The organism is Janthinobacterium goodfellowi, assembly GCF_051380695.1.
Taxonomy (GTDB): Bacteria; Pseudomonadota; Gammaproteobacteria; order Burkholderiales; family Burkholderiaceae_D; genus Janthinobacterium.
The window spans coordinates 612,749-668,111 of the sequence record NZ_JBNYXN010000002.1 but is presented as its reverse complement, the minus strand read 5'-3'; the positions used below and the strand labels follow the sequence as shown (position 1 = coordinate 668,111).

The 55,363-nt window shown below is 59.8% G+C and carries 58 protein-coding genes (2 of these 58 cut by a window edge); 43 read left to right on the top strand and 15 right to left on the bottom strand.

Annotation, left to right across the window (positions count from 1 at the left end; genetic code table 11):
* A protein-coding gene (locus tag ACQ4WQ_RS11005; protein WP_436496964.1) for a hypothetical protein crosses the window boundary here: on the bottom strand, positions 1-953 show its 5' portion. It extends 1,171 nt beyond the left edge of the window; 953 of the gene's 2,124 nt are visible here — the first part of the coding sequence; the start codon lies at positions 951-953; its stop codon lies beyond the left edge, outside the window.
* 273 nt (positions 954-1,226) lie between these two features.
* Here ACQ4WQ_RS11005 and ACQ4WQ_RS11000 point away from each other — a divergent pair, with 273 nt between their 5' ends.
* From ACQ4WQ_RS11000 to ACQ4WQ_RS10940, 13 genes are all read left to right on the top strand, one after another.
* A complete protein-coding gene (locus ACQ4WQ_RS11000) occupies positions 1,227-1,553 on the top strand; it encodes an ArsR/SmtB family transcription factor (RefSeq protein ID WP_436496962.1) in 327 nt (108 codons plus the stop codon).
* A gap of 57 nt (positions 1,554-1,610) precedes the next feature.
* A complete protein-coding gene (locus ACQ4WQ_RS10995) occupies positions 1,611-2,111 on the top strand; it encodes an arsenate reductase ArsC (RefSeq protein WP_436496960.1) in 501 nt (166 codons plus the stop codon).
* Between the two features lie 69 nt (positions 2,112-2,180).
* Positions 2,181-2,690, top strand: coding sequence for an arsenate reductase ArsC (locus ACQ4WQ_RS10990; protein ID WP_436497407.1), 510 nt, complete (start codon positions 2,181-2,183; stop codon positions 2,688-2,690).
* A complete protein-coding gene (locus tag ACQ4WQ_RS10985; protein WP_436496958.1) occupies positions 2,684-3,964 on the top strand; it encodes an arsenic transporter in 1,281 nt (426 codons plus the stop codon). Before ACQ4WQ_RS10990 ends, ACQ4WQ_RS10985 begins: the two co-directional genes overlap by 7 nt.
* Positions 3,965-3,978: 14 nt before the next feature.
* Positions 3,979-4,713, top strand: a complete 735-nt coding sequence (arsH, locus tag ACQ4WQ_RS10980) for an arsenical resistance protein ArsH (RefSeq protein ID WP_436497405.1) — start codon at positions 3,979-3,981, stop codon at positions 4,711-4,713.
* 77 nt (positions 4,714-4,790) lie between these two features.
* Entirely contained in the window at positions 4,791-5,444 is a 654-nt protein-coding gene (locus ACQ4WQ_RS10975) for an NADPH-dependent FMN reductase (protein WP_436496956.1), read from the top strand.
* Between the two features lie 217 nt (positions 5,445-5,661).
* Entirely contained in the window at positions 5,662-6,078 is a 417-nt protein-coding gene (locus tag ACQ4WQ_RS10970; RefSeq protein ID WP_436496954.1) for a hypothetical protein, read from the top strand.
* A gap of 77 nt (positions 6,079-6,155) precedes the next feature.
* Complete coding sequence (locus tag ACQ4WQ_RS10965; RefSeq protein WP_436496952.1) at positions 6,156-7,469, top strand: TolC family protein; 1,314 nt, start codon at positions 6,156-6,158, stop codon at positions 7,467-7,469.
* A complete protein-coding gene (locus tag ACQ4WQ_RS10960) occupies positions 7,466-8,995 on the top strand; it encodes an efflux RND transporter periplasmic adaptor subunit (RefSeq protein ID WP_436496950.1) in 1,530 nt (509 codons plus the stop codon). Before ACQ4WQ_RS10965 ends, ACQ4WQ_RS10960 begins: the two co-directional genes overlap by 4 nt.
* Positions 8,992-12,156, top strand: coding sequence for an efflux RND transporter permease subunit (locus tag ACQ4WQ_RS10955; RefSeq protein ID WP_436496948.1), 3,165 nt, complete (start codon positions 8,992-8,994; stop codon positions 12,154-12,156). The genes ACQ4WQ_RS10960 and ACQ4WQ_RS10955 overlap by 4 nt, the downstream gene beginning before the upstream one ends.
* A 75-nt stretch (positions 12,157-12,231) precedes the next feature.
* Positions 12,232-12,636: a copper-binding protein gene (locus ACQ4WQ_RS10950; RefSeq protein ID WP_436496946.1), complete on the top strand. Its 405-nt coding sequence runs from the start codon at positions 12,232-12,234 to the stop codon at positions 12,634-12,636.
* Positions 12,637-12,708: 72 nt separating this feature from the next.
* Positions 12,709-13,194, top strand: a complete 486-nt coding sequence (locus tag ACQ4WQ_RS10945; protein ID WP_436496944.1) for an arsinothricin resistance N-acetyltransferase ArsN1 family B — start codon at positions 12,709-12,711, stop codon at positions 13,192-13,194.
* Positions 13,187-14,137, top strand: a complete 951-nt coding sequence (locus tag ACQ4WQ_RS10940) for a DUF4238 domain-containing protein (protein ID WP_436496942.1) — start codon at positions 13,187-13,189, stop codon at positions 14,135-14,137. The genes ACQ4WQ_RS10945 and ACQ4WQ_RS10940 overlap by 8 nt, the downstream gene beginning before the upstream one ends.
* Before the next feature lie 85 nt (positions 14,138-14,222).
* On the opposite strand, the gene ACQ4WQ_RS10935 is transcribed toward ACQ4WQ_RS10940, so the two are convergent.
* Entirely contained in the window at positions 14,223-15,173 is a 951-nt protein-coding gene (locus ACQ4WQ_RS10935; RefSeq protein ID WP_436496940.1) for a tyrosine-type recombinase/integrase, read from the bottom strand.
* A 252-nt stretch (positions 15,174-15,425) separates the two neighbouring features.
* Between ACQ4WQ_RS10935 and ACQ4WQ_RS10930 the strand changes: the two genes are divergently transcribed.
* From ACQ4WQ_RS10930 to ACQ4WQ_RS10920, 3 genes are all read left to right on the top strand, one after another.
* The gene (locus tag ACQ4WQ_RS10930) at positions 15,426-16,439 is read left to right on the top strand and encodes a DNA-binding protein (RefSeq protein ID WP_436496938.1); all 1,014 of its coding nucleotides are present in this window, start codon (positions 15,426-15,428) and stop codon (positions 16,437-16,439) included.
* A 143-nt stretch (positions 16,440-16,582) separates the two neighbouring features.
* A complete protein-coding gene (locus ACQ4WQ_RS10925; RefSeq protein WP_436496936.1) occupies positions 16,583-17,695 on the top strand; it encodes a PIN domain-containing protein in 1,113 nt (370 codons plus the stop codon).
* A 4-nt stretch (positions 17,696-17,699) separates the two neighbouring features.
* Positions 17,700-20,132, top strand: a complete 2,433-nt coding sequence (locus tag ACQ4WQ_RS10920) for a hypothetical protein (RefSeq protein WP_436496934.1) — start codon at positions 17,700-17,702, stop codon at positions 20,130-20,132.
* 34 nt (positions 20,133-20,166) lie between these two features.
* Here the strand turns inward: ACQ4WQ_RS10920 and ACQ4WQ_RS10915 are convergent, their stop codons facing one another.
* Together ACQ4WQ_RS10915 and ACQ4WQ_RS10910 are read right to left on the bottom strand one after the other, a co-directional pair.
* Positions 20,167-20,658: a helix-turn-helix transcriptional regulator gene (locus ACQ4WQ_RS10915; protein ID WP_436496932.1), complete on the bottom strand. Its 492-nt coding sequence runs from the start codon at positions 20,656-20,658 to the stop codon at positions 20,167-20,169.
* A gap of 232 nt (positions 20,659-20,890) precedes the next feature.
* Positions 20,891-21,808 (bottom strand): hypothetical protein, encoded by a 918-nt coding sequence (locus ACQ4WQ_RS10910; protein WP_436496930.1) that lies wholly within the window; start codon positions 21,806-21,808, stop codon positions 20,891-20,893.
* A 23-nt stretch (positions 21,809-21,831) separates the two neighbouring features.
* On the opposite strand from ACQ4WQ_RS10910, the gene ACQ4WQ_RS10905 reads away from it, so the two are divergent.
* Positions 21,832-22,194, top strand: coding sequence for a hypothetical protein (locus ACQ4WQ_RS10905; protein WP_436496928.1), 363 nt, complete (start codon positions 21,832-21,834; stop codon positions 22,192-22,194).
* Positions 22,195-22,484: 290 nt separating this feature from the next.
* On the opposite strand, the gene ACQ4WQ_RS10900 is transcribed toward ACQ4WQ_RS10905, so the two are convergent.
* On the bottom strand, positions 22,485-23,141 hold the full coding sequence (locus ACQ4WQ_RS10900) for an SDR family oxidoreductase (protein ID WP_436496926.1): 657 nt from the start codon (positions 23,139-23,141) through the stop codon (positions 22,485-22,487).
* A 586-nt stretch (positions 23,142-23,727) separates the two neighbouring features.
* Here ACQ4WQ_RS10900 and ACQ4WQ_RS10895 point away from each other — a divergent pair.
* Positions 23,728-25,050 (top strand): chitinase, encoded by a 1,323-nt coding sequence (locus ACQ4WQ_RS10895; protein ID WP_436496924.1) that lies wholly within the window; start codon positions 23,728-23,730, stop codon positions 25,048-25,050.
* 76 nt (positions 25,051-25,126) lie between these two features.
* Here ACQ4WQ_RS10895 and ACQ4WQ_RS10890 read toward each other — a convergent pair whose 3' ends face one another.
* Positions 25,127-25,909 carry a hypothetical protein gene (locus tag ACQ4WQ_RS10890; protein WP_436496922.1) on the bottom strand — a complete coding sequence of 261 codons (783 nt, stop codon included), beginning with the start codon at positions 25,907-25,909 and terminating at the stop codon, positions 25,127-25,129.
* A 219-nt stretch (positions 25,910-26,128) separates the two neighbouring features.
* Here ACQ4WQ_RS10890 and ACQ4WQ_RS10885 point away from each other — a divergent pair, with 219 nt between their 5' ends.
* Complete coding sequence (locus ACQ4WQ_RS10885; RefSeq protein WP_436496920.1) at positions 26,129-26,557, top strand: DUF2061 domain-containing protein; 429 nt, start codon at positions 26,129-26,131, stop codon at positions 26,555-26,557.
* 80 nt (positions 26,558-26,637) lie between these two features.
* Here ACQ4WQ_RS10885 and ACQ4WQ_RS10880 read toward each other — a convergent pair whose 3' ends face one another.
* Positions 26,638-28,077, bottom strand: a complete 1,440-nt coding sequence (locus tag ACQ4WQ_RS10880) for an amidase (RefSeq protein ID WP_436496918.1) — start codon at positions 28,075-28,077, stop codon at positions 26,638-26,640.
* 101 nt (positions 28,078-28,178) lie between these two features.
* On the opposite strand from ACQ4WQ_RS10880, the gene ACQ4WQ_RS10875 reads away from it, so the two are divergent.
* From ACQ4WQ_RS10875 to ACQ4WQ_RS10865, 3 genes are all read left to right on the top strand, one after another.
* The gene (locus tag ACQ4WQ_RS10875; RefSeq protein ID WP_436496916.1) at positions 28,179-29,102 is read left to right on the top strand and encodes a LysR family transcriptional regulator; all 924 of its coding nucleotides are present in this window, start codon (positions 28,179-28,181) and stop codon (positions 29,100-29,102) included.
* A gap of 178 nt (positions 29,103-29,280) precedes the next feature.
* Complete coding sequence (locus tag ACQ4WQ_RS10870; RefSeq protein WP_436497403.1) at positions 29,281-31,296, top strand: c-type cytochrome; 2,016 nt, start codon at positions 29,281-29,283, stop codon at positions 31,294-31,296.
* Positions 31,297-31,377: 81 nt separating this feature from the next.
* Positions 31,378-32,658 (top strand): NRAMP family divalent metal transporter, encoded by a 1,281-nt coding sequence (locus ACQ4WQ_RS10865; protein ID WP_436496914.1) that lies wholly within the window; start codon positions 31,378-31,380, stop codon positions 32,656-32,658.
* A gap of 3 nt (positions 32,659-32,661) precedes the next feature.
* Here the strand turns inward: ACQ4WQ_RS10865 and ACQ4WQ_RS10860 are convergent, their stop codons facing one another.
* The gene (locus ACQ4WQ_RS10860; protein WP_326457177.1) at positions 32,662-33,456 is read right to left on the bottom strand and encodes an SDR family NAD(P)-dependent oxidoreductase; all 795 of its coding nucleotides are present in this window, start codon (positions 33,454-33,456) and stop codon (positions 32,662-32,664) included.
* Between the two features lie 71 nt (positions 33,457-33,527).
* Here ACQ4WQ_RS10860 and ACQ4WQ_RS10855 point away from each other — a divergent pair, with 71 nt between their 5' ends.
* From ACQ4WQ_RS10855 to ACQ4WQ_RS10835, 5 genes are all read left to right on the top strand, one after another.
* The gene (locus tag ACQ4WQ_RS10855) at positions 33,528-33,926 is read left to right on the top strand and encodes a MerR family transcriptional regulator (RefSeq protein ID WP_070310747.1); all 399 of its coding nucleotides are present in this window, start codon (positions 33,528-33,530) and stop codon (positions 33,924-33,926) included.
* A complete protein-coding gene (locus ACQ4WQ_RS10850; RefSeq protein ID WP_436496911.1) occupies positions 33,923-34,573 on the top strand; it encodes an SMI1/KNR4 family protein in 651 nt (216 codons plus the stop codon). The genes ACQ4WQ_RS10855 and ACQ4WQ_RS10850 overlap by 4 nt, the downstream gene beginning before the upstream one ends.
* A 100-nt stretch (positions 34,574-34,673) precedes the next feature.
* Positions 34,674-35,225, top strand: coding sequence for a DUF4142 domain-containing protein (locus tag ACQ4WQ_RS10845; protein ID WP_436496909.1), 552 nt, complete (start codon positions 34,674-34,676; stop codon positions 35,223-35,225).
* Between the two features lie 100 nt (positions 35,226-35,325).
* Positions 35,326-35,712, top strand: a complete 387-nt coding sequence (locus tag ACQ4WQ_RS10840) for a hypothetical protein (RefSeq protein ID WP_326457173.1) — start codon at positions 35,326-35,328, stop codon at positions 35,710-35,712.
* A gap of 13 nt (positions 35,713-35,725) precedes the next feature.
* Positions 35,726-36,157 carry a hypothetical protein gene (locus ACQ4WQ_RS10835; protein ID WP_436496907.1) on the top strand — a complete coding sequence of 144 codons (432 nt, stop codon included), beginning with the start codon at positions 35,726-35,728 and terminating at the stop codon, positions 36,155-36,157.
* Positions 36,158-36,220: 63 nt separating this feature from the next.
* On the opposite strand, the gene ACQ4WQ_RS10830 is transcribed toward ACQ4WQ_RS10835, so the two are convergent.
* Positions 36,221-37,264, bottom strand: coding sequence for a hypothetical protein (locus ACQ4WQ_RS10830; protein ID WP_436496905.1), 1,044 nt, complete (start codon positions 37,262-37,264; stop codon positions 36,221-36,223).
* A 3-nt stretch (positions 37,265-37,267) separates the two neighbouring features.
* Positions 37,268-37,708, bottom strand: a complete 441-nt coding sequence (gene cadR / locus ACQ4WQ_RS10825) for a Cd(II)/Pb(II)-responsive transcriptional regulator (protein WP_070218780.1) — start codon at positions 37,706-37,708, stop codon at positions 37,268-37,270.
* Between the two features lie 99 nt (positions 37,709-37,807).
* On the opposite strand from cadR, the gene ACQ4WQ_RS10820 reads away from it, so the two are divergent.
* The 3 genes from ACQ4WQ_RS10820 (at position 37,808) to ACQ4WQ_RS10810 (ending at position 42,700) form a co-directional block, all read left to right on the top strand.
* Positions 37,808-40,087: a heavy metal translocating P-type ATPase gene (locus ACQ4WQ_RS10820; protein WP_436496903.1), complete on the top strand. Its 2,280-nt coding sequence runs from the start codon at positions 37,808-37,810 to the stop codon at positions 40,085-40,087.
* An 85-nt stretch (positions 40,088-40,172) separates the two neighbouring features.
* The gene (locus ACQ4WQ_RS10815) at positions 40,173-41,621 is read left to right on the top strand and encodes an alpha/beta hydrolase (protein ID WP_436496901.1); all 1,449 of its coding nucleotides are present in this window, start codon (positions 40,173-40,175) and stop codon (positions 41,619-41,621) included.
* 29 nt (positions 41,622-41,650) lie between these two features.
* Positions 41,651-42,700, top strand: coding sequence for an alpha/beta hydrolase (locus tag ACQ4WQ_RS10810; RefSeq protein WP_436496899.1), 1,050 nt, complete (start codon positions 41,651-41,653; stop codon positions 42,698-42,700).
* Positions 42,701-42,718: 18 nt separating this feature from the next.
* Here ACQ4WQ_RS10810 and ACQ4WQ_RS10805 read toward each other — a convergent pair whose 3' ends face one another.
* Both ACQ4WQ_RS10805 and ACQ4WQ_RS10800 read right to left on the bottom strand, forming a co-directional pair.
* Positions 42,719-43,513, bottom strand: coding sequence for an anti-sigma factor family protein (locus ACQ4WQ_RS10805; RefSeq protein ID WP_436496897.1), 795 nt, complete (start codon positions 43,511-43,513; stop codon positions 42,719-42,721).
* 1 nt (position 43,514) lies between these two features.
* Complete coding sequence (locus ACQ4WQ_RS10800) at positions 43,515-44,231, bottom strand: sigma-70 family RNA polymerase sigma factor (RefSeq protein WP_436496895.1); 717 nt, start codon at positions 44,229-44,231, stop codon at positions 43,515-43,517.
* Positions 44,232-44,263: 32 nt separating this feature from the next.
* Here ACQ4WQ_RS10800 and ACQ4WQ_RS10795 point away from each other — a divergent pair, with 32 nt between their 5' ends.
* From ACQ4WQ_RS10795 to ACQ4WQ_RS10750, 10 genes are all read left to right on the top strand, one after another.
* Positions 44,264-44,662, top strand: coding sequence for a c-type cytochrome (locus tag ACQ4WQ_RS10795; protein ID WP_436496893.1), 399 nt, complete (start codon positions 44,264-44,266; stop codon positions 44,660-44,662).
* 48 nt (positions 44,663-44,710) lie between these two features.
* The gene (locus ACQ4WQ_RS10790) at positions 44,711-45,604 is read left to right on the top strand and encodes a metallophosphoesterase family protein (RefSeq protein WP_436497401.1); all 894 of its coding nucleotides are present in this window, start codon (positions 44,711-44,713) and stop codon (positions 45,602-45,604) included.
* 3 nt (positions 45,605-45,607) lie between these two features.
* A complete protein-coding gene (locus tag ACQ4WQ_RS10785; protein WP_436496891.1) occupies positions 45,608-45,991 on the top strand; it encodes a cupredoxin domain-containing protein in 384 nt (127 codons plus the stop codon).
* Positions 45,992-46,101: 110 nt separating this feature from the next.
* The gene (locus tag ACQ4WQ_RS10780) at positions 46,102-46,629 is read left to right on the top strand and encodes a hypothetical protein (protein ID WP_436496889.1); all 528 of its coding nucleotides are present in this window, start codon (positions 46,102-46,104) and stop codon (positions 46,627-46,629) included.
* Between the two features lie 87 nt (positions 46,630-46,716).
* Entirely contained in the window at positions 46,717-46,971 is a 255-nt protein-coding gene (locus ACQ4WQ_RS10775) for a hypothetical protein (RefSeq protein WP_436496887.1), read from the top strand.
* A gap of 98 nt (positions 46,972-47,069) precedes the next feature.
* Entirely contained in the window at positions 47,070-47,528 is a 459-nt protein-coding gene (locus ACQ4WQ_RS10770) for a hypothetical protein (RefSeq protein ID WP_436496885.1), read from the top strand.
* Between the two features lie 88 nt (positions 47,529-47,616).
* A complete protein-coding gene (locus ACQ4WQ_RS10765; protein ID WP_436496883.1) occupies positions 47,617-48,126 on the top strand; it encodes a hypothetical protein in 510 nt (169 codons plus the stop codon).
* Between the two features lie 109 nt (positions 48,127-48,235).
* A complete protein-coding gene (locus ACQ4WQ_RS10760) occupies positions 48,236-48,871 on the top strand; it encodes a Vat family streptogramin A O-acetyltransferase (RefSeq protein WP_436496881.1) in 636 nt (211 codons plus the stop codon).
* 148 nt (positions 48,872-49,019) lie between these two features.
* On the top strand, positions 49,020-49,574 hold the full coding sequence (locus ACQ4WQ_RS10755; RefSeq protein WP_436496879.1) for a cysteine hydrolase family protein: 555 nt from the start codon (positions 49,020-49,022) through the stop codon (positions 49,572-49,574).
* 59 nt (positions 49,575-49,633) lie between these two features.
* On the top strand, positions 49,634-50,050 hold the full coding sequence (locus ACQ4WQ_RS10750) for a hypothetical protein (protein ID WP_436496877.1): 417 nt from the start codon (positions 49,634-49,636) through the stop codon (positions 50,048-50,050).
* 1,330 nt (positions 50,051-51,380) lie between these two features.
* On the opposite strand, the gene ACQ4WQ_RS10745 is transcribed toward ACQ4WQ_RS10750, so the two are convergent.
* Both ACQ4WQ_RS10745 and ACQ4WQ_RS10740 read right to left on the bottom strand, forming a co-directional pair.
* Positions 51,381-52,868, bottom strand: coding sequence for an MFS transporter (locus ACQ4WQ_RS10745; protein WP_436496875.1), 1,488 nt, complete (start codon positions 52,866-52,868; stop codon positions 51,381-51,383).
* A 109-nt stretch (positions 52,869-52,977) separates the two neighbouring features.
* Positions 52,978-53,562: a GNAT family N-acetyltransferase gene (locus tag ACQ4WQ_RS10740; RefSeq protein WP_436496873.1), complete on the bottom strand. Its 585-nt coding sequence runs from the start codon at positions 53,560-53,562 to the stop codon at positions 52,978-52,980.
* Between the two features lie 97 nt (positions 53,563-53,659).
* Here ACQ4WQ_RS10740 and ACQ4WQ_RS10735 point away from each other — a divergent pair, with 97 nt between their 5' ends.
* The 3 genes from ACQ4WQ_RS10735 to ACQ4WQ_RS10725 all read left to right on the top strand — a co-directional run bounded on the left by ACQ4WQ_RS10735 (position 53,660) and on the right by ACQ4WQ_RS10725 (position 55,321).
* On the top strand, positions 53,660-54,541 hold the full coding sequence (locus ACQ4WQ_RS10735) for a LysR family transcriptional regulator (RefSeq protein ID WP_326459334.1): 882 nt from the start codon (positions 53,660-53,662) through the stop codon (positions 54,539-54,541).
* Positions 54,542-54,614: 73 nt separating this feature from the next.
* Positions 54,615-54,866: a DUF6434 domain-containing protein gene (locus ACQ4WQ_RS10730; RefSeq protein WP_326459333.1), complete on the top strand. Its 252-nt coding sequence runs from the start codon at positions 54,615-54,617 to the stop codon at positions 54,864-54,866.
* Positions 54,863-55,321: a hypothetical protein gene (locus ACQ4WQ_RS10725; protein WP_436496871.1), complete on the top strand. Its 459-nt coding sequence runs from the start codon at positions 54,863-54,865 to the stop codon at positions 55,319-55,321. The genes ACQ4WQ_RS10730 and ACQ4WQ_RS10725 overlap by 4 nt, the downstream gene beginning before the upstream one ends.
* A gap of 3 nt (positions 55,322-55,324) precedes the next feature.
* On the opposite strand, the gene ACQ4WQ_RS10720 is transcribed toward ACQ4WQ_RS10725, so the two are convergent.
* Positions 55,325-55,363, bottom strand: partial view of an NAD(P)/FAD-dependent oxidoreductase gene (locus tag ACQ4WQ_RS10720; RefSeq protein ID WP_436496869.1) — the 3' end only. 1,017 nt of this gene lie beyond the right edge of the window; 39 of the gene's 1,056 nt are visible here — the last part of the coding sequence; its start codon lies beyond the right edge, outside the window; it ends in the stop codon at positions 55,325-55,327.

Here is a 55,363-nt window from a genome sequence, read left to right as displayed (position 1 = left end):
TCGGCGATCATTAACGCATCTCGCGGGCGCAACTGCGGTAGGCAAAAGAGCGTGTCGTAGACAGCGATTTCCCTAAGTGCTTGAAACATGGCGATGGCGTCACGGCCGATGAAATGCTCCATCCAGTACGGCTGAACCTCCATGACTGCGGCGTAGTCTGTGGCGAGCTCCACGATGCGTTCCAGGTGTTGAGGCGATTTGCGCAAAGGCCTGCGTCCCAAGGGATGTTTGGCAGCAAGCTGGAGTAGATATCCAAAAGGCATCTGCGGTTTCCCATCTCCCGAATTGGTGAGGCGCCGCGTGACATGGTGGCGTTCTTGGGCGGGATCGTATGAGCCTGTGATGGCACCAAATATACGGCGCGCGAGTGCCAAGCCGCCGAACGATTCGATTCGGCGATCTATTTCCGCCAAGATACGGTGCTCGGATTCCGACTCAAAGTGCAGAACTCCATCGCGCCGTTCGAATGAGAATCCCCATGCCATAAGCCGCTTGGCGGCGCGGGCTCCCTCTTCGCAAGTCTTATACCCAATTGACAAGACGCTATCGTGCTCTTGGTATCCGCGCATCTCCTTAATTCTTCTGCCCGCGACGGCGCATTTGATCGCCAGGCTCCAATCGCCCTCGATTCCCCGTGAAGGAGAGGTCTCGCCGCGGTTTTGGTCGCGCGTCCATGTGGCGATATGGATATACGGAGAGAGGGGTTCCCCTTCGATGACATTGCGCTGAATCAGTTCATGGCAAAGGCCACGGCAACGTTCCCATGCGCCTGTCTTTCCTGCGGAAAAGACTCCCTGCGCAACAAGATCAATGGCATCTGATGCCTCCGCAAGCCCCATTGCACCTTCGCGCTCGAGCCCTATGTGCGCCAAGATGGCATTGACGTCGTCGCCCAACCGCTCAACTTCCGCAATTTGTTGGTCAACCGATTGTTTGAATTCGCCCAAATTCATGCCGACTCCAATCTCTCCCGCCACTATTGGCTAGCGATTCGATTTTACACTCCGTCCACGTCAGAACACGACCGAAACCGGGACTGACACCGCGGTCGACGTCAACGTACCACTGGGAGGTGGTGCGAAGGGTGCGCTGTTTGGGATACTGGCTGGTCTTGCATGGGCAAGGCTCACAATAGGAACGATACTTGGCATCTCGTACGTATAAAAACAGGTTTACATCAATTCCATTATTCGACTATTATAGAATTATTGAATAGAGGAGGGCGCATGGAAACCAAGAATGTCATCGTCGCGCTGGCGGCACTGGCACAGGAGTCGCGCTTGTCGATCTTTCGTTTACTTGTACAGACCGGACCGCAAGGGATGGCTGCTACGAAGATTGCAGAGCAACTGAGCATTCCACCATCTTCGCTGTCATTTCATTTGAAGGAATTGGTACACGCGGACCTGATCGTGTCGCGTCAGGATGGACGCTTTGTCATCTATGCCGCGCATATCGAAAGCATGAATGCCCTGATCGGCTTTTTGACCGAGAACTGCTGCGGCGGTGCACCTTGCACCACCGAGCAAGGTGCAGCCTGCTACGTCGCTTGAGCCAGACAACTCATTATTTCGAACCCCACCCCCACTGCAGTGATTGAAGGAGTCGTCATGACCGAAAAAGTGTACAACGTGTTGTTCCTCTGTACCGGCAACTCAGCCCGTAGCGTGATGGCAGAAGCGCTTGTCTCTACCATGGGAAAAGGCCGCTTCTGCGGATTTTCGGCTGGCAGCCACCCGGGCGGTAGCGTCAACCCATTCGCCATTGAGCAAATTGAAGCGACCGGCTATCCGCTCGACAAACTGCGCAGCAAGAGTTGGGATGAATTCGGTACCGCAGACGCACCGCACATGGATTTCATCATTACTGTGTGCGACAACGCCGCCGGCGAGGTCTGCCCATATTGGCCAGGTCATCCGCTCTCGGCGCATTGGGGTTTCGAAGACCCGGCTGCAGCTACTGGCACTGACGCAGAAAAGCGCGAGGTATTCCATAAGGTGTTCCGGCAGATCATGACCCGGATGAACGTTTTCGTCAGTTTGCCGCTGCACATGCTCGAAAAAAACGCGATCCAGCATGAGATCAAGGCAATCGGCCAAAGCTCCGTCTAGCGGACGTGCGCCCCGGCATGCCCGTAGATGACGGGCAAGCCTTACTTTTCACTATTTTTCGATAACATCATGAACGTTCTTTTTTTGTGTACCGGCAACTCATGCCGCTCTATCCTGGCTGAAGCCACATTTAATCACCTGGCGCCGGCTGGATGGCATGCGCTGAGCGCCGGCAGCCATCCAGCCGGGGCACTACATCCAGGAGCACTGGCCTTGTTGGCGAAGGAGCATATCTCCACCGATGGGTATTACAGCAAGTCCTGGGACGCTTTACCTTCCGTGCCCGATATCGTCATCACCGTGTGTGCCAGCGCCGCTGGCGAGACGTGCCCGGCCTACCTGGGCCCAGTGCTTCGTAGCCACTGGGGTGTAGACGATCCCGGCCATGTCACGGGGACGGACGCAGAAAAGGACGCTGCTTTCCGGGTGACGTATGGCATTCTGCGCGCGCGCATCGAAGCTTTCTTCGCCTTGCCGCTAGAGCAGCTGCGGCATGACCCGGTACGCCTGAAAGCTGAACTCGACAACATTTCCAGTGTCTTTGCCCCGGCTGCCCCCAAGGATGTACTCGTATGTTGACTGCTTTCCTGATTTTCTTGGCGACTCTGGTACTGGTTATCTGGCAGCCGCGTGGCCTGGGTATTGGCTGGAGCGCGGCCATCGGCGCTGGCGTCGCGCTGCTGGCTGGCGTCATCCAGCTGTCGGACATTCCCGTCGTCTGGCACATCGTCTGGAATGCCACCGGCACGTTTATCGCCGTCATCATCATCAGCCTGCTGCTCGACAAGGCCGGCTTCTTCGAGTGGGCCGCGCTGCACGTGGCACGTTGGGGCGGTGGCAGCGGCCGCAAGTTGTTCGTCTTGCTGGTCCTGCTGGGTGCCGCTGTCGCTGCGTTGTTTGCCAACGATGGTGCCGCGCTGATACTGACACCTATCGTGATCGCCATGCTGCTGGAACTGAAGTTTTCAGCCAAGGCGACCTTGGCGTTCGTGATGGCGGCCGGCTTTATCGCAGACACGGCCAGCCTGCCGCTGGTGGTGTCGAACCTGGTCAATATCGTTTCGGCCGACTATTTCAAGATCGGCTTTGCCGAGTATGCGGCGGTGATGGTGCCGGTCAACGCGGTGGCAGTGATAGCGACCCTGCTTGCACTGATGTGGTTTTTCCGCAAGGACATCCCGCAAGACTATGACGTCTCCCAGCTCAAACGCCCCGGCGCCGCGATCCGCGACATGGCGACCTTCAAGGCTGGCTGGCTGGTCCTGGCGCTGCTGCTGATCGGCTTTTTCTGGCTGGAGAGCCTGGGCGTGCCGATCAGTGCCGTGGCCGCCGTCGGCGCCGCACTGCTGCTGGCCGTCGCCGCCAAAGGCCATGTGATACCCACGCGCGAAGTTATCCGCAATGCCCCATGGCAGATCGTCGTTTTTTCACTGGGCATGTACCTGGTCGTCTACGGCTTGCGCAATGCGGGCCTGACCGGCTACCTCACTGGCGTGCTGAATCACTTTGCTCAATATGGCGTGTGGGGCGCGGCCATGGGCACCGGCGTGCTGACGGCTGTTCTGTCCTCGATCATGAACAATATGCCAACGGTGCTGATCGGCGCCTTGTCGATCGATCCGACCACGGCGCAGGGCGCCGTACGCGAGGCGATGATTTATGCCAATGTCATTGGCAGCGACCTAGGCCCGAAGATTACACCAATCGGCAGCCTAGCGACCCTGCTATGGCTGCATGTCCTCGACAGTAAAAAGATTCACATCTCCTGGGGCTATTACTTCCGCGTTGGCATCATCCTTACCTTGCCGGTATTGCTGGTGACCCTGGCGGCACTGGCACTGCGCCTAAGCTAATCAAGAAAGGATTCATCATGCATAACTTGCCCAACGTCAGCGCGGCCCACCTCGATACGCCGACCCTGGATAAACTTGCGCCACCGACGGTGGCCAGGCATCCGCCGCGTATTCTGTTGCTCTACGGCTCGCTGCGTGAACGCTCGTTTAGTCGCTTGCTGACCCTGGAAGCGGAGCGCTTGCTGCAGCATTTCGGCGCTGAAACGCGGGTTTTCGACCCGCATGGCTTACCCATGGTCGACAGCGTCAGCCCCGACCATCCCAAGGTGCAGGAATTGCGCGAGCTGTCGCTGTGGTCGGAAGGGCAGGTCTGGTGCAGCCCGGAACGCCATGGCGCCGTGACGGGCGTGTTCAAGTCGCAGATCGACTGGCTGCCACTGGAAATTGGCAGCGTGCGTCCCACGCAGGGGCGTACCTTAGCGGTGATGCAAGTGTCGGGCGGCTCGCAATCGTTCAACGCCGTCAATGGCCTGCGCGTGCTGGGCCGCTGGATGCGCATGGTGACAATCCCGAACCAGTCGTCCGTTGCCAAGGCATACCAAGAGTTCGACGAGAATGACCGCATGAAGCCGTCGCCATACTACGACCGCCTGGTCGACGTCATGGAAGAACTGTATAAATTCACCCTAGTGGTGCGCGACCGCTCGGATTACCTGACCAGCCGCTATAGCGAGCGCAAGGAATCCATGCCGGCCGACGTGCGCGCCCTTGCTATGGCAGCTATGGATCACGAAACGCCAGTCAAATAAGCTGTTTTCATCGCGGCCCGCATGCCGGGCCGCCACTGTACGATGATTCAGTCGAATTCCTGGTTTGAAAGGACAGCATGAAAATCTTGGTGTTTCTCGGGTCGATACGCACCAGCACGCCGCCGCAGCCAGCGCGTCTGGGCGAGCGTGTCGCCAAAGCCTGCGCGGCGCAGTGCGGTCAAGATGGCCACGACGTGGTGCTCATCGATCCATTCGATTACGACCTGGGTGATGTGTTCAAACCGCACTTTTCCTATGCGAAAGGACGCGCGCCCTTGCCGTTGGAGCACCTGGCCAGTGAGATTGCCAGCGCCGATGGGTATGTGATGGTCAGCCCTGAATACAATCATTCAATGAGTCCGGCGCTGGCGCATCTACTGAACCATTTTGGCAGTTCCCTGTTTGCGTTCAAGCCCAGTGCCATCGTGACTTATTCGGCAGGGCAGTGGGGTGGCGTGCGCGCGGCTGTGGGCATGCGCGCTTTTCTGTCCGAGCTGGGCTGTTTGCCCGTCTCGGCCATGGTTCACATTCCGGCCGCACACACTGTTTTCGCCGCCGACGGCAGCTTTGCGCCCGAAGTCGACAGCATGCGCTGGGTTTCCTATATCGAGCGCACCTTTTCGCAGTTGCTCTGGTGGGCGGCCGCGGCAAAACGTGAACGCATCCTGTCCGGTCAAAATGGGCCAACAATGGCATTTATGTTGAATCCGGCACAAAGAGATGCGCCGTAAGGTTACCGTCCAGCAACGGCTGCTGGCCATGCGGTTCCAACACGATGCCGAATCAACAGATACACTTGAATTTACTGGCATGCCCAGCAAATATAGCGACGTACAGAAAAAGCTTGACCTTCCCTCCATTGGAACGATTACAGTCTGACTAACAAAAAGGTCTCATAATTGTTGACCTGTACCCAACTAGGCTAGCAGCATCCCTTACAGAGCGTTGATGAAGACTTCTCGCCCCATGCGCTTATTGACGACATTCGTCGCGATACTCAGTATGCTGTTCATGCAGCATGCTGCCGCGGCGTACCTGTGTCCGGGCGCGCCTCTATCAGGGAATAATCAGGCTGCATCAATGCATGCGGTGATGACAGCCATGCCGGACATGCCAGGCTGCACCGGTATGGATACGGATCAATCGACTTTGTGCCATGTGTATACGCATGGCGATGCCGCCAGACAAACACTGGACAAGGTACACGGCGCGGACCTGCCACCTTTCATTGCCATCGTCGTGCCGCTGCTGTGGATGCTCGTTGACGCACCCATCCTGCAGGAAAGCCGGCCACCCTCGGACGTGGCCCTGGCGCGCTCAACCGCACCGCCCATCGCCATCCGCCATTGCTGTTTCCGCATTTGACACTGCAGATTGCCTAGAACGTTGCCGTCTCGCCATCTTTGGCGTGACGCTATTGTCCATTGCATTCTGGAGATCCCATGTCACTCTCGTACTGCGTGCAGACGCACGCACGCGCAGCGCGTCTTCGCCCTTGGCGCAAGACGGCGCTTGCATTCGCCCTGACATTGCCCTTGCTGGCAGCGGCCGCGCCGCATCCACTGACTTTCAACGAGGCGCTGCGGCAGGCAGTCGCCCGCTCGCGGCAGCTGCCTGCGCAAGACCAGGCGGTGACCGCCGCGCAGCAAATGGCCATCGCGGTTGGGCAGCGGCCCGATCCCGTCCTCAAGGCTGGCATCGACAACCTTCCCCTGAGCGGCCACGACCGCTTTAATTTGAATAGCGATGCCATGACCATGCGGCGCATCGGCATCGCGCAGGAACTGACCAGCACCGATAAATTGCACTGGCGCGCTGTTCGCCAGGAACGCGAAGCGGGCAAGGCACAGGCACAGAAGCAGGTGGCCCTGGCCGCCATCGAGCGCGAGACAGCCATCGCCTGGCTGAACGTGTATTACAATCGGAAGGTGGCCACCGTGCTGGCCAAGCAGCTGGAGCTGTCGCGCCAGGAAATCGATGCTGCCGAGGCCGCTTATCGCGGCGGGCGCGGCAGCCAGGCCGATCTGCTGGCCGCGCGCGCCGCCCTGTTTGCGCTGGAAGACCGCGGCAGTCAGTCCCGGCGTGACCTCGACGTGGCTGCCAATGCGCTGGCCCGCTGGACGGGATCCGAAAGTGAATTGGCAGAATCCGACTTGCCGGACCTGGACAACATCGGCCTCGATCCGGCCATGATCGACGCGCAAAGCACGCGCCGCCCGCAGATCGCCGTGCTGGCGCGGCAGGAAGAGGCAGCGCAAGCTGATGTGCAACTGGCGCAGGCGAACCGTCATGCGGACTGGAGCGTCGAGGTAGCCTTCCAGCAACGCGGCAGCGCCTACGGCAACATGCTTTCCGTGGGCCTGTCGCTCCCCCTGCAGTGGGACCGGCCGCAACGCCAGGACCGCGACCTGGCGGCGAAACTGGCCTTGGCCGAGCAGGCGAAGGATGAGCGCGAAGAAGCCATGCGCGACGATGCCGCCACCACCCATGCCTTACTCATAGCCTGGAAGAATGGGCGCGAACGTACCGAGCGCTACACGCGGCAACTGCTGCCCGTGCTGGAACAGCGCAGCGAAGCTGCCCTGGCAGCCTACCGGGGTGGAAAAGGCACGCTGGCCGACGTGCTGGCCGCCCGGCGCGGCACGATGGATGCACGTATTGAATTGGTACGACTGCAGATGGACACTGCCCAGCGCTGGGCGCAACTACGTTTCCTCTTTCCTGACACCCAGCAAGACCTGGAGCACCCGCAATGAGCAATAAAAAAACACTCGCCATTGTCACCGTGCTGGCAGCCAGCTTTGCCGCCATCGGCTACTCCGCCTATCAGTTCGGCGCTGCCAACGGCACCCACGCTGCACCGGCAGTTGCCAGCAGCAGGACGCCGCTGTACTGGCACGACCCCATGGTGCCGGGCCAGAAGTTCGACAAACCAGGCAAATCACCGTTCATGGACATGCAGCTGGTTCCTGTCTATGCAGACAGCGATGCCGCCAACGATGACAGCCGCAGCATCCGCATCGATCCCCGCGTGCAGCAAAATTTGGGCGTGCGCACGGCACTCGTCACTTCGGGCGCACTGTCCGTACCGCTGGCGGCCGTCGGCAACGTGGCCTACAACGAGCGTGACGTGGCCGTCGTGCAGGCGCGCAGCGGCGGCTTCCTTGAGCGCCTGGCCGTGCGCGCGCCGTTCGACCCCGTGCGCAAAGGCCAGGCTTTGGCTGAACTGTATGTACCGGACTGGATCGCCGCGCAAGAAGAATTCCTCGCCGCCCGCCGCATGCGGGGCGATGGTGCGGCTGGCCTGGCTGATGCAGCCCGCCAGCGCATGCGCCTGGCAGGCATGGACGAGGCGCAGATCCGCCTGGTGGAAACGAGCGGCACCGTACACGCGCGGCTGACGGTGACGGCACCCATCGGCGGCGTCATTGCCGAGCTGGCGGCCCGCGAAGGCATGACGGTCACCGCCGGCGCACCGTTGTTCCGCATCAACGGCCTGGCCAACGTGTGGGTCAACGCCGAACTGCCCGAGAGCACTGCGGCCACGGTGCGTCCAGGCACGCCGGTCGAAGCGCGCGCGCAGGCGCTGCCCGGCAAGGTTTTCCATGGCAAGGTCAGCGTGATCTTGCCTGAAGTGAACGCAGCTACCCGCACCGTGACGGCCCGCATCGAGTTGGCCAATCCTGGCAGCCAGTTGTTGCCCGGCATGTTTACAACGCTCAATTTCGCGCCTGGGGCGGCTACCGACGTTCTGCTGCTGCCCTCGGAAGCTGTAATTCAGACGGGTACGCGCAAGGTCGTCATGCTGGCCGGGGAGGGCGGCCGCTTTACTCCGATCGAGGTGCAAACCGGTGCCGAGGGCAATGGCATGACGGAAATCCGTACAGGGCTGGCTGCCGGGCAGAAAGTGGTGGTATCGGGCCAATTCCTCGTCGATTCCGAAGCCAGCCTGAAGGGTACCATCACGCGCATGGGCGGCATGCCTGCGGCCGACGCGACGCCCGCCGTGGCGCAACATCACGCGGCGGGCACGGTGGAGCAGGTCGGCCCGCAAGACATCACCATTTCGCACGGCCCTGTCGCGTCGCTGCAATGGGGACCAATGACGATGGCGTTCAAGCTGCCGTCGGGCGGTTTGCCGGCACAGCTCCGCGTGGGCGATAAGGTGGACTTTGATTTCAGCAAGGGCGCGCAGGGCGGCTTCGTCATCACGGCCATCCGGCCAGCCTCCGCCTCTGCTGGCAGTATGGTGATGCCGGCGATGCAAGGAGGCAAGCCATGATTGCCAAGCTGATACGCTGGTCCATAGGCAACCGATTCCTCGTCCTGCTGGCGACTATTTTCCTGGCGGCCTGGGGCGTCTGGTCGTTGGCGCACACGCCGCTAGACGCGATCCCCGACCTGTCCGACACGCAAGTCATTGTGCGCACCAGTTATCCGGGACAGGCGCCGCAGATCGTCGAAAACCAGGTCACGTATCCGTTGACGACCACCATGCTATCGGTGCCGGGCGCAAAAAGCGTGCGCGGCTATTCCTTTTTCGGCGATTCCTTCGTCTACATCCTGTTCGAGGATGGCACAGATCCGTACTGGGCAAGGTCGCGCGTCCTGGAATATCTGAGTCAAGTGCAGTCGCGTCTGCCGGCGCAGGCGAAGACGGCGCTGGGGCCGGATGCCACGGGCGTGGGCTGGATCTACGAGTATGCGCTGGTCGACCGCAGCGGCAAGCAGGACCTGGCGCAACTGCGCGCTCTGCAGGACTGGTTCCTCAAGTTCGAGCTCAAGGCGCTACCGAACGTGTCGGAAGTGGCCAGCATTGGCGGCATGGTGCGCCAGTACCAGATCGTGCTGGATCCAGACAAGCTGCGCGCCTACGGCATTCCACACGGGAAAGTGATTGCCGCCTTGCAGCGCGCCAACCAGGAAACGGGTGGCGCCGTGCTGGAACTGGGCGAGGCGGAATACATGGTGCGCGCCTCGGGCTATCTGCAGTCGCTCGATGATTTCCGCAAGATTCCCCTGACAACGACGGACGCGGGCGTGTCAGTACGCCTAGGCGACGTGGCCACGGTGCAGCTGGGGCCGGAAATGCGGCGCGGCATTGTGGAACTGAACGGCGAGGGCGAAGTGGCGGGTGGCGTGATCATCATGCGCTCGGGCAAGAATGCGCTGGAAACCATTGCCGCCGTGAAAGCCAAGCTGGACGTACTGAAAGCGGGCTTGCCGCCCGGCGTGGAGATTGTGTCCGTGTATGACCGATCCAGCCTGATCCAGCGCGCCGTGGGCAATTTGCAGCAAAAGCTGATCGAGGAATTCATCGTCGTGGCCCTTGTCTGCGCCGTGTTCCTGTTTCACTTGCGCTCGGCGCTGGTGGCCATCGTCTCGCTGCCGCTGGGTATCCTGATCGCCTACATCGTCATGCATTACCAGGGCGTTAACGCCAACATCATGTCACTGGGCGGCATCGCTATCGCGATCGGCGCCATGGTTGACGCTGCCGTTGTCATGATTGAAAACGCACATAAGCATATCGAAGCCTGGCACGACGCGCACCCAGGACAGCAGTTGCAGGGTGAAACGCACTGGAACGTGATCGGCGACGCTGCCGCCGAGGTGGGCCCCGCCTTGTTCTTCTCCTTGCTGATTATCGTGCTGTCGTTCATTCCTGTGTTCAGCCTGGAAGCGCAGGAAGGCAGACTGTTCGCCCCGCTGGCGTTCACCAAGACCTATGCCATGGCGGCCGCCGCCGCCCTAGCCGTCACCCTGATCCCGGTACTCATGGGTTATCTGATCCGCGGCCGCATCCCTGCTGAGCACGGCAATCCGCTCAACCGCTGGCTGATCGCGTTGTACCGCCCTTTGCTGGACAGGGTATTACGGCGTCCCAAAACTACCTTGCTGCTGGCGGGCCTGACTGTGCTGCTGACGGCGTGGCCGATGTCGCGCCTGGGCGGTGAATTCATGCCGCCGCTCGACGAAGGCGACCTCTTGTACATGCCATCGGCCTTGCCCGGCTTGGCCGCGGGAAAGGTGGCCGAACTGCTGCAGCAGACGGACCGCCTGATCAAGACTGTGCCGGAAGTGCTGACGGTGTTCGGCAAGGCGGGCCGTGCCGAGACGGCCACGGACCCGGCGCCGATGGAAATGTTCGAAACGACGATACAGTTCAAACCGCGCGCGCAGTGGCGGGCCGGCATGACGCCCGACAAGCTGGTCGAGGAGCTGGACCGCGCCGTGCACGTGCCGGGCCTGACGAATATCTGGGTGCCGCCCATCCGCAACCGCATCGACATGCTGGCCACGGGCATCAAGAGCCCCGTCGGCATCAAGGTGGCGGGCGCCAGCTTGCAGGAAATCGACCGCATCACGGCCAGCATCGAGCATGTCGTCAAACAGGTACCCGGCGTGTCCTCGGCGCTGGCCGAGCGCCTGAACGGCGGGCGCTATGTCGACATCAAGATAGACCGCGACGCGGCGGCCCGCTATGGCTTGAATATTGCTGATGTGCAAAGTATCGTCGCCAGCGCCATCGGCGGTGAGAACGTCGGCGAAACGGTGGAAGGCTTGCAGCGCTTTCCCATCAGCGTGCGCTACCCGCGCGAGCTGCGCGATTCCGTCGAGAAACTGCGCGAGCTGCCCGTGCTGACGGAGCGGGGCGCGCAGATACGCCTGGGCGACGTGGCCTCCATTCGCATCGACGATGGTCCGCCCATGCTGAAAAGCGAGAACGCGCGCTTGTCCGGCTGGGTGTACGTGGATATCCACGGGCGCGACCTGAGTTCGGCCGTGCAGGAGATGCAGCGCGCGGTCACTGCGCAGGTCAAGTTGCCGCCCGGCTATTCGGTGACGTGGTCGGGGCAGTTCGAATACCTGGAACGGGCCACGGCGAAGTTGAAAATCGTCGTGCCCGCCACCTTGCTGATCATTTTCGTGCTGCTGTACCTGACCTTCGGCCGCGTCGACGAAGCCGCACTGATCATGGCGACCTTGCCGTTTGCGCTGGCGGGCGGCATCTGGCTGCTGTGGCTGCTGGGCTACCACCTTTCGGTGGCCAGCGGCGTGGGCTTCATCGCACTTGCGGGAGTGTCGGCAGAATTTGGCGTGATCATGCTGCTGTACCTGAAACAGGCATGGGAGGCGAAACAGGCGCAGGGCGCGCACGGCGAGGCGGCCTTGCTGGACGCCATCCGCGAAGGCGCTGTGTTGCGCGTGCGGCCGAAAGCCATGACGGTGGCCGTCATCATTGCCGGGTTGGTGCCGGTGATGCTTGGGACGGGAACAGGATCGGAAGTGATGCAGCGCATCGCCGCACCGATGGTGGGCGGCATGATCACGGCGCCGCTGCTGTCGATGTTTGTCGTGCCAGCGGTCTACCTGTTGATTCGTCGTAAGACAATGCGAGCGGCAATGGGCAAGCGGTTGTCTACAGATGTTGCGCACTAGGCAGGCGCAAGGTGCCCGCAGCTTGAGAGAGCTTGTGGGAGGAAATCTATTTTTTAGCTACTCAAAGGAACCATCATGAAAAACACTTTACAACTCCCTTTGCTACTGGCCATGTGTATTGCCGGTCCGGTGTTTGCACAAGCGCCAATGGCAGTGAAAGACGGAAAAATGGAACGGCCAGGTTGCCAGGCTATGAAGGGTATGGCGACCAAGGATTGCGCAGAAAAGACAGGCGCTCCGGACGCTAGCCAGCGTCCTACAATCACCCACAGCGCCGTCGCCACGGTCAAGGAAGTTGATGCGGCCAAGGGCAAGGTGATCTTGGCGCATGAAGCGATTCAAAGTCTGAACTGGCCACCAATGACGATGGGTTTCACAGTAATAGACAAGACTCTGTTTGGCAAACTAGTGGTCGGAAAGCAAGTACATGTCGACATCAAGAAAGAAGGTGCTGAATATGTTGTTATTGGAGTAAGATAAGATGCCGTAAGAGGTGCCTTCGATGCGAGGTGGCACCTCATTTCCCAACAGCTAAATATCGATTGCGACAAGATGATCCGAAGCGCAACTATTTCCGACGCTGCCATGATTGCCGCGATTTATAACCATTACGTTGGTAGCACTACCATCACATTTGAAGAACAAGCGGTCGATGTGGATGAAATGGCACAGCGCATTAGCTCGGTCGGCGCGCAACTGCCGTGGTTTGCCTTCGAACGGGATGGGCAGGTATTGGGGTATGCCTATGCTACACCCTGGCGAGTTCGCAGCGCATATCGGTTTTCGGTCGAATCCACGGTGTATGTGGCACGCGATTGTGTCGGACAAGGCATCGGCCGCCAGCTTTATGCTGCCTTAATCGACGAATTGCGTCGGCGTCAGCTGCAGGTGGTGATTGGCGGTATCGCACAGCCCAACGACGCCAGCGTCGCTTTGCATGAGCTTCTGGGATTCGAGAAGGTGGCCATGTTTAAGCGCGTTGGCCGCAAGTTCGACCAGTGGATTGATGTGGGGTACTGGGAGTTGCAGATTGGGTAAAACGAGCAAGCCACAAAAAAAACATCACTATCTGCCTCGCTTTTATCTGCGCGGTTTTTCGCCGAACCAATGCGCGATCTTTCAGATATACAAAGAGGAGTCGAAGGTGATTCCTGGTACGGTAGATAGTGTGGGATATCTTAAAAATTTTCACACGAATGACACTGAGGGCGTAGCGGACCCACAGTTTCTTGAAAAGTCTCTGGCCAGCTTGGAAGGGCTGCAGAGTGCTACGCTCAAGGTAGTGCATCTCAATGGTATACGAGCTGAAGAAACGCGGCGTGATCTGGTCGATTTATTGGCATTCATGCGAATGCGAATTCCTGCCGTGAAAGATCATGTTGGGAACTCGAAGCAAGAAGCGCTACGGCTACAGTTGCAGGAACTTGAACGGAAAGGTCAGCTCCCTACACGTCCTACCGGCTATGAAAAAGTATTAGCTGTAGAAAACATCACCATTGAAGTATCCAACGCCGAACGCCTACGCGTCATGTTTAAAACGGCAACCAATAAAGAGATTTTGAAGATACTCTATCAAATGCGCATGACATTGTATGAGGCGCCTTTCGGTGACTCCTTTGCGACTTCAGATCAACCTGTTGCGCTGTACCACCCGGATCCCCAATTGCATCAGCAGGGCGTCGGCCCCGCCACGATCGGAGTTCAAGTGTCGTTTCCGCTGAGCAGCCGATTGTTATTGCAATTGGACCACCTGCCAGGGCCGCATTCAGAGCTGCTGGCTACAAGCGATGAAGTGCGCGAATTTAATCGTCGCACGGTGGTGATGGCCAAAAAATATATTTTTACCGGCGATGACCCTGTACGAATTGACGCATTGACAGAGCAGTACGCGACATCTTCAGCTGGCTTTATGCATCAGACCAGTACTCAAGCTGGTGGCCTTTACCAAACACATCACTTCATTCCGGTAAGTCCCGCCTAGTCGAGTGCATTCCAGCCATGAACAGCCATGTCTCAGGTCAAAGCAAGAATCGGCAGCCGCTTGTGGTCTGGCCGAAGAAGGCCGGTTACTTGACTTCAAGACGAGGTAGGTTCTGCTCGATGCGGAGCCGATTAAACGAATCCCCCCGGTCAATGTAGCGCAAGGCGGACTGGGCATTCTTCCAGCCTACGTGCTCCATCAGCGTTTTGAGATCCCATCCATTGGCTGTTGCCCAACTGGCAAAACCGCGCCGCAACGAGTGCGCGCTATACAGAGCAGGCGCGTCCACGCCGGCGTCGTGCAGGATAGTGCGTAGGAGCGGCACCAGGCTGTCGATATTGAGGCCGGTAGGGCGGATATTGCCCCAGCGATCAATTGCGCGGAACGCAGGACCGGCCGGCAATGCCGCTGCAGTAACCCACTCCTCGTAAGCGGTGACCGGGCACAGGCGCGATAGAAGTGGCACCTTGAAGCTGCCGCCTTTAAACTGGCGATCCCCTTTTGTCCGCGGCAGGAAGCAGGTCATCCCTTCGCCTGGAGTAGTGTGAACGTGCTCGATTTGCAGGCGGGTTAGCTCGTCGCCGCGAAACCCACGCCAGAATCCGAGCAGAAACAACGCCTTGTTGCGACGGTACCGCAATTCGGCTCCCAGTGCTCCCTGCGCTTGTGCCGCGTCAGCGCTGGCCGTCAACCAGCGATCGACTAGCATGAGTTGATCAATCTGAAAGGGTTTTGCCCGCTTTTCCTGGGCCGGGTACAAGGTCTGGATGCCACGCAAAACCTGGCGTACCACGGGTGCCTTGGTCGGATCTGGAAAGCCTTGATCGAGATGCCACTTGGCCAATGCAGCTAAACGCTGACGCAGGGTGTTGACGGCATGTTTGTCGGCGCGATGGGCCAGGTAGCGCGCAATGCTGTCAGGCGTGGCGGGTAAAAACCCGCCCCATTCCACCTCGAAGTCGCGGAGCGCGCTTTGATAGCTCTGCCGGGTATTTTCGCGAGTAGCGGCCTGCAGGAAGCGATCGATATCAGACATGGCAAGCAAAGCTGAAGGAATCCGGGCAAGGGCAGTAATGAGGTCGTTGGCAAAAGGAGCGGTGCCGCGTTTGTCTGGCGTTCAGGCTAAATGTACAGGTGCACTGGTCAAAACTGCACAAAACATGGCCTAGCACAGGATAAGAATACATTATCCGGCCTCAATTTCAAGAAGAATCTCACCTTGATTTTCGCCGAAAATGGTATGTAATTACATGGTATGTAATGCATTATCTTATTTCGTGGAGGCGCTATGGCACGTGCTGGACTCTATTATTCCGATGTTAAAAAAGCACGTGATGCGTTACTTGCGCAAGGGCGGCACCCTTCGGTCGATGCAGTGCGCGTTGCTCTGGGCAACACTGGCTCCAAAACCACTATCCATAAATATCTAAAAGAACTGGAAGCGGAGGAGGGGGGGCGCGACGGCCACAAGGCGCCGATCAGCGACGCGTTACAAGACCTCGTGGCGCGCCTGGCGGCGCGATTGCAGGAGGAGGCGAGTGAACGTATTGCCTTGATTGAGGTAGACTTTGCTAAGCGGGAGCGGGAACATTCCGGGATCGTAACTGGCTTGCAACAGGAATTGGCTTCGGTGCTAGATCAACTGCGCCAAGCCAAGGTTTACAGCGAGGAAGTAGGGCGGGCGCACGAAGACACAAATATGCGCTTGCAAGAAGAATCCATTTCGCGTCACACTGCGCAACAGCAGGTGGCTGATCTCCAGGAACGCCTGGCCGAAAACGAGGCATACCGACAATCGCTGGAAGAAAAACATGCCCATGCACGTAACTCCTTGGAACACTACAGGCAATCCGTCAAAGAACAGCGTGAGCAGGAGGCGCGCCGCCACGAGCAACAGCTACAACAACTGCAGGCGGAGTTCCGGCAGCAACAGCAAGCTGTAGTGAAAAAACAGGAAGAATCGACTCGTTTAAACCAGGAAGGTGCTCGGCTCGTTGCTGCGCTCGCGCACGCTGAGAAGTCCCTCTATGACGAGCAGTCCAGAGGGCGCCAACTCAACGATCGGCTTGCAACCAGCCAAAGCACGGCGCGACAGGTCGAAGTGATGCTTGCACAGGTTGCCGGCAACGAGCGTTTGATCGAGGCACTCAGGGAACAGTTGCTGCAGTCATCTGCAAATACAGAGGTGTTGTCGATCCAGGCAAGAACCCTGGAAACAGCATTAATTGCAGCGCAAATAACGCTCGCCTCACAACACGAAATCATTAGTGATTTGCGTGGCCGTAGGCCTAAACTCAATTGAACTGAAGGCAGAGGCAGCAACGACTTAACCTCATGTGCCTACTTGTCTAGAGTCGTGCAATTATGTAAACGCTCTACCTTTCCCACTTAGGGATTGAGGTGATGCACTCGAAACGGTGGTTGAAACTTGAGCTTGATTGGCCCGTGGAATACAGTGACAGCTATATTGCCATTTGTGGCATGATGTTATTTATGGCAGATAATAGACAGCTCTATGTTTTGTGCGATACCAATGCGGCAGTTCGTGATGCACACCTTTTCCGTAAAAAAGGAGGGCCCTTTCTTGTCGCCGCGCTACGCGCTAAGAAGGCCAAGCTGTTGGTGCCTGAAGTTCTCCGGATGGAATATATTACCCAGTTCATTCAAGCTGGAGAGGACGCGCTCCAAAAGGCAACGAAAGAGCTGGATAAACTGAAGACTTTCTGTGGATATGGTATGGGAGGATTTCTCCCTAAGTCTCTATTCGGCGAAGCTCAGGCGCTGGACATCTTGGCTCAGCTCGAAGACATCATCCATACCATCCCAACCACCCAGGAACTCAAAGTTGCGGCGGCTGACCGTTCGATCAATGGGATTCGACCTACCTCCAAGACGGACCACGGTTATAAGGATTGCCTGATCTGGGAGAGTCTACTCACGTTACCTAAAGGATCCGAGGTAATGTTGCTCTCACGTGACGAAGCCGCATTCTTCAATGACGGAGTCCTTGCAACCGAGCTGGAAAGGGAGGCTAAAGAGAGGGGGCTATTTTTGACTGCATATAGCACCACAAAGAATCCTACATTGATGCCATTGGTTAACGCGCTGAAAGATCGATTTGCTGACATCGCTGCCATGACTGGAGCCGATCTACCCGTTGATGATCATCCAATCATTCAAGCATACATGCATTCTGAGCAGCTTGCCCCAGTGCTCCCAAAGGACGCTATTGACGACGTTCCTCAGCCGGTAGACGTCGCAGCCGGCGAACTCGAAGGACTCTTCGCGGCACAAACAAAATCGTTCTCCCTCATCGACATAAAAGCATTGGGGTTCGTTAGCTATTTGAAAAGCACGGACAAACGGACTGTGATTGACTTACTCTTGCAATCGAATATTGCAGCTGAGGCGGCTAGGAATGCACTGGATCGATTGGCCATGGCAGGATTGATTCATGATACCGGTCACAATTACCTCGCTGTCGATGGGCGCCTAATGGAAGTAGCAGCAATGCTGGTTGAGCCAGAGATGATCAAGCTGACCGGACTGGGGGACTGACGAAATGGATTTTGCGACCCGCATCAAAATCTTAGCTCGCTTGGCCCAGTCAAGCACCCCGGCCGCTGAAGAGGCCGTCGGTCGAGCTGTCGAACAAGCATGCGCGACTCTGATGAAAGGAAATGAATACGAATCTCTGGCATTTGGCATTGAGGTATTAGCTACGGTGGGATTTCGTAGGAGCAAGGAAACTGTGTCTGTCATAGACGGCTTCATTCGCTCGGTCGAAGCCCGACACTTGGTGCACCCGAAAGAGTATGACGCTCTAGTTCACACATTGTTTAAATACCGGAATGCCTACACTTTGATATCCAAAGGAATTGAAGTGCTCTCTGCGCTACGTTACCTAGAGACGCCTGCTGTCGTCGAAACTTTGCTCTGGGCCTCGACGCACACCGACAAGTCTGTCCTCAAAGACGCTTTGACTGCATTGAGCAGCTTGGCAAAGTACAACCTGTCGGTCTACTACGGAAACGAGGACGGCGGCGGGGGCGGGATCGGAGCTTCACCACAACTGTCGGTCGTTAATAGCCTCGAGCAGAAGAGTGATATGGAACTGCAGTTCCTCCTCCAAGGAGTACTCACTCTTTTAGAAGGAGTGCTGTCGACATCAATGGAGTCTGCAAGGTGGTCATCGACGGCAATGACCTTATCTCGTGCCGCGACGCCGGCTGATGCAAGTGTCTTAGCCGTCCGACAACGAAGCATTAAACTCCTCATAAAGCTATATGGCCTATGCGAAACTAAGTCGCAGAAACTTGCTGTCATCAGGGCATTAGAGATTGCCACGCGCGCTCAGAGCAAGATAGCTGTGGACAAGGAGTATGCTGCCATGATCTCTGAAAATGCGCAGGAAGTGCTGGCCTTTTTTGCTTACATAGTCAAAGATGAAGATCTTCAAATAGTCCAGAAGGTGGAGCACGATAGCTATTGGATTCACTATCGCAACCCATCCGAGGATGTTAGAGCAGCTGCGCTTAATGTGAAGGCCTCCATTGACGCAAATGAAGAGTACATAATTTATAAGACACTCGTAGGCTTTGAGGGGGTTTTCGGTGATTGGTCGACAGCCAAGAGGGACGAGTCCTTTGCTCTTGGGACCCAAGATTTCAGACTGAAGCAAGCGCGTGTCATTGCGTCTAGAGTCGCGGAAGAGGGGTTCGAGGAATGGCGACGAAGGATCCTTTCTTTCGCCAAGACTGAGTCTAATGATCTGGCGACTTTTCCAATCTTCTACGAGTTCCTCGCGGATGTATCAAGTTCATACCCGGAATTCGCGCTGAACTTGCTTATTAAAGATTCAGACGCGCTATCAAAATTCCTGATTCCGATTCTTCGCGGCCTTTGGGATAGTGCGAAGCGTGATGAGGTCAGACCGCTCATAGAGGGATGGGTACGTCAGGCACATTTAGAGGACACAACCTTGTTGTATGCGTGCGCCAAGATTTTCTTGTCAACTAAGGATGTCGATATTCAGCTTCTCGAGCAATTGCTGAAAAAAGCGACGGAACTCAAGGACACATACGTGTTGCGCCAGATCGCTTCTGTAGCCATTGCTAGATTTGAAACGGAGGAGCTTCGCGGCGAACTGAAGGCACTTTTCTTACGTGTCATATCTCAGTTCACTGAGCTTGGAGATGCGAACTGGGTTAGGGAGACATGGTTCCGGAAGGAGGCAAAGGAAATGGTCGCGAGCCTATCACCAATCGAGCGCCATGACGTCCTGAAAAACCTGCATTTTCTTCTGCAAATCGACTATCAAGCTGAGGGCTTGCTAGCAGAAATTGCTGAGCATGAGCCGCACGAGGTCGTGGATTTCCTCTGCACACGGTTGTATGAGTCAGATGAACACGCCAAAACAGTCGCGGAGAAGGAAGGTGAAGAATATGAGGAGTTACCGTTCCAATTCCACAGACTTCAAGATCTTCTCGCAATTCATCCTAAAATGGTGACCCACAAAGTTTTGGCTTGTTATCGCAAAGACTCTTCACTCTTTGCATTCAGGGGCGCAAAGCTCCTTCAGGTCATTTTCCCACAGTTCCCAGAACCTTTTCAGAGAGCGCTTGTGCAATTAGTTCGCGAGGGCGGTGATACAGAGCTGGAGTTTGTGGCCGGTGTCCTGCGCGCATATAGTGGAGAGACCTTCATCTATCCAGTCGCTAGGGAACTCATCAAACGGTTACCTCCAGGTAATCCACTTGTCGATGCTGTCGAGATAGCTCTTCAGAGCACCGGCGTAGTCTCTGGACAGTATGGAATGGCTGAGGCATATGAAAGGAAACGCCTTGAGGTGCTGGACTGGCTCCAAGATCCAAATGACCATATTCGGGCCTTTGCCATTAAGTACATATCGGAGCTTGAAGTTATGCGAGACAGCGAAAGGGCGCAGGCTGAAGAGTCAATCGCACTGCGAAGGTTCCATCATGGAGAGAAGTAGCTCTGGCGGTTAAGCTGCCGCATGTACTGATCGTTTATAGCCAGAGATTGCTGCGCACACTACCTACTTGTCGGGTCAATTGGGCAACGCGCGCCCAAATGTGCGCCGGTGGAACCGCTTCCAGATGCGCGGTTTCCTCGATCGCCATCACCACCACCTGCAGGGGAGTTTCGTCCAGGAAGTGCAGTAACTGCGATTGATGGTTGGTCGGCACCTGTCCGGTAGCCAGGGCCTGCCGCAGTTGCTCGCTGGTCAGCTCGCCCTTGTAGCTGACACTCGCGTTTTTTGCCGCCATCCATAAACCGCGTTTTTTCTCCCTGGCCTGGATCGTTGGCGGGGTAAAACTGAGTCCGAGTACCCCCAGCAGTTTCACCACGCGTCCAAAACTTAAGTCGGCAATGGTTCCAGCCTCCAGTTGCTGCACCGTCTGGCGCGACAGACCAGCCAACCGCGCCAGGCGTAGCTGCGTCAACCCAAGAGCTAAGCGACGGACGCGGACTGCTTTGCCGACTTCGTAGAGGTTCATGAGTTGCCGTTTTTGTGGTGTACAAAATATTTTACATCCATTTTGCTGGCAAGCGGAATGCGTTTTAGGCCGATGTGATCTGTATGGGCTGGCAGACCATCGACAGGTGCCTGTCTCCGGCAGATAGGCAAAAAGAGACTCGGCACAGGTCGAGTCTCTTTATAGATGTGGGTTAATACTGCTCTCTGTTAAGCAAAGGAGGGCGCCTCAGGTACGTCTTAATTGTCATGGCTTAGTCCTCCTCTGACTCGAGATCCTCGAAGAAGTTAGGCTCGACGTTAAAGGTTAGAGTACCGTGCTTCGCCTGGATCAGTTGCACGACCGACTCTGGGTCGGCATTGGCGAAGTCGATGACGTAACCATAAAAGCCCTCGCCACTATTGCCCGTGTCGTTCCAAGTTTCGTAGTTGCTGAGATGCACCAGCAGTGCAGGGTCTATCTTGAGCAACTCGCCAAACGCTTCAGCGCGCGAACGCAGCGGGCCACGTGGCTGATCGTCTGCCCAGCTGTCATCAGGTTCCGCAGACAGAATCCTTACCGTGACATCAGAAATCATCCGGCGGCCGATACGGTCCATGCTCAGTTCCGCAACGACGTCTACCTTGTTGCCGTAGTACGGGCGCTCCTCATCCGGAATCATGGACAGATGGCCAGCGATCTCGACTTCAAACCTTTCGCCGATCTCAGGCAATACGTTGAACGAGAAATCAAATGGCATGTAAATCTCCGACACGCCATTGGTATTCATATCAGATGTATGATTCGACACATTGTCGTCGTTGAGCACCACCTGCTGAACCGTGTCGTGAATCTCATTGAAAAAAGCATCATCTGAATCGTATACGCGGGCGCCACGTGGTTGGGTGGCAAACGCTACCGCTATCAAGTCGACAAGGGCTGCATCATCGAAGTCCAGCTCCAGCTCGTCGCTACGCATTCGTAGGAACGTCACGTCCAAAATTAGATGGCAGTTTGATGCAATCTGCTCAGGCTCGCGTCGTGCTGTCAAATTGTGCTGGTATCCTGCCAGGCTACCGTAGCCGAAGGCAGCAGCAAGAAGTTGTTGAGCGTGGCCCAGTTTGATGGCTTTGCCTCGGATTTGCGAGGCGACACGAATGGAATAGGCTAAAGCGCCAAAATTGGTAGTCATGTGTGTTCTCCAGAATATCTGACATGGAACAACCAGCGCTTCGTTTTGCCCCATGCCGCGAAGACGCACATGGATCAAAAGATGTATGTAGTACGGTGACTGAAATTCCGTCTTTTTTGAGCCGCTGGACTCAGGCGGACGCCTTAATCAATATTATTCCAGATGCTGCCCTGATAGCAAGCGGTTCGCAAAATATCGTAGAAGACCGTTTTGCTCCATGTGCGTCTTCGCGGCATGGGGCAAAACGAAGCGCTGGTTATTCCATTACGGGTGAAGTGGATCAGATTTCAGTGCAAATCAACACTGGTGCTTACGTAATCATTCGGACAAGACGTAAAGATCGCAAAAATGTCGATTCGTCGAGACACCGTGCGACAGCAAGTTGATCTTTTTCATCCTTAGATATTCACGACAGCAAGTTGATCTTTTTCTGCCTGAAACCCCAAAGTACCTAGAATGCTGTCGCGGGAGTACTCATAATGCTGTCGGCGTACTATGCTAGACTTTTTCGAGGAACTACATGTACTGCTTTGATTCTGCACTCTTTTAGCCATTTGACATAATATAAATTATGCGAAGTTATGGATGGATTTGTCAAATCCCCCGTTTTGCAGCTTAGACAATCGCAAATGCGATTTTGGCCCTTTGCGCGCCGCTGTCGCCGGTGGCTCACCAGCTACATGAAATACGGCTTATCCCCGTCCGTATTCGGTTTGTTCACGCCCAGGTTGGCGTGCCGGTGCAGGTCTGGCGTTTCGATGATGCTGGCGATCAGGTCTGCTACGCTCCTGCGCGACACCACGGTGCCTTTGAATGGCGCGTGGCGCGTGGTCAGTTCGTAGTCGACCTCGTCTTCGTTCGTCATCCAGGCTGGGCGCACGATGGTGTATGCCAGGCCCGATGCTTCGATGGCGTCGGCGGCGCGGCGGAATGGTTTCAGGTCTTCGGCCAGCATGGCGTTGTTCCACTCGCCGAATTTGCCGGGAACTTCATCGTAGATGCCCATCGACAGGACGAAAATCAGGCGTTCGACACCTGAGGCCCGCATGGCGGCAATGATGCTGTTGGCCTGGTGTTCCATGTCGTCGCCCACCAGATTGGCGTAGACCACGTCATGACCGGGCATCGTTTTCCGCAGCAAAGCCTGGTCCAGCACGTCACCGGCCAGCACGCTGCCGTTGGCCGGGATTGGCGTTGGCAGCTTGCCGGGATTGCGCAGCAACAGCGTCAAGGCGAAGTCTTTACGGCCCGCGAAGGCGCGGATGACCCACTGCGCTACCTGGCCGCCTGCGCCCAGTATCAATATCTTTTTCATCGTTATCGCTTTCGTCATGGCACGCTGCCATGCAGGAAGTTACAGGCTTTCTTCGACGAAAGGAACACGGCGCGCTTGAAAAAAAGACAAAAACGCTCCATGAGCGCCAGCCCATCGCCTTGTCCAGCGGTAGATTGCTGCCCATGTAATTTCAATGAAATCAGGCGCTTGCCGATTATGTTGAATGAGAAGTCTCAATATCGGAGAAGCAATCAGGAGACCCGCATGACCCATTCGCATCCACGCCCGGCGCTTCTTTTAGCGCATTGCCGCCGCTTTCTGTCGCTGCTGGACCTGTCGCGCGTGCCGTATGCCGATTTGCGCAAGGAAACCGCGCCGTAACCGCTGTTGGGTTCCTCCTCCCTTCCCCGCCCTGCTCCCGACGCTCTTGCGTACACCATACCAGCGCACCGGAAAACCGGCACTGGTATGGCCGGCATCGCTCATCTCAAGGGGAAAGTCCGCAACTGGTATTGTGATCTTGCGCAAAGAATAAAACCAGTTGACTACCACCTGCAATGCTTGCACTCTGAAAAATCGGACGGTGATCAACCGGCTCGGCCATGAAAAAAATACACAAGGAGATGCAATGAACCGGACAGTCATGAATACCCTCATCATTACCCTTTTCGGCGGGACGTTGGCCGCTTGCGGCGGGGGCGACGGCTCCAGCGCCGGCGCAAGCCAGCTGCTGGCCGGTGCCACCGAAGCGGTCGCCTGCTACACGCCATGGAACAGCGGCACCGCCTACAATGGCGGCGGCAAGGCCAGTTACAACAACGTCAATTACACGGCCAACTGGTGGACGCAAGGCAATAACCCGTCGACCAGCAGCGGCGGCGCCGGCAGCGGCCAGCCATGGACGGTGGTGGGAGACTGCGGTACGCCGACGCCGACACCGACTCCTACCCCAACGCCAACACCCACCCCAACACCTACGCCGACTCCTACCCCAACCCCAACCCCAACGCCTACGCCGACAGGCCTGGCGAAGCACGCGCTGATCGGCTACTGGCACAACTTCACCAACCCCAGCGGCGCCACGTATCCGATCAGCCAGGTCAGCGACGAGTGGGACGTGATCGTCGTCTCGTTCGGCGACAACGCGGGCGGCGGCAATGTCAGCCTGACCATCGATCCGGGTGCGGGCACGGAAGCGCAATTCATCGCCGACGTGGCCGCCAAGCGGGCGAAAGGCAAGAAAGTCATCCTGTCGCTGGGCGGGCAAAACGGTTCCGTTTCCGTCGGCAACACGGCCGAAGCGACGAATTTCACCAACAGCCTGTACTCCATCATCACCAAATATGGCTTCGATGGCATCGACCTGGATCTGGAAAACGGCGTGGCGCAGGGCGCGGCCATCCAGACCTACCTGCCGATCGCCGTGAAAAACCTGAAAGCCAAGGTCGGCAGCAGCTTTTACCTGTCGATGGCGCCGGAATGGGTGTACGTGGAAGGGGGCTACACGAGCTACGGCAGCATCTGGGGCGCCTACATTCCCATCATCAATGCCTTGCGCAGCGAGCTGACGGTGCTGCACCCGCAGTACTACAACAATGGCGACATCTACACGCCGTACGCCACGGGCGCCATCAAGGCCGGCTCGGCCGACCAGCTGGTGGCCACGGCGCGCATGCTGATCGAGGGTTTTAACTATGGCGGCAACACTTTCGCCGGCCTGCGTCCGGACCAGGTAGGCTTCGGCGTGCCGTCGGGCCGCAGCTCGGCCGGGTCCGGTTTCACGACGAATGCCGACGTCAGCAACGCCCTGAATTGCCTGACGCGCCTGCTCAACTGCGGCACCATCAAGCCGCTGCAGGCGTATCCGGACTTCCGCGGCGTGATGACATGGTCGATCAACTGGGACCGCCACGACGGCTATAACTTCTCCGTGCCGACGAAGAATGTGCTGAAGACCTTGCCGTAAGGCGCCAGGCAGGCCGGAGGAGGACTGCCCTCCTCCGGCCTGCCGCTTCTACACACTATATATATTAGTGGCGTGTTCAAGCCCCCGGCTGGAACACCAGCCGCTCCGGGTCGCTCATCCGCCAGTCCAGCACGCGGTCGCGCCAGCTTGGCTTGCCGTCATGGGCCAGCACGTGGCGCGCATAGGCGCAAAACCGGGCCGCGTCGATGTGTTCGGCGCGGGGAATGCCGCGAAAACGCCGGTCCAGCACAAAGAAGCGCAGCCGCCACATGATGTTTGTCCCTCCAGGCACAGCGGTTGGTGGCAGTTCTTCCCGCGTGACGCGTATAAAAATCACCTCCGCATGGCGCTTGCTTAACTGGCTGAGCTGGCAAAACAGGTTCCAGGCCTGCATGTCGACCCGGTAATGGCAGGTCGACACGCCGCTGACCAGCGGATACCGCCCCGTCTGGCGCGCAATGCGGTCGCAGGCAAACCGGGCCAGCACCGTGCGGTGACTCCCGCCGCCATCCGTGTACCAGTTTTGGCCATCGATGGTGCTGAGCATGATGCCGTTGTCCACGTCGCCATTGAAATAGTAGTCGGGATGGCGTTCATACTGCTCAAAGACGCCGCGCATCTTGCCAGGCTTGTACTGCGGCGCCAGCGCCGCCTCGCGCCAGGATTGCCCCGCGTAATGTCCCGACTGGCCGACGACCGTACGCATGTCGACGCGCACATCGCGCCGCCGGCATTCGCGCACGACGAAGTCTTCGAGGTTGGCGCCGTGCTGCGATGGAAATATATCGCACCATTCGGCAATCACTTGTTGCGACCAGGGCTGTGGCGTGGTCAATACGTCATCAAAAAGGGTGGGCATGCTGTACTCCAGTGACACCAGCACATGCTGGTCTGTTGTATAGGCAGCAAATGAGCGTGCCGAGCCGCCTCATCCCGATTTCTTGCAAATATAATGAATTTTAAAGTATCAATAGCTTTAATCTATTAATTCAGTTGAAATATTTTACTTCCTTTTGTAAATGAGAATCGTTACTATCTAAATCAAGGATAAGCGAATTCAACAGAAAAGGAGCCTCCCTTGTTCACCGCCATCAAAACATTCAGCCAGGTTTGCACGCACATGTCGATCGCCTTCGGCCTTGCCTATTTGCTGACGGGCTCGCTGGCACTCGGTGGCTTGGCCGCAATCATCGAACCGGTCATCAACGTGGCCCTGCTGCCGTGGCACGAGAAAGCCTGGCACGCGATCCGCCGCCGTTATGCGGCCAGCCGCCTGGGCTTTGCCGCCCTGGCTGGCGAAAAACTGAGCCAGACGGCCATGCACATGGGCGTGGCTTTCAGCGTCATGTACTGGGCCACGGGTTCCATGGCCTTCGGCGGCTTGCTGGCCGTGGTCGAGCCGATCTGCAACGTGATCGTGCTGCCCTTCCACGACCGGCTGTGGGAACGATTTCGTTTTCGCATGGAAAACCGGGGCGCGGCGCGGCTGGCTACGATGCCCACCTGATACTTTTCACCCAAGAACAAGGACTGGGGGCAAACCGTGAAGTGACTTGCATCATTTGCCGGACCCGCCCATAGTCCTTGCTACACCTTGCCCGCCCACACAGGCGGACGCCGCTGCCCCCACGGCGCCGCCCGCTCCAGTTGCCCGGCCAGGCGCAGCAAGGTTCCGTCCTGACCGTAGCCGGCCATGAACTGCATGCCGATCGGCAACCCTTCATTCGACATGGCCAGCGGCACGGACATGGCTGGCAAACCGGCCACGTTGGCCAGCGGCGTGTACGGTGAATGCTCGAACAGGCGCGCCGTCCAGCCCAGCCCATCGAGCTGTTCCTCGTTCTCCCCGTAGCGCCCCAGCGGCCACGGCACATCGGGCATGGTCGGCGTGAGCAGCACATCGTACTGGCCGAACAGGGCGCCGGCGTGGCGCGTGACGGTGTTGCGCACGTCGAGGGCGGCGACGAAATCGACGGCCGACACCGTCTGCCCGTACCGGTAGCAGGCCAGTGTCGCCGGTTCCAGCGTATCGAGCGACACGGCCCGCCCGCTTTCCTGCGCCAGGCCATCGATCCACGGCACCAGGTTGGCGCACCAGATGCTGGCGTTCGCCTGCACGAAGGCTGGCCACGATACGCCCAGCGCGGGCGACACTTCCTCCACGTGGTGGCCCAGGTTTTCCAGCAGGCGCACGGTGCCTTGCAGCGCGGCATCGACGGCCGGCACTGGATGGGCGCCATTGCTGGCGATGCGCTGCACGCCGATGCGCAGCTTGCCCGGCGCCATGCTCACCTGCGACAGCCAGCTGTGGCCAGGCGGATTCGTCACATACGGTTCGCCCGGCATGATTGCCTGCACGCAGTCGAGCAAGGCGGCGCTGTCGCGCACGGTGCGGCTCACGCCCAGCTGCACGCCCAGGCCGCTGAAGATTTCATCCATGGCGGGGCCGTTCGACACCCGTCCCCGGCTGGGCTTGAAGCCGAACAGGCCCGTCGACGCGGCCGGCACGCGGATGGAACCGGCCGCGTCCGTCGCATGGGCCAGCGGCACGATGCCTGCCGCCACGGCCGCCGCCGCGCCGCCGCTGGAGCCGCCCGCGCTCAAGCTGACGTTCCAGGGATTGCGCGTGGCGCCATAGAGCACCGGTTCCGTGGTGGTGGCAAAGGCCATTTCGGGCGTGCTCGTGCGGCCGAAGGTCGCCAATCCCGCCTTGCGGAACTGCGTCATCAGGTGGGAATCAAAGGACGCGACATGGCCGGCGCCCAGGCGGCTGCCGTACTCGCTGCGTTGGCCTGCCATGGTGACGGCCACGTCCTTGATCAGGAATGGCACGCCCGCGAACGGTGCAACGCCGTCGATTGGCGTCGCATCGGCCGGCCACAGCTCGACGACGGCATTGAGTTGCGGATTGACGGCGGCACAGGCGCGCCGGGCGGCGTCGTGCAATTCGGCGGCGGAAACGTCGCCCTGGCGCAGCAGCTGGGCCAGTCCCAGGCCATCAAAGCTTGTATATTCATGGAGTTGCATCAGTTAGTTCCTGTAAAAGGTGAAGAGTGAAAGTCACAGGAACAACTGTAGGGCTTGCGCTATCATAGTGGAAATGAATAGTTACTATACTAGGTATAGCCATGGACAATTTGCGTAAGCTGGATTTGAATTTGCTGTTGACCCTCAACGCACTCTTGATCGAACGCAACGTCACGCGGGCGGCCGCGCGGCTGCACCTGAGCCAGCCTTCCGTCAGCGTGCAGCTGGGCAAGCTGCGCGCGGCCTTCGACGATCCGCTGCTGCTGCCTGGTCCGCGTGGCATGCTGCCCACGGCGCGGGCGCTGGCCCTGCTGGCACCGTTGCAAGCCGTGCTGGCCCAGCTGGAACAGGTCTTGCAGCCGGAATCGGCCTTCGATCCGGGCACGGCCGAGGTGCGCTGGAATTTGGCGGCGGCCGACGCCACCGAATATGCGATCCTGCTGCCCATGTTGCCCGCCCTGCGCGTACAGGCGCCCCTGTCGCGCATCGCCGTGTTTGAAGCCGTGCCGGCGCGCATGGCGCACGACCTGGAAAGCGGCCAGGTCGACCTCGGTTTCCTGGCACAGGAAGAGGCGCCGCCGGGCTTGCGCCACCGCACCCTGTTCACCGAGCATTACGTGCTGGCGGGCCGGCGCGGCCATCCGCTGCTGCAATCGCCGCCCGGCCTCGATCAATTCTGCGCGCTGGAATTCATCGTCGTCTCGCCCAATGGCGGCGGTTTCCGCAGCAACGTCGATACGGCGCTGGAGCTGCTGGGCCGGACGCGCAAGGTGGTGCTGTCCGTGCCGCACTTTCTGATCGTCCCGCCCCTGCTGGCAGAGTCCGACATGGTGGCCCTGCTGCCGTCGCGCCTGCTGAAAAACGCGCTGGGCGCCCTGCGCACGTGGGAGCCGCCCGTGACCCTGCCCGATTACGAGATGGCCATGGTCTGGCACGAGCGCATGCACCTGGACCCGGGCCACCGCTGGCTGCGCGAGCGCATCCTGGCCAGCTTGCAGGCGCCCCTACACGATTTTCCAGTGTAAAACACTAGGGAAGATTACCTAGTTGTTCGAAAGAAATTCCCAATGTTCGCCGTGGTGACGAATGCGTAAGCTGGCCCGTAATAATAAAGGGTCACCCATGAACGCCATTTCCATCCTGCACTGCGGTTCGCGCCGTCCTCCCGCATTTTCCTTTTCGATAACGACCTGGCTGGCGGCAATGCTCCTGGGCATGCTGGCCTTCTGCACAGGCGCCAGTGCCGCGCCCGCCAACATGCCCACGGCGTCGGCCGAGCTGATCAAGCGCGGCGAATATGTCGCCCGCCTGGGCGACTGCGTGGCTTGCCACACCAGCCCGAACGGCGCCGCCATGGCCGGTGGCCTGGAACTGAAAACGCCGTTCGGCACCATCTACAGCACGAATATCACGCCCGACGCCAAGACGGGCCTGGGTGCCTACACGTTTGCCCAGTTCGACCGCGCCATGCGCAAGGGCGTGGCGGCGGACGGCCACAATCTGTACCCGGCCATGCCCTACCCTTCCTACGCGAAGATCACGCCCGGCGACATGCAGGCGCTGTACGCCTACCTGCAGCGGGGCGTGGCGCCCGTGGCGCAGCAAAACCGCGAAACGGACATGAAATGGCCGTTCAGCATGCGCTGGGGCCTGTCCTTGTGGAATGCCGTCTTCCTCGACGACGCGCCGTTCAAGCCCGACAGTGCCAAGTCGGCCCAGTGGAACCGGGGCAGCTACCTGGCCCAAGGGCTGGGCCATTGCGGCTCCTGCCATACGCCGCGCGGCGTGGCTTTCCAGGAAAAAACCATGGGCCAGGACGGCGGCAGCGGCAAGCACTACCTGTCCGGTTTTACCTTCGACGGCTGGCATGCGGTGAACCTGCGCAATCTGTGGACGCCGGGCGACATCGTGCAATTGCTGAAAACGGGCCGCAACAGTTTCGGCACGGCGGCCGGCAGCATGACGGAAGTCATCACGCACAGCACGCAATACTTCACGGATGCCGACCTCAACGCGCTGGCGCACTACCTGCACGGCTTGCCCGCCAAGGATGGCGCGGCCGCGCCGCCGAAGAAAACGGCGCCCCTCGTAGCGGCCAGCAACGATGCGCTGTACAACACGCGCGGCGGCCTGGGCTACCTGCAGTTCTGCGCCACCTGCCACCGCCGCGACGGTCGTGGCGTGGACAACATTTTCCCGCCGCTGGCGCAAAACGACTCGGTGCAGTCGAAGGACGCCACCACCGTCATCCATATCGCGCTGACGGGCTGGCAGTCGGCCGTCACGCAGCACTCGCCCCGCTCGTTCGGCATGCCCGCGTATGACCGCCTGTCGGACACGGAACTGGCGGAAATCCTCACCTTTGTGCGCGGCAAGTGGGGCAACCAGGGCGCGCCCGTCACGCCTGCGCAGATCGCCACAGTGCGCAAGGAGCTCAAGCTCAAGGCGCCGGACGCGGGCGGCTTCGTCACGCCCCGCTTCGCCGCCCTGACGGCCGATCCGAATGCCGGCCAGTTGATCCACGGCATGCAGCTGATGACGGAAACGCGCGCCCGCCTGCCGCAAAACGTGGGCAACGACCTCAATTGCAGCAGCTGCCACCTGAATGGCGGCACCGTGGCCGGCGGTTCGCCCTTCCTCGGCATTTCCGCCTTCTTCCCGTCGGAAGCACCGCGCGCCGGCAAGGTCATCAGCCTGGGCGAGCGCATCAACGGCTGCTTCCGCCGCTCCATGCATGGCAAGCCGCTGCCCGTGGACGGCCCCGACCTGCAAGCGATGGTCGCCTACATCGACTGGATGAAGGGCGCCACGCAGGCGGGCGACAAGGTGGCGGGACGCGGCGTGGCGAAGATAGACCGTGCTCTGCTGCCCGATCCCGTGCATGGCAAAAAAGTGTATGCCGAGCAATGCGCCGTTTGCCATGGCGCGAATGGCGAAGGCATCAAGGGCGCCAATGGCGTCGTCGCCTTCCCGCCGCTGTGGGGCGACCGTTCGTTCAATATCGGCGCCGGCATGGCCCGCACCTACACGGCGGCCGGCTTCGTCAAGGCGAATATGGTAATGGGCCACGGCCAGAAATTCCCGCTGGGCCAGGGCAACCTGTCCGACCAGGACGCCGTCGACGTCGCCGAGTATTTCACCCACATGCCGCGCCCGGACTTCCCCGACAAGGTCAAGGATTGGCCCAAGGGCGGCAAGCCCAAGGATGCGCGCTACTGAGGCGCGCGTTTCCAGGGGGCGGCCCTTCTTGGCGACGCCCGCCTGTGATACGCTGCTCGCTCCACCACACAGGAGCGATGCATGCAGACCGACAGCGGCCACGCGGACCCGTCCGACACCTGGCTGGGCAAGCTGGGGCCCGGCCTGATCACGGGCGCGGCCGATGACGACCCCAGCGGCATCGCCACGTATTCGCAGGCGGGCGCCCAGTTCGGTTTCGGCATGCTGTGGACCGTGTGCCTGACGTTTCCCCTGATGCTAGGTATCCAGGTCATCAGCGCCAAGATCGGCCGGGTCAGCGGCCATGGGCTGGCGACGAATATCCGCCGCCACTATCCGAAATCCTTGCTGTACGCCATCGTCGGCTTGCTGCTGCTGGCCAATGTCATCAATATCGCCGCCGACGTGGCCGCCATGGGCGACGCCCTGACCCTGATCATCGGCGGCCCCACCCATTTGTACGCCGTGGGCTTCGGCCTGCTGTCGCTGCTGCTGCAAGTCTTTATTCCCTATCAACAGTACGTGCGCATCCTGAAATGGCTGACCCTGGGCTTGCTGGCCTACGTGGCCACCGTGCTGACCGTGCATATTCCCTGGGGCGAAGTGGCGCTGCGCACGGTCTGGCCGCAGTTCGCCTGGTCGGCCGCCTCGGTGACCATGATCGTGGCCGTGTTCGGCACCACGATCAGCCCCTATTTATTCTTTTGGCAAGCCTCGCAGGAAGTGGAAGACATGCAGGCCGATGCCAGCGCGCAAGCCTTGCGCCGTGCGCCGGAACAGGCGCCACGACAATTCCAGCGCATCAAGATGGACACGGCCATCGGCATGGGCTTTTCCAACCTGGTGGCCTTCTTCATCATGCTGACGACGGCCGCGACCTTGGGCGCGCAAGGCATCACGCACATCGATACGTCCGCCCAGGCCGCTTCCGCCCTGCGCCCCATCGCGGGCGACTTCGCCTTCGCGCTGTTCAGCCTGGGCATCATCGGCACGGGCTTGCTGGCCATTCCCGTGCTGGCCGGCTCGGCCGCCTACGCCATGGCCGGCGCCTTTCACTGGAAAAACAGCCTGGAACTGGCGCCCCGGGCCGCCAAGAAGTTCTATGGCATCATCGTCACGGCCACCGTGATCGGCGCCGCCCTGTGCTTCACGCCGCTCGACCCCATCAAGGCCCTGTACTGGAGCGCTGTCATCAACGGCGTCATTTCCGTACCGATCATGGCCCTGATGATGGTGATGGCCTCGCGCCCCGCCATCATGGGCACCTTGACCATTTCGCGCCGCCTGCGGGCGCTGGGCTGGCTGTCGACCATCGTCATGGCGACGGCCGTGCTGGCCATGTTCGCCACCATGATCTTTTGATGCCTAGGCCGCCTTCGGCTTGAGCATGCCTTCCACGATGCCCAGCACGGTCTGGCGCGGCAGCAGGCGCGGCAACCAGGCCAGCAGCCGGTTGGGCCGGCCCGCCACGTGGCTGCTGCGGCCACGGTCCAGCGCACGCAGCGCTTCATCGACCACCGCTTGCGGCGCCATGCGCTTGCCCACGGCCGCTTCGGGCGCGGCCACGACGTCGAAGAAAGCCGTGTCCGTGGCGCCCGGGCACAGGCCCAGCACGCGCACGCCGCGGCTGCGGTTTTCCGCCCACAGCGCTTCCGAGAACGACAGCACGAAAGCCTTGCTGGCGCCGTAGACCGCCATGTAGGGATCGGGCTGCAAGGCCGCCGTGGACGCCACGTTGATGATGGCGCCCCGCCCCTGCGCCAGCATGTGCGGCAAGGCGCAGTGCGTCAGTTCCATCAGGGCCGTGCAATTGACGGTGACTTCGCCAACTTGCCGTGCAAGATCGATGCTTTCAAAGCGGCCATGCGTGGCGAAACCCGCATTATTGATCAGCACGTCGGGCGGCATGCCCAGCGCGCAAGCCCGTGCATAAGCTTCCTTGGCGGCGCCAGGCAGGCCCAGGTCGGCCACCAGCGCATGGGCGCGGATACCGTGGCGCTGGGAAAGTTCCTTGGCCAGGCTGTCGAGCACGGCGCCGGAACGGGCCAGCAGCAGCAAATGGGCGCCGCGCGCAGCCAGGGTTTCCGCAAAGACGCGGCCGATGCCGGACGAGGCGCCCGTGATCAGCACGGTCTGGTTGGTGTAGTTGAAGGCGGTCATGGCAAAAGTGTCGTAGTTGAAAGTGTTTCTACTGTAAACTGCGGTCTTTAGTCCACGGTCAAGGGGAATCGATGCGTATCGGAGAAATCACCCGCCTGACGGGCGTCAGCAAGGACACGGTGCGCTTTTACGAGCGCCAAGGGCTGCTGGACGAAGCGCCGCAGCCGGGTTTGACGAATAACTACAAGGAATATTCGGCGCAGGCCTTGCGCCGGATCGAGCTGATCGGCCACGCCAAGGCGCTGGGTTTTACCCTGAAGGAAATCGCCGAGGTCATTGCCGTCTGGCAGGAAAATGCGCTCGATGCGCAAACCAAGCGGGCCATGCTGGAAACGAAAATCGCGCAGATCGACGACAAGGCCCGCTCGATGGCCGTGCTGCGCGCCGGACTCGTCGATGCGCTGGCCAAGGTGGAGACGGGTTGCGAGGACGGCGTGGCGGTCGCAAGAAACTACAAGGATAATCAATGACTTATTACACGCAATACCGCCACCTGGCGCTCGAGGGTGCCAAGCCTGCCCCCACGGCGCAGCAGATCGCCGCCATCGAAGCCTTGCTGGAAGCGCCGCTGCCGCCCGCTTTCCTGGCTTTCCTGCAAGTGGCCAACGGCGCCTGGTTCGACTACACCACCGATGTGCCGGACGGCAATGGCGGCGTGGAAAAAATGGGCTTCAATACCTTCTTCAGCGCCGACGAAGGCGATTTCTGCGATGAAACTTTGGTGGGCGAAATCCGCGCCGCGCGCGAGCATGCGGGCATGCCCGTGAAAATCCTGCCCTTCGCCCGCGATGGTGGCAATTCCATGCTCTACCTGGACTTGACGGACGAAGGCGGCGGCCGCGTGCTGGCCTATGTGCAGGAGTTGCCGGACTGGACGGGCAAGCGCGCCCACGGCCTGATGGAACTGGCGCCCTCGTTCGACGCCTGGCTGGACAGCCTGTATATCGACCGCGATTCGGTGCTCGACGAACTCGAACACTGCGTGTCGGAGCCATCGCACCTGGACGCGATGGCGGAATGGCTCGATATTGGCATGCCCGCCTGGCGCCGCGATGCGGGCATCAGCGCCCTATTTGCCCTGAAACAAGTCGAATTGTGCGCTAGCGAACAGGACTAGTCCTACTAACAGCTTCGAAAATGTCCTATGGGTGTGCGTGGGTTGACGGCTTAACATTGTCATCAGCTTGCAGAAAAAACCACAACCGAAAGGAGTCCCCATGCCTATCCCGACCACCAGCTCCCGTACCCCGTCCTTCAAAAGCGTGGCCATCGGCGCCGCCGTTGCCTTATTGAGCGGTATCGCCATCAACAGCATCGCCGCTGCGGCGCCGGGCGCGTACGACAAGCAATTCCTCAGCAAGGCCGCCGACGCGGGCAGCACGGAAATTGCCGCTAGCAAAGTCGCGCAAAGCAAGAGCAGCAATGCGGAAGTGAAGAAATTCGCCGATGCCATGGTCACCGATCATACGAAAGTGGCCGATGAACTGAAACAGCTGGCCAGCAGCAAGCACATCGAGGTCAGCGACCAGCCCGGCAAGAAGCACCAGGCGCAGATCGACAAGCTGAGCCGCCTGGAAGGCAAGCAATTCGATGCGGAATACGCGGCCAGCATCGGCGTGGCGGCACACAAGGATGCGGTGAAACTGTTCACGGACGCCAGCCAGAAGGCGAGCGATCCCGACATCAAGGCTTTTGCCGCGAAGACCTTGCCAGCGCTGCAACATCACCTGGAGATGGCCAACACCCTGCAGGCGGCATTGCCGAAATAGACAGCTACGCGGGGAATACTTGCCGCACGTGCCGTACAGCAAGTATTTCCGCTCTTGACATACAATGCGGCAACTCCGTTTTTGGCCATGCCATGACCTCATGCAGCTACTCAAGAAAACCGGCCTGATCGCCGCCGCCCTCCTGTTCGCCCTCCTGCTGGCAGCCTGGCTGTTCATCAAAGTCAGCGCGGCGCGCAATGCCAGCGTATATGCCCAGCAGTGGAACGACCAGCGCACGTGCGTGATCAAGACCTATGTGCCCCACTACGGCGACGGCGTGCCGCAGAACATCGTGCGCGCCCTCAGCACGTCCAGCTTCTTCCGCGTCTACCACAAGGATGGCACCTTGCTGGAAAGCACGGAATGGGTGCTGGACATGCATGAAGACGGCATTCTCGACCATGCGCGCTGGGGCCAGAACCAGACCCGCGCCATCTACCCGACGGACATGGGCGACGAAGGCTGGACTCTGCCAGAATGCGCGTGAACGGGGAGCAATTGTGCAAAAACAAAATGGACTGCGCGGCCCCTGGGGCGACCTGCCGTATGAACCGACGCTGTACCACTTCCTCGGCCCCTTCGACGTATATGACCGTGAAGAAACCCTGGGCGTGGAACTGGACACCTGGGACATGAACGACCCGCTCCAGCGCGCGGCGCTGATACGGCGCGACATCACCTCGCAATACAAGGAACTGAGCTACCGCCACCGCCATGCGCTGGTGGCCGTGCTGGCGCAGGCGCTGCAAGACCCCGCCTACGATTTCCAGGCCATCCTCGAGCATGACCCCGACAGCACCTACGCCCTGCCCGCCCTGTGGGATGACATGGCCGACCCGCGCGCCTTCTTTGCCGATATCTACCGCCTGGCCCGGCAGGATTGGGCCGACGACCTGGCCAGGGCGGCGGCGGAAGACCCGTCCGACTGGTAGCGCGGCGCGGATTTCAGGGGGAGTCGAAGCCTTCCGCCCGGGTGGCCCGCCGCTGTTGCCGCCTTAGTGCGGCGGCTGCATGGCCGCTGCCGCGCAGTCGAGCATACGCTTGCCTGCCGCCACCAGTGCCGGATCGTCCTCGTCCTGCAGCAGCGTCCCGACGACGCTCTGGTCGGCAACGCTGCCCTGCATGGCGGCCAGGCGCGCCACGCGGTCTTGCGTGGCACCATCGCCAAGGGTACGGGCACTGAAAAAGCTGTACAGGCCGGCGATTTCGTGTTGCTGCAGCCATTGCATCAATTGCACCAGGCGCGCCTGCTCCACATAGCTCAGTTCGCTCACCTTGCGCTCCGCCAGCGCCTCATACACTTCCAGGCGCGCCATCCAGTTGCCCTGGGCGGCAGCCGCAAGCAGCTGGTCCCAGACGGCACCGGCGTGCGGCACGGGCCGCGGCTGCAGCTGATAGGCCAGCACGGCTTGCTGCTGCGGCAATGCGCCGTAGGCCGTGGGCGCCTTGCAGACGAACTGGCGCGCATCGGGGCCGCCTTGCCGCAAGCCGCTGGCGATATGCCGCTCGATCTTGTCGCCGATGGCCAGCAGGCGCCTGGCGTGTTCCTGCATGGACCACTGCGGCGGCAATTTGCCCAGCCAGGCCAGTGCATCGTCGTTGGCCCGCACCGCCAGCTCGTAGGCTACCGCCTTGGCCTGTTGATCTTTCTCTCTGGCCAGTTTTTCCGCATCCTGTCTGATATCGTATTGGCTGCCGCTTTGCTTGAGTTTCAGGCATGACTGGAAGGCGGCAGGCGCTTCCTGCCAGCAGCGAGCCGGCACCGTGAACGTCCAGCGCATGCTGACCGTTTCCAGGACATACGTCTCTTCGCCCTCTTCTGCCTTGAGATAGGCGCGGCCGTCCGTCTTGGTCACGCCTTTTGTCAGCTGCTTGCCGTCCGCCGTGCTCCAGGTATACGGGTCATCGTCTTGCGGCACGCCGGGCACGGCGTACAGGGTCAGGTAGTGGCCGGCGGTGGCAGGAACATCTGCCGCATGGCTCAGCGGCGACAGCAGGGACAAGGTGAATAAAGTTCTTACCGGTAACAGTTTCAGCATGAATCAATGGGATTGTGGGAGTTCTGTGTGGCAGGCGCAGTCGTGGCCGCTGGCAGCCTCGGACAGGTTTTGCAGGATGGCGCAGTCTTGCGACGGCTGCGGCTGGTCGCACTGGTGGCGCAGGGTCACCAGCTGCTGCTGCAGGGTTTGCAAATTCGCCATCTGCTCGGCGATGCGCAGGATATGGTGGTCGAGCAATTCATTGACGCTCTGGCAGCCTTCGGCCGGATTGTTCTTAAATTCCAGCAAGGCGCGGATATCGGTCAAGCCGATCTGCAAGGAACGGCAATGGCGGATGAATTGCAGCCGTTCCTGATGTTCTTCGCGGTATTCGCGGTAGCCGGCGCTGTTGCGGCCCGGCTCCTGCAGCAAGCCCGCCTTTTCATAGTAACGCACGGTTTCCACGTCACAATCTGTCCGTTTGGCCAGTTCTCCGATACGCATGGCATCCCCTTTTCATTCTTTCGTGCAAATTCCGCTTGACCCTGTAGCGGCTACAGGGTTTCTAATGCAAGCATACACGAAACCGGAAGGACGAATGCGATGCCGCACGATAGCCATAATCACACGCACGACCACGAGCACAAGCATGACCATGAGCATGCCCCCAAGGTCGCCAGCTGCTGCGCCAGCCAGCATGCGTGCTCGTCCACGCCAGCAGCCCCGTCCGCGCCAGCCCTGCCCAGCGCCCCCATCGCTGGCGCGAGCACGGCCAAGTACCGCATCGCCAACATGGATTGCCCCACGGAAGAACGGCTGATCCGCAACAAGCTGGCCAATATGGCGGGCGTCGTGGGCCTCGATTTCAACCTGATGAACCGCGTGCTCGACGTGCACCATATCCTGCCTACACTGGCGACGGTGGAAGCGGCCCTGCACGGCATCGGCATGCAGGCGATCCCCATGGAAGCGGACGCTGCCGTCGCGCGCGACCCGGACGAAGGCAATCTGTCCGGCCTGCAAAAGGGTTTGCTGGTCGTTTCCGGCCTGGCCGCAGCGGGCGCCGAAGCGCTGGCGTGGACCACGCACGCAGACAGTTCGCCCCTCGTCATCGCCCTGGCCCTGCTGTCGATCGCCACGGGCGGCTGGCCGACCCTGAAAAAGGGCTGGATTGCCCTGAAGACGTTCACCTTGAACATCAATTTCCTGATGAGCCTGGCAGTGTTTGGCGCCATCGCCATCGGCCAGTGGCCGGAAGCGGCCATGGTCATCTTCCTGTTCGCCATCGCCGAGCTGATCGAGGGCTTGTCGCTGAACCGCGCGCGCAATGCCGTGCACAGCCTGATGCAGCTGGCGCCCGACACGGCGACCGTTGCCGACGCCAGCGGCGCCTGGAACCAGGTCAGCGTGGCCACGGTGGCCATCGGCACGGTGATGCGCGTGAAACCGGGCGAGCGCATCGCCCTCGACGGCGTGGTGGCCAGTGGCGAGTCGTCCGTCAACCAGGCACCGATCACCGGTGAAAGCATGCCGGTGGACAAGACCGTGGGCGACGTCGTGTATGCGGGCACCATCAATGAACGGGGCTTGCTCGACGTCGCCGTGACGGCCAACAGCGGCAACAGCACGCTGGCCAAGATCGTCAAGGTGATCGAGGAAACCCAGGGAAAACAGGCACCCACGCAGCGCTTTGTCGACAATTTTGCCCGCTACTACACGCCGGCCGTCGTCGTCTTCGCCATCCTCGTGGCCGTGCTGCCGCCCTTGCTGCTGGGCCAGCCCTTCATGGCCTGGGTGTATAAAGCGCTGGTCATGCTGGTGATCGCCTGTCCGTGCGCGCTCGTCATTTCCACGCCGGTGACGGTCGTCAGCGGCCTGACGGCGGCCGCGCGGCGCGGTATTTTAGTGAAAGGCGGGCAATTCCTGGAAACGGGCTATCGCATCAAGGCTATCGCCGTCGACAAGACGGGCACCTTGACCATGGGCAAACCGGCCGTCACGGACGTGGTGGCCCTGGAAGGCAGCGACCGCGACGCCATCCTGCTGCTGGCCGCCAGCCTGGATGCCAATTCCGCCCACCCGCTGGCCGCCGCCATCGTCAAGGCGGGACCGCCCGCCGGCAGTCACTTGCCCGTCAGCCAGTTTGCCGCGCTGCATGGACGCGGCGTACGCGGCAGCATCGACGGCCAGACCTATTATCTGGGCAATGCGCGCCTGATGACGGAGTTGAACGTGCTGACGCCGGCACTGCAAGCCATCCTGGCGCGGCTGGAACAGCAAGCCTACACGGCCATGGTGCTGGCCACCCCGGCCGGTGCGCTGGGCGTGATCGCCGTGGCCGACGTGCTGCGCCCGACGGCGGCCTCCGCCATTGCCCGCCTGAATGCGCTGGGCGTGACCACCGTGATGCTGACGGGCGACAATCTGCTGACGGCGCAGCGCATCGCGGCCGAGGTGGGCGTGAGCCTGGTCAAGGCGGAATTGCTGCCGGAAAATAAGCTCGATGAAATCAAGGCCTTGCAGCAGCAGTTTGGCGTGGTGGCCATGCTGGGCGACGGCGTCAACGACGCACCCGCCCTGGCGCAAGCCGACATCGGCTTTGCCATGGGCGCGGCCGGCAGCGACACGGCCATCGAAACGGCGGACGTGGCCCTGATGGACGATGAACTGGGGAAATTGCCCGAATTCATCAGCCTGAGCCAGCGCACGCGCAGCATCCTCGTGCAAAACATCAGCTTTGCCATCGGCATCAAGGCCGTCTTCTTTGGCCTGGCCCTGGCCGGCATGGCGACTTTGTGGATGGCCGTGTTCGCCGATGTGGGCGCCAGCCTGCTGGTGGTGGCGAACGGCTTGCGCTTGCTGCGCAATAACAAGCAAGCATAGTCCTCCGCAGAAATATTTCCATCTGGACAATTGCTGTAAAAAACGCTACTTTGGCGGCTGATCTCCACCTTCGCCAAAGTAGCCGATGACCTTGCTGCCCCGTTTGACCCTGCTGGCCGCTCTGCTGGCTGGCACCTCCCTGCACGCCGAACCGATGTTTTTCACGCCCTGCTCCGATACGGCCGCCCCCGGCAGCCTGTGCTCGGGCTTGAACGTGCCCGGCAACTACGATGCCCAGGGACGCGCCGTCGGCGACGCGGATGCCATGCACGTCTTCGTGCGCAAGTTTGCCGCCGATGTGCCTGCCGGCAAGTCCGCCAAGGGCACGCTGTGGCTGGTGGCGGGCGGCCCCGGCGAATCGGGCGCTTCGTTCTACAGCCTGCTGCCTGCCTTGCGCCGCAGCTTTCCCGGCTTTGAATTCCTGATCCCCGACCATCGGGGCACGGGGCATTCCTCGCGCCTGTGCAAGGTGGAAGAGTCCGAACAAAGCCCCGGCGGCCGCGCCCTGGCCGGCGCGGAATGGGCCAGCTGCTTCAAGGGCATCAACTTGATGCCGGAATACGCGGACCAGTTTTCCATCACCACGGCCGCGCGCGACTTGAAGGCGCTGATCGAGGGCGAACGGGGCAAGAGCAAGCGCAAGCAGCCGCCCGTGTATGTATACAGTGTGTCGTACGGCACGCAGCTGGTCTTGCGCACCTTGCAGCTGGGGCCGCTGCCCGTCAAGGGCGTGATTTTCGACTCCTTGGTGCCGCCGCAAACGGATGCACGCTGGGACTTGAGCCAGCGCTCGCACGTGGTCAACCAGGTCGGCATGCAGGTGCTGGCCCGCTGCGACGCGGATGCGGCTTGCCATGCGGCATTGGGCGAGCCGGCTGCCAGCTTGTACCGGCGCGTGCTGGACAAGGCGCAAGCCGATCCTGCCCTGCTGGCGAAGATTCCCGGCAAGAACCTGAAGCACTTCCTGGGCGGCATGCTCGACGTGCCGGCCGCCCGGGCCCGCATCCCGTATCTGCTTCACGACCTGGACCGGGGCGGCGAGGCGGAACTGGCTGCCGTGCGCGCCACGTTGGCGGAGGCGGCGGCCAGCCTGGGCAGCTATCCCCAGTCGCCGCTGTCGATTCCGCTGGTCAGCATCATCAGCAATTCGGAAAACAATCTGCAGCCTTCCTTGCGCCCCGGCTGGACGGCCGCCGACCTCGACCGCGAAGAGGCGGACTTGCTGTTGACCAGTCCCCTGCCCCGCATCCTGCTGGGCGGCGGCTTGCCCACCTACCCGCGCGACGCCTATTTCGGCGCCTTGCCGGCAAAAGTACCGCCGACCCTGGTGCTGCAGGGAACCCTGGACCCGAAGACGCCGTACGCTGGCGCGCAGGCGCAAGTGCAGGCTTTGGTGCAGAGCAAGGCGGGCAAGGTGGCCCTGTCCACCGTGCAGAATGCCCCGCATTTCATCCTGTGGACGGCACCTGCCTGCTTTGAACAGGCCAGCACCCGCTTTATTACCGGCAAGCCGGCGCAGGATTGCACGCTGTAGTTTCCACGCACAATAGAGAAGAGGACGATATGCGCACCACAGGCCTGGCATTGCTGCTGTTAACTTGTTGCGGCACGGCGCAGGCGGCGGCGCCCGCCTCGCCGTCCATCTGCGCCTCGCCCGCGCAAGCCGTGCGCGAACAGGGCTACGTGTCCATCAATGGCATCGAGCAATGGATCACCGTCACGGGCGCCGCCTGCGGCAATCCCGTGATCCTGTTTATCCATGGCGGTCCCGGCAATGCCTTGAGTCCGTTTGCCGATGCCATCTATGCCGGCTGGCAACAGAATTACACCCTGGTGCAGTGGGACCAGCGCGGCGCGGGCATGACGTATGCAAAACAGCGCTCGACGGAAGATATCGCCTTGACGGTGGAACAGATGCGCGATGACGGCATTGCCGTGGCGGCCTATCTGCGGCAGCACCTGGGTAAGGACAAAGTCATTTTAATGGGCAGTTCCTGGGGTTCGATCCTGGGCGTGCACATGGCCAAGGCGCGCCCCGACCTGTTCCACGCGTATATCGGCACGGCGCAGGTGGTCAATGCGCGCGACAACGAGGCCGGCATGTACCGGCAAGTGCTTGCGCTGGCGCAAGCGGCGAACGATGCACCCACGGTGGACAAGCTGGCGGCGCTGGGTCCGCCGCCCTGGCGCGATCCCCGCAACTTCGGCATCCTGCGCCGCTTCGACCGTAAATATGAAGCATTGGCAACGGATGCGCCGCCAAAACACTGGTGGCAGCCGGCGCCGTTCTACGCCACGCCACAAGCGCTGGCCGATGCCGAGGCGGCCGATGACTACTCGTACATCCAGTTCATCGGCATGCGCGGCGACGGCATGTTCTCAGGCGTGAACCTGCCGGCGCTGGGCACGCGTTTCGATTTGCCCGTGTTCCTTATCATGGGCGAAGCGGACTTGCTGACCTCGCCCGCCATCGCGCGCACGTATTTCGACAGCATCACGGCGCCCGTCAAGAGTTTTACCCTGGTGAAACGGGCCGGGCACGACCCCAACCAGGCCGTGCTGGACGCCCAATGGACGGTCTTGCGCGACAAGGTGGCGCCGCTGCTCAAGTAACACGCGCAGCACGACGCTTTACGGCAGCGCTTCCTTGTCGATCTGCGCCGCGAGCCGGCGCTCGAAGTCCATCAGTTCAGGTACATTGAGGTCGGAGATGAGCCGGTATTCCATGCCGGAGCGGCTCCAGCGTATCAAGTGATAGCCCTGCCTGACGGTCAGGCGCGGCGGCGCATCGCGCTGCGCCTGGTCGGGCCAGACATACAGGTTCAGCACATGCTGATGCCGGCGATACGCGAGCGCGGCGACGGGACGCTGCCTGATGTAGTCGAGGCGCCCGCCGACCAAGGGAAAGCCAGCTTGCGCCAGGTCAACCACGGGCGGTGAAAAATCGAGCTTGCCGCTGAACCATGGCTTGACCGTGTGCTGGTCGGACGAGGCCACGTCGGCCAGGTGATCGGGCATCAGCGAACGGAAATGGCTGGCCACGATCTCCTGGTCCAGCCGTTCAGCGTCCGATGGCACGGACAGATACAGTGCCAGCGTGACGGCGAACGCGGCCGTGCTGACGCCGGCCACGCCAAGATTGATCCATGTCCACGGCAGTTGCGCCCATTTCCAGCCCCGGGGCTTCTCCTTGGCCGTCTTTCCCTCTTCCTGCAGCGCCTGGCGCAAGCGTTGCTGCAGGGCAGCTGGCGCCGCATGGCGCACGCCATGCTGGCTCACCGCCGCGCGCAAGGCCAGCAGCTGTTCGTACGCCCTCGCGCAGTCCGGGCAATGGGCCAGATGCTGCGTCAATTGCCGCGCCGCCAATGCGTCGAGTTCGCCATCGGCAAAGGCGGACATCTTGCTCTGTGATTCGGTGCACTCCATTTCATTTCTCATCGGTATGTTGTTTCAGGTATATCAACAGCAGCTTGCGCCCTCGCGCCAGGCGCGACATCACCGTGCCGATCGGGATGCCGACGATGTCCGCGATCTCCTTGTAGGACAAATCGTCGATCTCCTTCAGCACCAGCACTTCCCGGTAAGGCCGCGGCAGTGCTTCCAGGGCATGGTTGATCGCCTGCTTCACGTCGGCCCTGGCCAATATGTCTTCCGGGTTGCCGCCGGCAGCATCCGGCACCATGCCGCAGCCATCCCCATCGCGCCCGTGAATTTCCTCGTCGAAGCCGATGTCATCGTGTTGCGGGCGGCTGTCGCGCAGCGACGTGTAATAGGTATTGCGCACGATCGTCAGCAGCCAGGCGCGCGCGCCGCCGCCATCACCATGGTAGCCGTCCATGAAGCGGCAGGCGCGCAGGAATGCCGTCTGCACCAGGTCCTGGGCATCCTGATCATTGCGCGTGAGCCATCGCGCCAGGTTGTAGGCGGAATCCAGATGAGGCATGGCAATTTTTTCAAACAACCTGGTTTTATCGATGTCATTCAAATCAACACCCATCCGCCTGTCGACCGTCTCATTGCATAAGACTCGCTTTGCCTGCCGTTTATTCCCGCTGCAGGGACAAAAATAAACGGGCATGGACGGGAATATTTTCACCGCCTTCGGAGTTATAGCATCTGCAGGCCCCGATTGCATCGGGTGCATGCCAGATATCTGCAAATGGAAGGGACTTCGCCATGACATACGCATACTTCATCGCTGGCCTGGCCGCAGCCATGCTGATGGCAGCCGGCGGCGCGGCCAACGCCGGCGACGCCATGCGCGGCCAGGTGCTCTACAAAACCATGTGCATGTCCTGCCACTCGATCGACTACAACGGCGTCGGTCCCGCGCACAAAGGCGTGTTTGGCAGGAAAGCCGGTAGCGCCGCCGGCTACAGCTATTCGCCGGCCGTGAAGGCGTCCGGCGTCGTGTGGGGCGAGAAAACGCTGGATCAATGGCTGACGAATCCGGAAAAGCTGATTCCCGGCCAGAAGATGGGCTATATGGTGCCGTCTGCGCAGGACCGCGCCGACCTGATCGCGTATTTGCAGCAGGAAGCCGGGCGGGCCAGCCCGGCCACGGCCGCCAGATAGCGCTTGTTTTGCCAACCGGCATCCACTGAAACGAGGAGAGATATCATGATGGACCGCAGAAGTTTCATGAAACTGACCGCCATCGGCGGCGGCGCCGTATTCATGTCCGGACTGTATGGACATGCGCAGGCGGCAGCGGCCGGCAAGACGGCCGCCCCCTACGACGATTTCTATTTCGTCCAGCTGTCCGACGTGCACTGGGGTTTCAGCGGCGCCGCCAATCCCGACGCCCTCAATACCTTCCGCAAGGCCGTCGCCACCGTGAATGCGCTGGAGGTGCAACCCGACTTCATCATCTTCACGGGCGACCTGACCCACACGACGGACGACCCGAAGGAGCGCCGCCAGCGCATGGGCGAATTCAAGGACATCGCGGCGGGGTTGAAGGTGAAAAACGTGCGTTTCATCCCCGGCGAGCACGACGCCTCGCTCGACAACGGCGCCGCCTTCAAGGAGAATTTCGGGCCGTCCAATTACACGTTCGAGCACAAGGGCGTGCATTTCATCGCCCTCGACAACGTCTCCGACCCCGGCGCGCGCATCGGCGACGCCCAGCTGGAGTGGCTCAAAAACGACCTGGACAGGCAGGCCAAGGATGCGCGCATCGTCGTCTTCACCCACCGCCCCCTGTTCGACCTCGTGCCCAAGTGGGACTGGGCCACGCGCGACGGCGACAAGGCGATCGCCCTGTTAATGCCGTACAGCAATGTGACTGTGTTCTACGGCCATATTCACCAGGAACATCACCACATGACGGGGCAAATCGCGCACCATGCCGCCAAGTCGCTGATTTTCCCCTTGCCGGCGCCCGGTTCGCAGGAAAAGCGCACGCCCCTGCCTTGGGACCCGGCCATGCCGTACAAGGGCCTCGGCTTTCGCGAGGTGGAAGCGCAGGCGGGGAATGACTACCAGCTCACGGAATTTCCCGTCACGAGGACGTAAGCCATGGACCGCGCCAGAAGACAGCTATGTGCAAGGCTGGCCTGCGGCTTCGGTGCGCTGCTGACGTTGGCCGCCATCGATGCCCGGGGAGTCAAGGAAATTGCCGCAAAGGAAAGGATCATCGCCATCGAGGCCAGGAAATTCGTCTACACGCCGAATGAACTCACCGTAAAAAAGGATGAAACCGTCGTGCTGGCGTTCACCGCCGTCGATTTCATTCATGGTTTTTTCATCCCGGACATGAACATCCGCGCCGACCTGAAGCCGGGCCAGGTCACCGAAGTGCGGCTGACGCCCGGCAAGGCCGGCGAATACGCCTTCTTGTGCGACAATTTTTGCGGCAGCGGCCACGAGGAGATGAACGGGAAGATCATTGTCACGGAGTAAGGTGGACGAACCATAAAGTTCGACGCAAGCCCGCCATGAGGCAAGCGAATTCGACGCGCCGCGCGTGCAAGAATGTTAGACACTATTGCGCGTCGAAGCTTGCCGAGGCCATGGTTGCAGCATTTGACGCAGGCTGCTGTTTCCTGAGCTTATACGAGCGGCTGCTTTCGCCCTATTGTGTTGAAGAAGTCGAGTGGCAACAATTTCGGGAGGTCTCAGACCTCCAAGCAGTCGGTGATCGTTCAACAGTGGCGGTTCTGGCCAGTCTAGGCTGGCAGAATTTCTATCTAAATGTCAACGTACCTGCATTTTTCAACACAATAGGCCAGAAGCAGACCTTGTGGCAGCTATGCTTTTATGGACCCAAAACCGAGGACGACATGGCGTACCTAGCACTAACCCCACGAGGTTTGCGAGAAATTTTGGACTACTCAGAGGCGACCAAGACTCCTGTATGGTGCAGCGCGGATGCATTGTCAGAAGCAGAATTTGAGAAGCTTGAGCGCGGCAATGTCACTCGTTTCACTTACTCCCTCACGGATGCCGACCAGACGACGATTCACGGGGCACTTGCGACTATCGAGGACCATCACCCCGGCGTGCGGGTTTGGATTGAAAGCACTGTGTTCGGGGTCTGAACACGCCTTCGACAGTCTGCTTTGGGGCGCAATCTGCCAACGACGGCAACCGGCCAAGAGCGGACATTTAACCAACCCGGAGATCAGATGCGCATCGTTGGCTGGCCAGAGGAACCCGACGCAGATGGCTGTATTCTTCCTGTGACGATTGTTGATGTGGATTTTCACGGAACGCCGAAAGAGCTGCGCGCGATTGGCGAGTTTTTGTTGACGGCAGCGGAAGAACTCGACCTTGCCAAATCCAGCAACTCGGCATTGCATGTAGGCGTCGAGCTAGGGAACTCCAATCCGTGTGCTGGAGTTGGCCTATCTGTCAATGTCGTGCGACATAGGGATGAGTAGTTTCCGTAGTACGCAGGGCCATCCACTTCCGGGCGGAACCTGCCAACGACAGCAGCCGGCCAGAAGCGGTCTTTCAACGTTCGAAGATTAAGAGCCACATGAAGAACATCATCCTTGAAAAAACGAGTCAAGTTCGCTGGTACACGAACATGCGCGACGTGTTCGAGGCCGCCAACATTGCGCCGCAAGACTATGACTGGTACGTCAGCGACATCGAAACGAACTGGAGACCACCAGGTTTCTCGCCGGATGATCAATGGTTCACTGGTGACGAGCTTGCAGTCTTCCTGCATGCCTATGAGGTCCAGTTTATCTGGGCAGTATTCAGCGCGGTACCTAAGGGTCTTCGTCCGATACCTGCTCCCGCGCCATACGTCGAGGACAATCCGCAGTATTGGGACGGTACGGAACCGGAGCCGCAACTAGAGGGCGCGTTGTTCGAGATCGCGTGTTGGGACAGCAGTGGAACGATTCTGATCAACCTGCCTGAACAAGCCATCCATTCGTTCTTGATACGATACCCAGACGCAAAGCCGTTGGCGACCGCGCGTTCCTGATGAGTGCTGAAACGTCTGCTTTGGGACGCAACCTGCCAACGACGGCAATCGGCCAGAAGCGGACCTACCCGTCCAAACTACAATTCTGATGAACATAGACGAACTTACTCGATGCCGCGTTGAAACCGCTCTTCTGGACTGTGATGGTTCGTGTAGAGATATCAACTTCGCCGAGTGCATTTCGACATCTGGAGCCATCGACGTCCTAAGGGTCCTAGCATCATCTTGGACTTTGGTTGAGGCGATGACGGGTGAAGGCGAAGATATTGCAAAAGCCGAGTTGCAAGGCAATCTTCGACAGGCATCTGGCTCGCTATCCACTGTTTGGAATGGCGGCAGCAACCCTGAGCATATCCAAGCGTACTTCCACTGGGATGAACCAGACAGCGTATTCTGTGAGATCACGTTTTTCCCCCAGGACTTTGACGGCGAAACCTTCAAACTCATAGATTTCCTGTCGATGTTAAGCAAGTTGGCCTTGGCTGCGCGCAGTGCTGAGTATTATGTGCGCTACGAAGATGCATCTTGGCGTCACGGGCAGCACGAAAAGGATAGCGTGATTCTTTCTGATAGAGTGCTATCGCTTTCACCGACCTGACGGGTGTCGGCCAGGAGCGGACTGTTGAGCACCCTGTGAAGTGCATGAGCTAATATGACTCCGGGAGGGCTGTAGCGTACTTCACCCGGAGTATTAAAACGGAGAGAGCATGGTAGGTCCTGATCCAAACACCACATACCCGATGCCTGGGTTCCCGCAAATCTGTTTTCTAAAGAATATTATCACCCGTCCCAACATTGAAATCGGCGATTACACCTATTACGACGATCCCGACGGCGTAAGCCAGTTCGAAGACAATGTCCTGTACCATTTCCCGTTCATCGGCGATCGCCTAAGAATCGGAAAATTCTGCGCGCTCGCGCGTGGGGTGAAGTTCATCATGAACGGCGCCAACCATCAAATGAACGGGATTTCAAGCTATCCCTTCTTCATTTTTGGCAATGGCTGGGAAACTGCACGCCCTATCGAGGGCGAATTGCCATATAAGGGCGATACGATTATCGGCAACGACGTTTGGATTGGCTACGACACGCTCATCATGCCTGGGGTACGGATCGGCGATGGCGCTATCATCGCCGCGCGCTCGGTTGTCACCGCCGACATTCCCCCCTACGCCATCGTAGGTGGCAATCCGGGACGTGTCGTCCGGGAGCGCTTCGATTCCGCTTCTGTGCAACGGCTATTGGAAATCGCCTGGTGGGATCGCCCAGCAGAATGGATTGGCCGGCACCTCGACCTGATCCGAGGCGGGGACGTTGACGCGCTCTATGCCGCCGCCCGGTGAGGTCCTGCACATGGCCGATGCTGGGCCGACCGTGGCCAGCAGCACACCTACCTCATTCGTTCTATCTAAACGTCAACGTACCTGCGTTTTTCAACGCAATAGGCCAATAGCGGCCAGCCAACTCGCTCCAAAAAATCCTACAATTTATATGACGACCCTTTTAATCATTGACATGCAAGTTGGAATGACTTGGCCTAAAGCTGAGGTTCGGAATAATCACCAAGCAGAGGACACGATTGCTAGGCTTCTGAGGGATTGGCGGCTTCGAAAAGCGCCAGTGGTTCACGTTCGCCACATCTCTAGAACGCCCAGTTCGCCGTTTTGGCCCGGCCAACCTGGTGTAGAGTTTCAACCGAAGTTGTCGCCATTGGCGCATGAGCATGTGGTCGAGAAGAATGTGCCGGATGCCTTCATCAACACCGGTCTTGACCGCTGGCTTCATGCGCGCGGAGAATCAAGTATCGTCATCGTCGGAGTAAGCACCAATAATTCCGTGGAGAGTACAGCGCGGACCGCAGGCAATCTAGGCTTCAAAACCTTCGTTGTATCAGATGGTACGTATGCATATGCGAAAACCGACTTCAACGGGGTAGCGCGTTGTGCCGACGAGGTTCACGCGATGGCGCTTGCTAATCTAGATGGTGAGTATGCGACAATTATTCGCTCGGGCGATGCACTGAATGTGGCGCATTCTCCGGTATAAAAAACTGAGGTGCGGCCGTCAATCGGCCACTTCCGGTCATTCATGAAATGGAGATAGCGATGTCCTGCGTGTTGAGCGTGTCCGGTGAGCATCTTGATATCGATGCTCTGCTTCAAAGGCAAAATTTAATCCCCATCGTTACTTGGCGAAAGGGAGACGAGCGATTTTTGAAGGGCCGATTCCATACTGATTCAGGTGCTAATTTCGATGTTAGTGATGCCGGAATTGAAGATTTTGCACGTCAAATCATCGATGCTGACTTGTATCTGGCGACGAATTACAACGCAATTTCCATACTTGTGTCGGCTGCAGGTGTCGCGAACGCAACATTGGATTTTGCAGTGTCGACACGGCCAGGATTTGTAACTCAAACCAGCTATTTTTCGTCTACGTTCGTGCAGCATGTTGCTGAACTAGGACTGGGGCTAGCAGTCTCGCATTACCCGACGCAAGACGATATCGAGGAAAATATCTAGAAATTATGAGTGTCGGCTTTGGGGCGCAACCTGCCAACGACGGCAACCGGCCAGAAGCGGACCTTCGCTAAACCTATCGACAAGGTGAATATTATGCGTTCTCCGTCAAGACTTGTTCCACATCGAAGCGAGAAAGGCTTCTCGTGGGTATGGCTGCTGGGAGCTTTGTTGATGGGATTTGGGTATTTTGTCTATTCCTTGTCGAACGTCGCGCGGTGCATCACAGCGTTTCTGCTCCTTGCGCTTTGTGCTTATCTGACCGTCATCAACAAACAGGAAAAGCGCAGATTCGAAGCGATGTGCAGCATCCGTGACGAGGAATCCATATGTACGTTTGCACGGAGTTTCTCTACTAGGCATGTGGATACTTGGGTCATTCGTGCAGCACATCAGGAGATCCAGCGACTGATGAAGTCATACATCCCGGCCTTCCCAGTGCGCGCGTCAGACATACTCCTAGACGACTTGCACATGGATTCTGACGACATCGAGGACTTGTTGGCGGACATTGCCGCGCGGTCGGGATACTCGCTCGATGAGACCGAAAACAACCCTTTCTACGGGAGGGTAAATACGGTTCGTGATCTGGTTCTATTCATCAATGCGCAACCACGATTGGCCACAGTTCGACCGTCCGCTTAGGGGCGCAACCTGCCAACGACGGCAACCGGCCAGAAGCAGTCGCTCAGCAAGTATGTACGATTAACGCATTACATTTTATGTTAGGTTTGTATGCATCGAGTTCGCTACTTTATAACTATAGTCCTTTGCATTACAGCCACGCTAATTTTGGCATTCCCACTTGGCCTGTATTGGCTTGGTCTCAGCGGAATAGACGGCCTTCCTGAAAAGCCATTGCACCTTGTATCCAAAGAACAGCAAGCACTTATATGGAAAAGTGCCCGTGGAGACGGTGTGCCGCGCATTAAAGCAATGAGCCCATATTCGCTTGCAATTACGCTACTAGTCAAAAAAGCCCCAAGCGCATCTCCTGACCAGCTAATCGTCTGGCGGCTTGCCTCCAACTATCTTTTGAGCCATCAGCGACATAAGGGCATGAGCTGGTGGCATTTGTCGGGTGCGGCACTCACAATTTGGTTATCGCGCAATTGGACGGACGAGGAAATTCTATCTGCCGCAGCCCTTTCTCGATAGTCTGCTTTGGGGGCAGATAGCGACCGTTCCCATGGCCGCCAGGCTCACTCGTGTCAATTCTATTAGTTTGTGTCTGATCCTACTGTTTTGCGTCTGACCGTTCGTCTAAAACCGAATCGTGCCGGCGCCGCCGCTCATGGCGGCGCCAGCATTTTCCCTGGCCCCAAGGGGGCAATCAGGCGGCGCGGCGCGCCCGCAGATGCAGGTGGCGGATGGCGGCGGCGGCCACCATCAGGATAGCGGAAGCCGTTGCCAACACGACAATAAATGCCTTGTCGAAGGCCGAACGGGCCAGTTCCGACACTTGCAAGCCCAGTTCGGCCGGCAATTGCTCGGCGGCCAGCAGCGCCGCATCCAAGGTGTCATGGGCGTTCGGCAGCAGGCCCGCGCTTTCCGGGATCACCAGGGTGGCGCTGTAGACGGCAGACATGATGGTGCCCAGCACCGTCACGCCGATCACGGCGCCCAGCTCGTACGACACTTCCTCGATCGAGGCGGCCATGCCGGCCTGTTGCGGCGCCACGTTGAGCATCACGGCGCTCGAGGCGGCCGTCATGACGGCGCCCAGGCCCAGGCCCAGGATCACCAGGCTGGCCACTTGCGCCGAGACGGCGGCGTCATGCAGGACCAGATACGAGGCCATGCCGATGCCGGACAGCAGCAGCGAACCCCACAGGACCTTGGCCTTGTCGGCACGCGGCAGCATGAAACCCGTCAACGGGCCGGCAAACACGGACGCCAGCGGCAGCGGCAACAGCAACAAGCCCGCTTCCAGCGGCGACAATTCCCGCACCAGCTGCATGTGCTGGCTCAGCGCCAGTTCCATGCCGATCAGGGCGGCGGACGCCACCATGGCGGCGGCCACTGCGCTGGAGAACGGCAGTTCGCGGAACAGGGCGAAGTCGATCAGCGGCTTGGCCTGGCGCTTCTGGCGACGCACGAACTTCAGCATGAAGAAGGCGCCCACGGCGAACGAGGCGGCAGCCAGCGCATACGACGGCTGCGACTTGCCCAGTTCCTTGATCGCATACACGCCACCAAGCAGACCCATCATGACTTGCAGCGAGCCCTTCAAGTCCCACGGCTTGTCGCGGTTACCGGCCCGCTTCGGCAGCACGATGGTGGCCAGCACCAGGGTCAGCAGGACGATGGGCACGTTAATCAGGAAGACGGAACCCCACCAGTAATGTTCCATCAGGAAACCACCAAGCACGGGGCCGAACGCGGCGCCGCCGGAGGCGATCGCCGCCCACACGCCGATGGCGAACGAGCGCTCGCGGTTGTCCGTAAACGTCAGGCGGATGATGGACAAGGTGGCCGGCATCATCAGTGCGGCGCCGATGGCCAGCAGCACGCGGGCAAAGATCAGCCATTCTGCGGCCGGCGAAAACGCGGCGCACAGCGAGGCGATGCCGAACACGGCCAGGCCGGCGAGGAAAACGGGTTTGTGGCTCAGACGGTCACCGAGGGTGCCGAGGCCGGGCAGCAGACCGGAGACGACCAGCGCGTAGACGTTGATGATCCACAATTTTTGCGAGGAAGTGGCCTGCAAGTCGCGCGTCAGCGCGGGCAAGGCGGTGTAGAGCACGGTCATGTCGACCACGATCAGGAACAGGGCGCTGGAGACGATGGCCAGCGTCAGCCATTTTTTCATTGGATGCATAAACAACTCATGTATTATTTAACAACTATCGGTTTGGATAAATCTGGTGCTGCGCAAATATTTACGTTCCAGGCTGCCACGGGCCTGGCCTTGTCGGGGGCGGCGGGCGTCAGCCACGGTCGCCATCCTTGTCATCCACGGCGGCACTCGTTGTGGTTGCGTCGAGTTCGCGCAGCATGACGACGGACACTTGCTTGAAGCCGCGGCCCTGGAAGAATTGTTGCGCCGTCAGGTTGTGCGCGCCGCATTCGAGGAACAAGCGGGCGATGCCGTGGCTGCGCAATTCGCTTGCCACCCACTCCACCAGCAAACTGCCGATGCCGCTGCCGCGTACGGAAGGCAGCAAGACCAGGTCGTCCAGCGCGGCGAACGATTTCGAGGCGCGCTGGCGCGTGTCGATGGAAACGAGAGCCATGCCGACGATGGCGTCACCGGCGGTGGCGACGGCCAACAGGGTCGAATCGCCATGCGCCCAGTCGTGCGACAGGGCGGCGCGGATTTCGCCGCGTATGACTTCAGGCAAGTCCGCACGCCAGTTGCCGGGGGCGTCGGCCCGCTCGCCCTGCAGCTCCGAATGGGAGATATAGTCGGCGCTGACGTTGTCAAGATATAACTTGCACAGCGCATCTTCGGCGCTGGCGTCGTGACACCAGGCAAAGTTGATGGCGGGGGTATGGGCTTGGGCGTTTTTCATGGCGGATCTCGTGTTATTGAATTAGTAAAAGCATTTTATGTCGCCCCTGAATGGCATTCAAGTTAAAATCCATCTGTAAAACAGATGGGTTGATGCCATGCAATGGACTTTAGAACAAATGCGCTACTTCGAAGCGGCTGTCGCGGCCGGTTCTTTCTCGGGCGCGGCGCGCCGGCTGGGCCGCGCGCAATCGGTGGTCAGCACCTCGATCGGGCTGCTGGAAGCGGAATTCGGCGTGGAACTGTTCGACCGTTCGCGCCGCAGCGCCGTGCTGACGGAGGCGGGCAAGGTCATGCATCTGGAAGCGTGCGAACTGCTGCGCCAGGCCGAGCGCTTGCAGCTGCGCGCCCAGCTGCTGAGCGAAGCGCCCGAAGCGCAGCTGACCCTGGCCCTGGACGAAGCCCTGCCCTACCTGGCCATCGGCACCCTGGTCAAGGAACTGGCGGCGCGCTATCCGGCGCTGGAACTGGTGATGCTCAACGCCACGGCGTCCGAGGTGGCGCAATACGTGGAGCAGCAGCAAGCGGACGTGGCCTTCCACTTCGACCGCGGCCCGATTTCTCCCGTGCTGGAACAGCAGCACATCGGCAGCGTGGCGCAAGGCGTGTTCGTGGCCAAGGGCCACCCGATGGCGCACGGCCAGGAAGTGAGCCGCAACGAACTGACCCGCTACCGCCAGCTGATCATGGATTCCGAACTGAACCGCGAACACGCGTTCAGCCCCGCCGTCTGGTTTTCCGACAGCTTCTACAGCATCGCGGAAATGGTCGCGGACGAACTGGGCTGGGCGATTTTGCCCTTGAATATCGCCAATTACGACAACTACAAGGGCTACTTGCAGGAAGTACCCTGCCCTGCACTGGCCTTGTCGCGCCTGCCGGTGCGGCGGCTATCGATTCACGGAAAGAAGCTGAGCGAGACGAGTTTGTGGCTGACGCACAGGCTGGCGGAGTTGTTGGCGGATGGGCCGAGGGGGTGAGACAGCAGGACAGTCGCCGAACTGTTGCCCATGATCTAGAATGGCACGCTCTGGCCATTCAAGGGAATACAGCATGGAATTCGATTGGCACGGCGGCACTATTTCCCGCCACACTGTCGTTGATGCGCACTACAGGAATACGCAGAACGTCAGGCGCTTCCTGCTTGCCCAATGCGGACCGCAATTTACGTTCCAGCGCGATTTCATGGCCTGGATACGCGACGGCGCCGTGAAAACCATGGGCGATGTTGCCGATGAGTGGCTACGCCGCCACCGCATGGCTGGCGAGCCGCTTGCACGCACGAAAATAGAAAGATTGACATGACGCTATCAACGGTGCTCAGCAACTGGCTCGCCATGGCAAAAGACGATGCCGTGGAGATCGATCCCGACGACATCAATCACGAAGCCAGGACCAATATGTGGAGCTTTTCGCCCAAGGACGAGGAAACGCCGCAGATTCATGCGGCCGATATCGTCGAGTTCATCGGTGAGGTGATTGCGGCGCGCCGTAGCGCCCTCGCTGGCGAGGATATGCTGTTGTATTGCTGGCACGACGCGCAATGCCGCCAGTTGCGGTTCAGCCTGGTGTCGCGCTCGCATGGGCGGCTGCCGTTTCGCTGCGCGCTGCGCGAAACGCAGGATCTGGCGCTGATCGCCGAGCGCGTGGTGAACGGGGACTGGCGCAACGAGGATTTCATGCAGGCCCCTTCGGAGGAAGGCGATGAGCTGGAGCCGGCGCCATTCGTCCTGCCCGTGTTCGTGGCCCGGGTGCCTTAAGAATCAGCACGCCAGGAAACGTGCGGGCCGGCAAGCCTCCAG

Excerpts from the sequence above, each read along its gene's own strand:
- ACQ4WQ_RS10880 (WP_436496918.1), bottom strand. The coding sequence starts at position 28,077 with ATGCAACTCCATGAATATACAAGCTTTGATGGCCTGGGACTGGCCCAG.
- ACQ4WQ_RS10905 (WP_436496928.1), top strand. The coding sequence starts at position 21,832 with ATGGAACAACCAGCGCTTCGTTTTGCCCCATGCCGCGAAGACGCACAT.
- ACQ4WQ_RS10935 (WP_436496940.1), bottom strand. The coding sequence starts at position 15,173 with ATGTCTGATATCGATCGCTTCCTGCAGGCCGCTACTCGCGAAAATACC.
- ACQ4WQ_RS10900 (WP_436496926.1), bottom strand. The coding sequence starts at position 23,141 with ATGACGAAAGCGATAACGATGAAAAAGATATTGATACTGGGCGCAGGC.
- ACQ4WQ_RS10735 (WP_326459334.1), top strand. The coding sequence starts at position 53,660 with ATGCAATGGACTTTAGAACAAATGCGCTACTTCGAAGCGGCTGTCGCG.
- ACQ4WQ_RS11000 (WP_436496962.1), top strand. The coding sequence starts at position 1,227 with ATGGAAACCAAGAATGTCATCGTCGCGCTGGCGGCACTGGCACAGGAG.
- ACQ4WQ_RS10830 (WP_436496905.1), bottom strand. The coding sequence starts at position 37,264 with ATGCTGAAACTGTTACCGGTAAGAACTTTATTCACCTTGTCCCTGCTG.
- ACQ4WQ_RS10820 (WP_436496903.1), top strand. The coding sequence starts at position 37,808 with ATGCCGCACGATAGCCATAATCACACGCACGACCACGAGCACAAGCAT.
- ACQ4WQ_RS10755 (WP_436496879.1), top strand. The coding sequence starts at position 49,020 with ATGACGACCCTTTTAATCATTGACATGCAAGTTGGAATGACTTGGCCT.
- ACQ4WQ_RS10765 (WP_436496883.1), top strand. The coding sequence starts at position 47,617 with ATGAACATAGACGAACTTACTCGATGCCGCGTTGAAACCGCTCTTCTG.
- ACQ4WQ_RS10760 (WP_436496881.1), top strand. The coding sequence starts at position 48,236 with ATGGTAGGTCCTGATCCAAACACCACATACCCGATGCCTGGGTTCCCG.
- ACQ4WQ_RS10890 (WP_436496922.1), bottom strand. The coding sequence starts at position 25,909 with ATGCCCACCCTTTTTGATGACGTATTGACCACGCCACAGCCCTGGTCG.
- ACQ4WQ_RS10870 (WP_436497403.1), top strand. The coding sequence starts at position 29,281 with ATGCTCCTGGGCATGCTGGCCTTCTGCACAGGCGCCAGTGCCGCGCCC.
- ACQ4WQ_RS10750 (WP_436496877.1), top strand. The coding sequence starts at position 49,634 with ATGTCCTGCGTGTTGAGCGTGTCCGGTGAGCATCTTGATATCGATGCT.
- ACQ4WQ_RS10745 (WP_436496875.1), bottom strand. The coding sequence starts at position 52,868 with ATGCATCCAATGAAAAAATGGCTGACGCTGGCCATCGTCTCCAGCGCC.
- ACQ4WQ_RS10775 (WP_436496887.1), top strand. The coding sequence starts at position 46,717 with ATGCGCATCGTTGGCTGGCCAGAGGAACCCGACGCAGATGGCTGTATT.
- ACQ4WQ_RS10860 (WP_326457177.1), bottom strand. The coding sequence starts at position 33,456 with ATGACCGCCTTCAACTACACCAACCAGACCGTGCTGATCACGGGCGCC.
- ACQ4WQ_RS10975 (WP_436496956.1), top strand. The coding sequence starts at position 4,791 with ATGAAAATCTTGGTGTTTCTCGGGTCGATACGCACCAGCACGCCGCCG.
- ACQ4WQ_RS10965 (WP_436496952.1), top strand. The coding sequence starts at position 6,156 with ATGTCACTCTCGTACTGCGTGCAGACGCACGCACGCGCAGCGCGTCTT.
- ACQ4WQ_RS10780 (WP_436496889.1), top strand. The coding sequence starts at position 46,102 with ATGGTTGCAGCATTTGACGCAGGCTGCTGTTTCCTGAGCTTATACGAG.
- ACQ4WQ_RS10895 (WP_436496924.1), top strand. The coding sequence starts at position 23,728 with ATGAATACCCTCATCATTACCCTTTTCGGCGGGACGTTGGCCGCTTGC.
- ACQ4WQ_RS10730 (WP_326459333.1), top strand. The coding sequence starts at position 54,615 with ATGGAATTCGATTGGCACGGCGGCACTATTTCCCGCCACACTGTCGTT.
- ACQ4WQ_RS10740 (WP_436496873.1), bottom strand. The coding sequence starts at position 53,562 with ATGAAAAACGCCCAAGCCCATACCCCCGCCATCAACTTTGCCTGGTGT.
- ACQ4WQ_RS10850 (WP_436496911.1), top strand. The coding sequence starts at position 33,923 with ATGACTTATTACACGCAATACCGCCACCTGGCGCTCGAGGGTGCCAAG.
- ACQ4WQ_RS10910 (WP_436496930.1), bottom strand. The coding sequence starts at position 21,808 with ATGACTACCAATTTTGGCGCTTTAGCCTATTCCATTCGTGTCGCCTCG.
- ACQ4WQ_RS10785 (WP_436496891.1), top strand. The coding sequence starts at position 45,608 with ATGGACCGCGCCAGAAGACAGCTATGTGCAAGGCTGGCCTGCGGCTTC.
- ACQ4WQ_RS10990 (WP_436497407.1), top strand. The coding sequence starts at position 2,181 with ATGAACGTTCTTTTTTTGTGTACCGGCAACTCATGCCGCTCTATCCTG.
- ACQ4WQ_RS10960 (WP_436496950.1), top strand. The coding sequence starts at position 7,466 with ATGAGCAATAAAAAAACACTCGCCATTGTCACCGTGCTGGCAGCCAGC.
- ACQ4WQ_RS10800 (WP_436496895.1), bottom strand. The coding sequence starts at position 44,231 with ATGCACCCGATGCAATCGGGGCCTGCAGATGCTATAACTCCGAAGGCG.
- ACQ4WQ_RS10805 (WP_436496897.1), bottom strand. The coding sequence starts at position 43,513 with ATGGAGTGCACCGAATCACAGAGCAAGATGTCCGCCTTTGCCGATGGC.
- ACQ4WQ_RS10930 (WP_436496938.1), top strand. The coding sequence starts at position 15,426 with ATGGCACGTGCTGGACTCTATTATTCCGATGTTAAAAAAGCACGTGAT.
- ACQ4WQ_RS10845 (WP_436496909.1), top strand. The coding sequence starts at position 34,674 with ATGCCTATCCCGACCACCAGCTCCCGTACCCCGTCCTTCAAAAGCGTG.
- ACQ4WQ_RS10995 (WP_436496960.1), top strand. The coding sequence starts at position 1,611 with ATGACCGAAAAAGTGTACAACGTGTTGTTCCTCTGTACCGGCAACTCA.
- ACQ4WQ_RS10915 (WP_436496932.1), bottom strand. The coding sequence starts at position 20,658 with ATGAACCTCTACGAAGTCGGCAAAGCAGTCCGCGTCCGTCGCTTAGCT.
- ACQ4WQ_RS10945 (WP_436496944.1), top strand. The coding sequence starts at position 12,709 with ATGATCCGAAGCGCAACTATTTCCGACGCTGCCATGATTGCCGCGATT.
- ACQ4WQ_RS10955 (WP_436496948.1), top strand. The coding sequence starts at position 8,992 with ATGATTGCCAAGCTGATACGCTGGTCCATAGGCAACCGATTCCTCGTC.
- ACQ4WQ_RS10865 (WP_436496914.1), top strand. The coding sequence starts at position 31,378 with ATGCAGACCGACAGCGGCCACGCGGACCCGTCCGACACCTGGCTGGGC.
- ACQ4WQ_RS10770 (WP_436496885.1), top strand. The coding sequence starts at position 47,070 with ATGAAGAACATCATCCTTGAAAAAACGAGTCAAGTTCGCTGGTACACG.
- ACQ4WQ_RS10855 (WP_070310747.1), top strand. The coding sequence starts at position 33,528 with ATGCGTATCGGAGAAATCACCCGCCTGACGGGCGTCAGCAAGGACACG.
- cadR (WP_070218780.1), bottom strand. The coding sequence starts at position 37,708 with ATGCGTATCGGAGAACTGGCCAAACGGACAGATTGTGACGTGGAAACC.
- ACQ4WQ_RS10970 (WP_436496954.1), top strand. The coding sequence starts at position 5,662 with ATGAAGACTTCTCGCCCCATGCGCTTATTGACGACATTCGTCGCGATA.
- ACQ4WQ_RS10790 (WP_436497401.1), top strand. The coding sequence starts at position 44,711 with ATGGACCGCAGAAGTTTCATGAAACTGACCGCCATCGGCGGCGGCGCC.
- ACQ4WQ_RS10725 (WP_436496871.1), top strand. The coding sequence starts at position 54,863 with ATGACGCTATCAACGGTGCTCAGCAACTGGCTCGCCATGGCAAAAGAC.
- ACQ4WQ_RS10840 (WP_326457173.1), top strand. The coding sequence starts at position 35,326 with ATGCAGCTACTCAAGAAAACCGGCCTGATCGCCGCCGCCCTCCTGTTC.
- ACQ4WQ_RS10795 (WP_436496893.1), top strand. The coding sequence starts at position 44,264 with ATGACATACGCATACTTCATCGCTGGCCTGGCCGCAGCCATGCTGATG.
- ACQ4WQ_RS10985 (WP_436496958.1), top strand. The coding sequence starts at position 2,684 with ATGTTGACTGCTTTCCTGATTTTCTTGGCGACTCTGGTACTGGTTATC.
- ACQ4WQ_RS10875 (WP_436496916.1), top strand. The coding sequence starts at position 28,179 with ATGGACAATTTGCGTAAGCTGGATTTGAATTTGCTGTTGACCCTCAAC.
- ACQ4WQ_RS10810 (WP_436496899.1), top strand. The coding sequence starts at position 41,651 with ATGCGCACCACAGGCCTGGCATTGCTGCTGTTAACTTGTTGCGGCACG.
- ACQ4WQ_RS10920 (WP_436496934.1), top strand. The coding sequence starts at position 17,700 with ATGGATTTTGCGACCCGCATCAAAATCTTAGCTCGCTTGGCCCAGTCA.
- ACQ4WQ_RS10815 (WP_436496901.1), top strand. The coding sequence starts at position 40,173 with ATGACCTTGCTGCCCCGTTTGACCCTGCTGGCCGCTCTGCTGGCTGGC.
- ACQ4WQ_RS10950 (WP_436496946.1), top strand. The coding sequence starts at position 12,232 with ATGAAAAACACTTTACAACTCCCTTTGCTACTGGCCATGTGTATTGCC.